Genomic DNA, 57,671 nt, shown 5'->3' on the forward strand with positions numbered 1-57,671 from the left:
AAGAGTTCTTTAAGGACCGTGCAGTATATTATACTTCGCGGTTGATCAATAAACAATTGGCCCGAGGTAAGAAAGGTAACGATTATCATCTTCCAGAGGTCTATTTTATTGGAATCTTGGAATTCAATATGGATGGAGATAATAAGGGGATACCATCGCGCAATACAGATCGTCCTTATTTCTATGATGTTGTACTGTGTGATAAGTATACCCATGAAATATTTTATGATAAGTTGGGTTATAAGTTTGTTTCCCTTCCGGTCTTCAATAAGAATCCGAAGGAATTGTTTACTGTGATGGACCAGTGGCTATATCTTCTTAAGCACCTGAGTACCATGGATAAGTTGCCGTCGTTTTTGGATAAGCGGATATTTGGTCTTATCTTTGAGGTAGGAGAGATAGGAAAACTAACAGAGGAGGATCTCATGTCATACGAAGCAAGTTTAAAACATAAGCGGGATGCCGAGAGCGTATTTAATTCCGCTTTACGGTCTGGCTATACTAAAGGCAAGACAGAAGGCAGGGCACAAGGTAAGGTGGAGGGTAGAGTGGAAGGCAGGGCCGAAGGAGAACGCAAAAAAGCTATCGAAACTGCTTTGAATCTAAAAAAGATGGATATTCCGGTTGAGAAAATTTCTAAGGCTACAGGGCTTACTATCGAAGAGGTGGAGAAGCTTTAAGTCTTAATATTGGATAATATAGTATAGCCGTTTGGATATCTTTCCAAGCGGTTTTTTTTGTGTATTGGGGCAGGATATAGGGTATACTGTCGTTTGATTTTAGGAGTAGGCCTGTAGGGGTTAGGCTCCACATAGCAGCACGTCACTCCGGGCTTGGTCCGGAGTCTGTTGGTTAATTGTATTCTAGTGAGGTCCTACTTCGCTGCCCACTAGTTACTCGTCATTTCAGGCGATAGAGACTATGGTTTAGGAGTTAGGGGGCTGCTCAATAGCAAGCCCCCGATAGTTCGTCACGCTATTGAAAAATGTAATACTGACTGACGCGGATATTGGCATTATTTTGCCATCCTAATACCGCTATACGTATGTATCTGGCTGATACAGGAGCATAGAAGCGAATGTATTGATTGTTTGCATTGACCATCGATGATGTCCCTTGTGATGTCCATGAGGTGCCATCATTACTCGTGAAGGTCTCGACGTTGGTCAGTCTGTAATTGTTGGAGCTGGAGAGCTGTATGCCCTTCATGTCCGTTTTTTGCGCCTGCATATCGACTTGTATATGGCATGGTGCTGCTGGTGAAAGTGTCCAATGCTGGGATGTACTAGTTGTAAACATATTGTTAGCAAGACCAGCTGTGGGCTCTGGATCGACAGTGGCTGTCCATCCGGCCCGATTGGTCACTATCGTACCACCTCCACTCGTAGGGCTGTTGTACACATTGGTGGATCGTGTCTTGATTCTGACCATAATAGTGCTCAGGTTGCTGCTGATCTCACTATTTGAAGAGCCTGAAATACTCTTTATGCGTATCGGGATCAGGTAGCTTGGCTCTGTTAGCATACTGACGTCAGGTATATTGACCACCAATGAATCTACGGAATGTGTCGTTCCGCTGGCTATTTTCAAAACCGTATGTTCAATGTCGATCCATTCTGTAGGCACCGCTCTATCATCGACCTTGAGAAGTGAATTGTCAATTGCCAGCGACACCGATACATCCGAGGTGACTGGCTCGGTAGCGCGCACAGGTATCTTTACCTGAACTTGGTCTCCCATATTACCAGTTGGGGTGTGTATTACATTAAATTCCAGATTGTTGATATAGCTGGTTTGGGTATTGACGAATATCTTAGTCACAGAATCACCAGTCACATCAAAATGCTCCTTGTTTGAACAAGAAGTCATCAAAAGCATGGAAACTCCGATAACACTATTTAGTATCTTTTTCATCCGTATATAATTATTGAGGAGTGTTTTCTCTCATTTGTATCCATGAGCTCGTTTCACTCGGTTTGTTTTTTAAAGGTGATGGACGCTATCAGGTTTATTCATCACGTGTATGTTTTAAGCGGCATTCATGAACTCGCTTTGCTCGGTTATTCATCCCACTGTGTGGTTTGAAAAATCATGATGGTTTCATCCTATTATATTTTAATAATGCGTATAAGCTTTAATTTTATGATTTGGGTTCGTCCACTCGATTGGTTATGTAGGTTATTGTGTACATTTATTCTTGTCGTCTTGCAGCCATTTGACTGAAGCGCTTTTGTCGAACTTGTTGAGCACATCATTTCCAGCGTTGTCCCTATAGGTATTAGACCAATCCATGTCGTATCCATTTTGGGATGCGTCATGGAAGATATGACCTTCCGTTTCGTTGAATTTCCAGTAGGCTACCAGATCATCTGATGTAGGGTCTACGCCGCAGATCCCGTTTTTAATCTCTCCGGAACTGAGGGCTTTTTTCCAGACCCTTACTTCTGCGATCCGGCCGTTGAAAAATTGCATCGATGGATATCCTGCCCAGGACATGCCAAGTTCGAAACGCTGGAAGGTAACATTTCCTGATCCTGCCATTTCCGAATCTTTCGTTCCATCTACATACATGGTAAATTTGCTGCCGTCATATGACAACGAGATGGTGTACCACTGTCCTGTATTGAACCGTGTCTTGGAAATCAAGCTACCTCCGGGATTGACCCATTGTAGAGAGTTGATGGCCTGGCCATTTTCACCAAAACGCAACATATTGGAGCGTTGTTCGTTCTTGGATGTGAACGAGCAAAGTCTACTGATAGGCTCCGGGCTGGTGTGCCAATCATTGACAAAACACTTTACCTCGTATGTATACTTATCCAAATCGATGGCTTTGCTGTCGTCGAATATGAAGTTACTGTACAGGGAAGTGTTGTTCATATCCAAGGAGCTGAAACTGGATACCCTAGAGATTCTTAAATATATCGTTCTTGAGCTCTCCAAGACAGCAAAAGAGCCCCCGGTCACGCGCTTGATACTGATAGGAATGACATAGGTGCGGCCATCCACAAACTGGTCGGTAGAGATTACTTTAACTTGTATCCCTGTGGAGGAAGCTGCACCAGCTTTGATTACAGCTGTATTGCCTCCCAATTCTATCGCTCCGGAGGGTACAGGATAAAAATTAGAACCATTACTTTGGTTATACTCATCCAGCTTAGCCCCATCGTAAGCAAAATCTAGCGTAATGTCTTCGTCAACTTTCTCTGTGGCAGATGCGGTGACGGTATAACTTGATGGTGTATCCTCGACGACGAATCTAACCATCGCGTTGACTTCGGTACCCGTCATGAGGATTGCTTCTTTATCGTAGTCAAACTTATCTCCTTTTGTACAGGCGAATACGGTAATTGCGAATAATGCAATAAGCATTAGTTTACCTTTTGTATGTAATTCATTCATTTTGTTTTCTTTTTTAGGTCATGGATTAGTGTACTGCTGGATTGGCAATCTGGATAGCCCGTCGCATATTGTAATACGGGATTCCAGTTTTGTTATAATAATCGCGATCGAAATAAAACGCCCCAAACCCAGCTTTGTTACCTTGAAGGGGGTTCCATCTTGCCATGCCTTCCAACGAGTACATTTGTGTGCCATCAGTCGTCAATCGATTGCCATTGGCCTCTACAAATGGAGAACCTCCATTTTCATAAAAGCTTCCCAGATTTTCGGTTACTATAAATTTGTGGGGAGGTAGCCATGATACATTGTCGTAGTAGGTCTGTAGCCTTACTGCCGTATGCTCTGCAAATCCCTGCGTATAGGCTTGTCTGATAAAATAATCGACATATGGCTCCGTTTCTTTAAGCGGATACTGGGAGTAAAAATCGACGATAAGAAGTTTGTCAGGGTAGATACCTTTGGGACCAAAAAATTGCCCGATATATTCGACCATTTTTGTGAAGTTGTCCCCCTGTAACCAGTCGCCTTCGGGCTCATAGTCCAAGTCGACCCCGTCGAGATTGTAGTCGAGTACATCATCAACTAGTTGCTGCGCATATACTTTTATGCCTTCATCATTTTTATTCTCCCGGAGATCATACTCTTGTCCATTCTTGAGTGTGATGATTTTGTTCATGCGTACGATAGTAGGAACGACGAATCGAGTACCTAATTTCTCCCGGACATATTGCAGGTCTGCGTATGCTACAGGAGCATAGAGATGGCTGTTGGGGTCATTGCTGGGTATGCCTCCCCATAATGAGCAGATGTCAAGACTGTCGGGTATGCCGATTATGCGTTCACCCCAGGAGGCAGGGTCTTTGTATCCTCCAACGCCTTCAATAGGGGCGTAGGCTGCGAACCAACCAAAGGAAATCTGGTGGTGGGTCTTTTTGAAATTTCTCACATTTTCAAAATAACGCTCATCGTACTTCTTTAATTTTTGAACTTCTATCTTTTCGATTTCCTTGTCGCAACTGGTCATCATTCCGATTATCACGCCCAACATTCCAAAGAATGCTGTTCTAAAAATATTTTTCATCCGTATAAATTATTGATTGATTTTTTGTTATTCAATGGTCATAATGAGCTCGTAGGCTCGGTTTGAATAAAGCGTGATGGTTTCATCTTTCCATAACTTTAATCCTTGATTACTTATTTTTTGTCCCACCATAGTCTGGTGCTACCGTTATCTTGTCCCATGAGTTTGGATACACCTGATAGTACGCCAGCTCTATTGTTGTTATACTCTGACTGGGGGAATGATATCCTGCGGATTTGCGTATCCCGATTTATCGTTGTGCTGTTATTGACTACGACGGGAATTAGTTTGGGATATCCTGTCCGTCTGAACTCGGCCCATCCCTCTGGCCCATCGGGGTATAACGCTAACCATTTTTGTGTCATGACACGTTCCAAGCGGCGTTCAAAAGTATCGTCTTCATTCCACGCGATTGTAATGGTACTTGGTGCGGCGGTATGAAAAGAAGAGCCTTCGGCATTGTCCGTAAATGGACCGGGAGTTAATACACTATTACTTAGATAGGCTTGTGCTCCTGTTGCACCGGTCTCTTCAAATGATGCGGTGATGCCGCTTTCGTAAAAGCTTTTTGCGGATCCACCCATATTCCAATTTCGGAGTGCACCCTCGGCACGTAAGAAGTGGGACTCTGCAGCGGTCATCCATACAATTTCTGTCGAACCATTATCAATGTTGAGGTTCGAGATCCGCTCGCTCACATAGGGAGCCCACACGGAGGTGGTTATACCTAGACGTACGCCATGATAGCCACCATCGGAAGCGGGCTTAAAATACCGCGCTCTTCTTGCATCTTGATAACCATTCATATAAGCGTCCATCGTCGCGCCCATTCTCGCTTCTCCAGCGTTGAAATTATAGGCAATTTCGAATAGTGGATGATAGTATACCAAGTTTGCACTATGTTTGATAGAGGTGCGCTCTTGCGGCAGGGTGATGAGACCAAGTGGATTTGCGATTGCGGCCTCAGCTTCTTGTTTTGCTTTTGCCGCATTGGCATATACGATGCGCATGGCTAGGCGCAAGCGTAGCGTATTGGCAAATTTGACCCACTTGGTGACATCACCAGCGTAGATCAAATCATACTTTTCTAACAGTTTTGCTGTGGGGTTGGCCTGCGCAAAATTGGTCAATATATCTATGGATGTACCTAGCTCTTCAAAAAAGGTGTTGTAAATGTCCTCTAGGCCGTCATAGTCATTGGCTAGCGATCCGCTGCCGTAGTTGATGTATGGTAGTGGTCCGTAGGCATCTGCAACTCTGTGCATCCCCTGCACCTTGACTATTGTCGCCAAGGCTGCGATTTCGGGTATTCCCTGCTCATCAGCAATTTTGACGATAGATTGCCAAGCGGGCATAATGGACGAGAATCCGGATCTAAATGTCGCTTCTAGCCAGTTGGTGATAAAGTAATAGGAGCCGTTGTGTACCCCTCCGTACCAACTTCCTGTAGGGGCTATATAGCCCGAATAGATATCACTGGTAAGTCCTTGAGAGACTTGATAATCTGCATCCAAGTTTGTCCCGTCTTTAAACAAGACAACATTACGTTGCATCTGCGTAAAGAATGCTCCTGTCTTGAGGTTGTCATACGTCATCATCTCTTCGGTGGCTTGATGCGCATTGGTATTATATTCTTCGAATTTATCGGTACAGGATATCATTGAAGTTGAAAACAAGATGCCCATGGGCAATGTCTTCACTATATAGTTTTTTAATCTTGCTGCTTTCATCTTTTTAAATGTATATTTTATTAAGTATGCCTATACCTTGTCTGTCCATGGTTCTTTTCTGTGGTAACACGGATTGGAAGGAGATAGGTATAGTGCCATAATAGTGTAGTTCTTAGAGTTGAAGTCTTAATGAAAAACCCAGACTACGTAAGCTTGGCGACATAAAATAATCAACGCCCTGAAAATACGTTCCTGTGCTGGCTGTCAACTCGGGATCATACGGGGCTTTATTATACAGGAACAATAGGTTTTTGCCAATTACGGAAATGTTGGCTTTTTTGATTCCCTTTACCCATTTGGAGACAGGGAGATCATACCCGATGCTTAGCTCTCCTAGCCGCACGTTGGTTGCGCTATAGGTATACATGGAGCCAATGCCACCTGATGAACCGCCACCCACGACATCATAATATGGCTTGGTGGGGATCAATTGTCCATTGACTTGTACGCCTCCAGCATCGCGAGCATCACTGGATGCTTGTGAGGCACCAAAGGCATCGAGTACCGCTTGGGTGTTGGATACGACGATTCCGCCTACACGGGCATTCAGTAAAAACCCGACGTTGACACCTTTATAGGAGAAATTGTTGCCCCAGCCCAGGTTGTACTTGGGGCTGCTATTTCCAGCATAGACATACTCATTGGTCTCTGCAACTACCACTTGATCGGTTGGGTGTACATAGATGGCGCCATGCTCATCGACACGAAGACTATTGACATAGATATCGCCCATACGGCCACCTTCTTTAAGTACCATTTTATAGCTGCCCGTCCCGGTCATATCCAACTCGGTCAACGAAATAATCTCACCCGTCAGTGGGTTAGTCCAGTCGGGTAATAGCTCTACAATTTTATTCCTGTTGAGCGAATAGGTCAAATAACTATTCCACTTGAACTGTCCTATCTGCTCGTTGTATCGGGCAGAGATTTCTATCCCCTTATTGTCGATGCGACCAGCATTGACGATGACGCTTGTAAAGCCGGACGAGGACGATAGCGTAGGTTCAAAGAACTGATTGTATGTGCTTGAACGGTATACTGTCGCGTCTATACTTAGCTTGTTCCGGAACAAGGCAAGATTAAGCCCTCCTTCCCAAGACCGGGTGCGTTCAGGCTTCAAGTCAGGATTGGGCAAGCGTGTCTGGGTCTGTGGAAATCCTTTGGAGAGTGAGTAGGTGGGTATGGTCAAAAAAGGATCAGGTTCGTTGCCGACTTCGGAGTATGAACCTCTTACTTTCAAGTAGGAAATGTAGGCCGGATCCATGTAGACCATATCTGAAATAATGGCCGAAACACCTACCGAAGGGTAAAAGAATGATTTGACATTGGATAGCGCCAGTGTGGATGCCCAATCATTCCTACCACTGAGATCCAAAAATAAGCGATCTTTGTAGCCCATTTGTGCAGTTGCAAAGACAGCTTGTTTGTTGCGTCTGTAGCCTGTTTGGTCGGATTCTGCCGTCGCATTGTTGACATTGCTATAGGAGAATAGATTAGGTACGCCGGCAAGCTTGCCTCCGTACATGTTTTGATCGTAGGTCAAGTCTTCTACATTGGCACCTACAATGGCCGTAACCTGGACTTGATCGTCCAAAATGCGTTTATTGATATTAGCCATCAACTCACCATACACCTGTTGGGTCTGGGTCTCATTCAACGAGTAGAAGCCATTTTCTGAGGCAAACAGGGTATTGGTGGAAGCGTTGAATCGTTTTTCAAACTTATCATTGCTACGATCCAACTTCACTCTACCCGAAAAATTAATCCAATCGTTGAGCGTATACTTCAATGAAGCATTGCTCATGTAGCGCTGTTTCTTATTCGGGAAAAGTGCGCGTTGTGTAATCCAATAAGGATTTTGCATGGATAGACCTTGATCTCCGTAAGGCCAAAACTGCGTTTGGAAATTGCGCGAGGGGTCATACCTTTCGAACAATTCAACCTTCCTAAAGTCGTCTCCGGCAGGAAACAGATAGATCGGAACCAACGGGTTAAAGTACAATCCCTGCGCGGTCATATTCTGTTCGTTGACATTTGCGTGCATGAAACCTAGGTCCAATATCAATTTGTCATCTAAGAATCCGGTCGTGTTACGAACCGAGAAGTTGTATCTTTTATAATCATTGTTGTGGATTACCCCATTGGCATTCACCATGCCGGCAGAGAGGTATGTTTGGCTTTTTGAATTGCCTGTGGAAAGACTAAAAGCGGTAGTAGTATTGGCTCCTGTGCTGAAAAAATCACCTACTTCGTAATCGGATGGTTTGGTCAATTTTTCGCCCCAGCTGTAGTAACTGCCGGATTCGGTAGGGCTATAGGTGTTTTGTAATTTGGGAAGTATGAGGGGCCTGGAAAATGTGGTTTGATTGGATAGGCTCAGGGAAGTCTGATCTTTCTTTCCTCCTTTTGTCGTCACCAACACGGCACCATTGGCAGCTGCGCTTCCGTAGAGCGCCGCAGCGGCAGATCCACTCAGGATCGAAATACTCTCGATATCTTCTGCATTGAAGTTGGATATCCCGTCTCCGGTCTGTCCAGCACCAGAGAAGATGTCTTCGGGCTGATCGGTGGAGAGGCTAGGCATAGGTATCCCATCGATTACGTAAAGGGCATTGTTATTCCCGGAGATAGATTTCACCCCGCGCATCACGACTCGTGATGACCCACCGACTCCAGAGGAGGAAGAATTGATCGTGACACCGGCCACACGGCCATTGAGATTGTTTACAAAATTGGGGTCTGGAATCTGAGTGACCTGCTGCGCATCGATCTGTTGTACATTGTACGTCAGGGATCTGCTCTGGCGCTTGATACCTAGTGCGGTCACGACCACATCCTCAAGTTGATTAACACTACTTTCTAGGAGTATTTCAATATAATCCTGATTGTCGGAAAGGTTGATAATCTTGGTCTGGAAACCTAAATATTTGACTTCGACCTCATTCCTGCCTTGTGGTAATGGAATCTTAAAAGTTCCGTCACTACGGGTCTGCACGGTAATAGTCGTCCCCTTGACACTTAAAGTTGCCCCAGATATGGGGGCTCCATCGGTGCCTCTCACTATACCAGAGAGTTCTCTTTCTTGTTGTAATCGTTGGGGGGTAGCTGCTTTTACGATAAGGATATGCTGTCCACTCATTCTAGACTCTAATCCATATTGCTTTAAAACCACTCGCAGTGCTTCTTTGACAGATATCGCCTTGGATGATAGGGATACACGCTGATTGACGTTGACCTCTTCTGAATCGAATAGAAAAGAATAACTAGTTTGTTTTTTGATAGTTTCTATTAATTCAGAAAGGGGCCTGTCCTTTATGTCTAATGCTACTTTAGCATCTTGTGAGTAGACAGATGCCGACACTCCAAAAATGCCGATAAACATAAATAATGAGGTGAGTTTCATAATTTTCTTTGTACTGCGGAGACGATTTACATGGCATAGGTATCTCTTGCAGTGTATTTTTTTATACATTTGCTATTAATTGAGGTTAATACTATTAAGGTTATACTCCAATTAGAATCGGAGGGTGGTGCAATATCTTCCGATTCCTTTGTTTTTTTCTTATTGCGTTTACGTTATCATATTTTTTCTATTTAGGGTTTATATTGTATTTGTGATGGCTAAAATATATGAACGGTGCGGCCATTGACTTCGTAGGAAAACTTGCCCAATGATGACATGACTTCCATTACTTCTGTAATTCCCTCGTTATTCACGAAGTCACCGGTAAACCTCCTGTTAAGGACTTCTTTACGATTCACTTCTATTTGGATGTCAAACATTCTCTCTAGCTCGATGACGATTTCTGAAAAACGTTTGTTCTTAAAAATCAATTTTGCATCTCGCCAAGCTAGCTCCTGTTCCTGAATACCATGGATTTGTTGGTATGAGTTGGAGCGGCTGTTGTATGCAAAGGTTTGATTGGGTTGCATCATCATCTTCTTACCGTCTTTGGTCACCAATTCTACTGAGCCTTCTACCAGAGAGACGGTTACATCAGGCTGTTCGGGGTAACAAGATACGTTAAAAGAAGTGCCATGGACTTTAATTGCCAGGGTATTGGCTTCCACAATAAAAGGACGGTTACTATCGTGGGCCACTTGTAGAAAAGCTTCCCCTACAAGTTTTATTTTACGTTCGCCTTGGCCAAATTTGTCGGCTACTTCTAGTTTGGAGTCGGAATTGAGCCATACGATAGTTCCATCCTGTAAAACGGTTCTTGATTTGGATCCTTTTGCGACTACCACAGTTGCGATTTGTTGATTGGATGTATGGGGCTCTTGTGCAGACCAATAGCTCCCCGTGGTAAATGCCAGCAATAGGCCTGCCGCTACGGCTACATATCTCCAAGCTTTCCGTTTGAAAACATTCCTGGAAGTATGCTTATTTTTACGATCTAAAAATCCACTATAGGCAAGGCTCGCATCAAATGAAGTATCGGGTTCAGCATATTCCATTGCTACATGGATTTCTCTGGCTTGGGCATATAAGGTGCGGTTCTCGTCTGATTCGGACAGCCACTTTTCCAGCGCTTCTTCTGAAGCTGGATCTGTATTGCCTGACAGCGAATCATAAATTAATGCTAATCCGTATGCTTTTGATTTATCTTCCATTGGTTTATCTAACAGGGTGTAGTATGTCTGTACGGAAGAGACAACAGAAGTGTGGGGGTAGGGTAAATTAAAATGTATTTTTTTTTGAAAAATAGTCTTGTAGATCGATTCGTAGCTTGCGAAGGGCTTGTTTGATATGATATTTTACCACATCTGAGGAAATGTTGAGTTGCTTGGCGATTTCATGGTATTTTTGGTTTTTAAACCGGCTAAGCATGAATATTTCCTTCGTCTGCACTGGCATACCATTTAAGCTTTTAAGAATTTTGATGTCCAACTCTTTCACGAGAAGTTTTTCGATCGGACCATCTGCACTTATCCATTCTGCTTGTCGAAAATCGTTGCTTTCTTCCTCGATTTCAATATGTATTCCTTCGTACTTCTTCTTATTCGATACAAAGGTTAGCGATCGGTTGCGCACGGCTCGTAACAAATAATGTCTTAAATGCTGTATTTCTAAATTATCTCTGTTTTTCCATATTGAGAATATCACTTCATTGACGACATGTGCTGCATCTGCAGGACTATGTGTTATTTTAGACGCGTATTTACACAATGTGACATAATGCATATCGTACAATATTTTGTACGCTAGATTATTTCCCGCCTTTAATCCCTCGACAATGTCAGTTTCAATCATTTTCCTTAAGATGAAGCGTACTTATTCAGCAGTAGCAGAGTTTATCATATTATATAGGTTGTTGCCGCTAACCCTTAGTCGGGTCTTTGGCAAAAATAGGAATATTTAAATCAATTATCCAAGACATCATTTGTGATTGGTAGTTAGAGACTAGGAGTTAGGTTGCTTATACGTCACTCTAACACATTTTACTTATTTTTGTGAAAGCTGCCTGGACAGCCACGTATAGTAATTATAGTAAGCTTTATTCACAATGTATACAGATTCACAGGTTCAGAAAATATTAATTACTGGTGCAAACGGTCAAGTAGGCTCTGAATTAAAAGCCATTTATGAGCATCGGACGGATGTCGAGACGTTTTTTCTGGATCGTAAACAATTGCCCTTGGATCAAACGTTGATTATCCAAGATATCTTGGCGATGTACCAACCCGATGTCATTATCCATGCTGCAGCCTATACAGCTGTGGATAAAGCGGAAGGGGAAGCCGAATTAGCCAATGTGGTCAATCATTTGGCCACCGAAGAGATTGCTCAATACTGCCGTATCCATGAGGCTAAGTTGATAGCGATATCTACGGATTATGTATTTGAAGGCAGCTCTGCTTGTCCTTTGCCAGAAGATGCTGCCGTGAATCCTATAAATGTATATGGTCAGACCAAGTTGAATGGTGAGCTCGCCATTCAGAAATGGGTGCCAGATGCCATTATTATCCGTACCTCGTGGGTATATTCGACCTATGGGCACAATTTTGTGAAGACCATGCTGCGGTTGATGGCTGAGCGCGAGGAGATTTCTGTCGTTGCCGATCAAATAGGTACGCCTACTTATGCCTATGATTTAGCAAAAGCCATTGTAGCCATTATCGACTCCGAGATATGGCAAGCGGGTGTCTACCACTATTCCAACGAAGGCGAGATTTCCTGGTATGACTTTGCTATTGCTATCCGAGAGATAAGCAAACTATCCTGTACTATCCATCCTATTCCGACATCGGCCTACCCCACACCAGCAAAACGCCCTCGATTCTCCCTGCTAGACAAATCAAAAATAAAAAGTACTTTTGGAGTAGAAGTACCTTTTTGGCGAGATAGTTTGGAGAAGATGCTTGCATCAAGTGACGGGTTAGAGATTGGGAGTTAGTGACTAGGGGATAGGTGACAGATACGTCACTCCGGGCTCGGTCCGGAGTCTGTAAGTAGCAGTACAGCGGTGGTAGCACGAGCGTTATTTAATCAACGGTTGCTAGTCACTAAGAACTTGTTCCTATTCACTCCACTAGCCATTAGCCAATAACCATCAGCAATAAGCAATAAAAAATGAAAGGAATTATACTAGCCGGAGGGTCCGGCACCCGTTTGCATCCGTTGACATTGGCTGTTTCCAAGCAGCTGATGCCTGTGTATGATAAGCCCATGATTTATTATCCGCTGTCGACGTTGATGTTGGCGGGTATTCGGGAAATCTTGATTATTTCCACCCCGCATGACTTACCGCATTTTCGCCGTTTGCTGGGTGATGGTTCGCACATCGGATGTCGCTTCGAGTATGTTGAACAGCCGAAGCCCGAAGGCTTGGCGCAAGCATTTGTACTTGGCGCAGATTTCATTGGCCAAGATAAGGTCGCATTGATTTTGGGTGATAACATCTTTTACGGTTCGGGCATGTCCAAGATGCTACAAGGTAGCACTCAAGTCGATGGCGGGTTGATTTTTGCCTATTCGGTTACCGATCCTGAGCGCTATGGGGTGGTCGAGTTTGATACGGCTCGACAAGTATTATCTATTGAGGAGAAGCCCACACAGCCCAAGTCTACCTATGCCGTGCCCGGCTTGTACTTTTACGACAATGAGGTCGTGCGTATTGCGCAGGGTATCAAACCCTCTGCTCGGGGGGAATTGGAAATTACCGACGTCAATCTGGAGTATCTCAAGCGAGGTAAGCTCAAAGTCAATGTATTTGATAGGGGCACAGCGTGGTTAGATACCGGTACTATACAATCCTTGATGCAGGCCGCCCAGTTTGTGCAAGTGATCGAGGAGCGTCAAGGCATGAAGATTGGCGCTATCGAAGAGGTAGCCTATCGTATGGGATACATTGATAGCCAGCAGCTGCTGAAGATTGCCGAGCCTTTGGTCAAATCCGGCTATGGTGATTATCTCCGTCGGGTCGTGGGAGGCTAGGTTCATAACAGCACGTCACTCCGGGCTTGGTCCGGAGTCTGTCGGTTAATTGCATTTTTGGAAGGTTCCTCGTTCGCTGTCCACTACCTTACTCACCATTACTCCTCATCATTCTGTGCTAGCCGCAATATTTTTCCCCTGCCTCGGGGGTAGCAGTACTATTTTTTACAAGCTTTTGTAATACGTTCTTTTGGGGTGGGATGGGGACAAAAAAAGAGAGCAATCTAATGTTTGCTCTCTTTTTTATCAAATCAATCCTTTTTACCAAGAAAAGGTATAATCCTTGATTATGGATATGTCCTTTACTACAAATACGGAGGATTTTAGTTCTCTTTTCGTTCTTGAAGTTTGGGTCTTTTCTATAATTTTTAATAATTCAATCATGCCCACTGGCATATTCTCAAAAGTGAATGACCTTTTGAAAGTATCCGAGTTGATTTGTTTATGCAATTCGTCAGCGAATGATCGCGACATAAATTCTATGCCTGTGAAGTCTAATATAATATCATAGCAGTCTTCCTTATCCAACTCTTTCTCGATATGATTCATCAGGAAATTCACAGATTCTCTTGTGTCTAAGGATTTATTAAATAAATCTTTTAACTTAATATCTGCCGCGGTTGTCATAGTATACTCCTTTCTTTTTAATGATTTGCAAAGGTGCGCATTATTCCTCTATATTAATAGTTCTTGTCATAATCTCTAGCTTTAGGAGAAGTTGCTATTAGCTCTCTGACGTGGTCACATATATGGACACAGCCAAATAGGGTGTCGTACATAGATGAAAGGCGGACAGCAGCCTACAAGTCAGCAAGGGAAAATGCGACCTGTATACAACAAAGCACTCTTACAAATCACATTAAGGGATGTTATGTGGCCGCTATCCGCCACCGACCAGCATCAAGCGCAATCGAAAGACTCGCTCTTTATAGGATACATAGACTGCATAATCGGCTATTAATTATTCTTAATCACCATAAAAATAGCCTCTTTTTCCGTGTATTGCAAATAATGGTTGTATTCTGGAGGTGTGAGGTCTGTTGTTGTTATTTCTCCTACATTGATTGTTTTTATTTTAGGTAGATTTTTATTAACAATCTAGGTGCGGATGGAGAGGGAATATTCAATTTACGCGTTTATTTTATGATTACCTCTCTGTGCTTTTGCGACGAACATATTATAAAACCAATAGAGTCGGGGGTCTAGTTAATCTTAAACAGAGAGAACGATTGATAAAAATCGTTATTAATAGAAAGACTGAATATTTGAAACAAAAGTTAATAGATTTATATACAAAAAGCACTACTTAAACATTTTTCCGAATTAGTTTGAAGATATTCAGTCTCTATAATTTATCATATTGCTGTTCTAGTCTTTGTCAAGTAACAAATTATAAGCCTGAAGTTGGTCAACTTCAGGCTTATAATTTGTTAAAAGAAGGTTTCGATTTTGGATAAAAGCATCTTCGATATAGGCAAACACAAAATTATTTGATTTGTATTGTATCTATAAAAAAATTTGTTGCAAGCTATTTCAACAAATTGTTAATCGCGCCACCATCAACTAATAATTCTATTCCAGTAATGAAACTAGCGGCGTCTGAAGATAAAAATAATACCGAATTCGCTATTTCATCGGGACTTCCTAATCTTTGTAAGGCAGTCGAAGCAGCTAAATAATCCTTTACTTCAGCAGATGCTACGCCATCTAATCCTGGTGTACTGGTCGGTCCAGGGCTGACAATATTAACCCTGATTTTTCTTTCTGCCAACTCATTCGCTGCAGTTTGTGCTATTTTGTTTATTGCACTTTTAGTGGCCGAATATACGCTAGTACCTATAGAACGAGCTGTGGCCACGGTTGATGAGGTGAATACCACCGAAGATCCATTATTCAGGTGGGGAATTAGTTTTTGCAAGGTGAAATAAGCACCCTTTACATTGGTGTTAAATTGAGCATCAAAATCTTCTTCAGTTGCATGTTCGATGGGTGCGAATGCTGCTATCCCTGCATTTAAATACAGAACATCCAATTTATTACCTGCTTCAGCAATAGCTTTCTCCAAAACCGAAATTCCTGCCAGATTTGACGTGTCAGAAACTATTGTTTTCAAGTTGGGGCTGTTAATTTCTGAAGCAGCTTTTTGAAGATTTAGATCATTTCTGCCTGTAATCCATACGTTTGCGCCTGCATTAATAAAGGCTTTGGCAGTTGCAAATCCGATACCGGTACTTCCACCAGTAATTACTACATTTTTATTCGTAAAATTCATTTTGTTATATTTATTTAAGTTGTAAAGATACGGGTGTTATGTTATTTTTAGTAACTTTGTACTTATAAATAACAGTATCATCGGAGTAACCAAGTAACAATGGAGTGCAAAGAAAACAATTTCGCAAACATCCATAAAAAGGAAATGAGAGCCGTACAAGACTCTATGGATGTATTAAATGGTAAATGGAAAATAGCAGTCATTTCTTCAATCTGCTATTATGAAAATAGAAGATTTTCAGATATCTTGAAAGATGTTGGAGGAATTTCCAACAGAATGTTAAGCAAAGAGTTAAAGGAGTTAGAAATTAACAAGTTGGTTAAACGAACAGTGATAGGTACACAACCTGTTATAGTGCAGTACACCCTTACCGACCATGGATTAACGCTAAGAACCATCATCAACAGTCTAACGGAATGGGGAGTAGCACACCGGAAAAAAATAATTGATAAGTAAATGTTGAATTAGTGTCTATCCATGTTTAAACTTCTGTCGTAAGTTAAAAGAATAAGATCTGTTATAGTAGCTATATGTTATAAGATTAAACTTGTCGCTATTTTAACATTTTATGTTTGTTTCCCCATTTTTCTAAGTTTCGGATGATAGAGTTTAATTCATACCCAATCTCGGTCAATTCATATTCTACTCGCTGGGGAACTTCAGCGTAAACAGTTCGAGTAAGAATTTTATTTTCTTCTAATTTGCGTAATTGCAAAGTCAGCATTCTTTCTGTGATGTTAGGAATTACTTTTTTTAATGCTCCAAAACGCATTTTCCCACTCAACAGCCATGAGCAAATTACTAAAGACCATTGTCCTCCGATAATATTGGCTGCATAAGCTTCTGAACATTCAGCTGCTAAGACTTTCTTGTTTTCGAAGTTTGTAGACGTTTCTTTTATTTTACTCATTACTTACCTTTATTATAGCATCTTACAATTGGTCGCTAAAATGCGAATTGTAAGTGAACTACTTATCTTTGACTAAGATGGAAAATAAGGAAATTCTAGAAATTGCTAACTTAGCTGTAGCAAAAGGAGATTATGAAGGGTTTTTAGATTTTTTTACAGAAGACACGATATGGAATTTTGTAGGAGATCGAGTTTTAGAAGGTAAAGAACAAGTACACCAATATATGAAAGAAGTATATTTGGTACCGCCAAAATTTACTGTTGAGCGTGTTATTGAACAAGGGGATTTCGTAACAGTCTTGGGACAAATTAGCCTTAAAAATACGCTTGGACTTTATGTTCACTTTGATTATTGCGATAATTGGAGGTTCGAAAATGGTAAGATTGCTGAACTAAAAGCTTTTGTTATTCAAAAAAAAGCCTGATACGACATCGAATCTTTTATTTCCAGATCAAATGACAGAAAACGATTTCGAAAAAGCTGTGTACAGCAATGATATCGTCACTTTAAAAAACTTTTACAAGCGGGCACAAATCCAGATTTGGTTAATTCCTATGACTTAATCCATTAATGATCGCAGCTGGATATGGTTATATTGATTTGGTGGAATTGTTGATTTCTCATCGAGCAAACGTCCTAGTTATGAGTCATCGAATGGGAATTACCGCTTTGCACAAAGCAGTGCAGTCATGGCTTATAAGTATTATTTAAATTCTTTTAGACAATGGAGCTTTCATTGATCTGCAAAGTCCTATTATTGGTAACTCACCTTTAATGGACGCGGTACCTTATAGACAAAAAAATGTGGTAAAAATACTTTTAAAAAACAATGCAAGAATTGAGTTAAGAAACAATTTTCAACAGAGCGCTTTGGATATTGCTAAAAATTTAGAGCTGCTATCTATTATTGATATCCTTGTACAGCGTGATGGCAATCTCGCTCATGTCATTCAATCTCAAAATTTAATTAAGGCTATTAAATTGGGAGACCTTCGAGAAGTAAAAAAGCCTATTTTCAAACAAGTTTCGTTTATTGAACGAATTCCAAATGTAGGAAGTTTTGATGATTATTACACTTCAATTGGAATTGCATCCAGATCATGCACAGATAGTTAAATTGTTATTAGATGTTGGTGCAGATGTGAAGATGCTCCACGGTGTTATGGGAGCTACTGTAACGCACGAAGCAGTTGCAGAAGTAATTAAAGTCTTGGTGACGCATAAAAATACAACGCCAAACCTTGATGCTCAAGAATCGTACAATGGTAGATTGTCTTTCATGACGCTGTTTGGCAAAATAATCTCGAAGCAGTAAAAGTTCTGGTTGATTTAGCAAATTTGAAATTGACTACTCATACGGGGCTCACGGCCTGAAAACTTGCTGAATTTTATCATTATGAGGATATTGTAAGTTTTTTATCAAGTATTGAGAATAGCTAAAACTGCCCACGGCCCATCTTTATTAGGATTAGGCCGCGGTTAATTAAACAATTCACTGTTATGCGAGTAGCTTTGTTATTAAATTATTTGACAACTGTTGCTTCTAATTCCACTTTTAGCGTTTCGTACAATTTGGTGACTTGCAACAATGTTAATGCTGTTTTAATATTATGTTTAGCTATCCAATCTTGAAGGATAGGCCAAAGTGGCCAAAGCTCTTCATTGGATGTGGTGTAAACAGTTAGCCTCACGATACCCTGTTTTTCATATCCAGCGTGTGTAATTACCTCATCTAGGTTAGCAATCGCTAATCTAAGTTGCGATTCCATGTCTTCGTTGCTAGAGATACCACTTGAATCAATTGCTGCTTGACCTGAGCAGTACAATGTGCTTGTGTGATTTTTGACTTCAACCGATTGAGCGTAACTACGTTCGTCCTGCCATTTCCAAGGACTAAATTCTCTTTTTTCCATTGTATTTTTTTAATATGTAATTATATCTATTACAAAGGTAGGCTTCATTTTTGGCTCTAGCTTTTGATATAGGTCACAATTATAAAGTGATGTATATCACGATTCACCATCAAAGGTGTGGAGATTCGGATAGGGTTAAACTTTATGAAAAATGGAATACTCATTACTTCGAAGAGAAATCCCCAGCTTAAGTGGGTAAGATATTTCTTAAGGTATATTTAGATTATAACGCTAATCTGCTTAAAGTTTCTCTTGAAACTCCCAAGTAAGCAGCGAGTTGTGACTTTGGTACGCGCTGCACCAAAGTGGGATATCTTTTAAGAAGTTGCTGATATCGCTCTTTTGTATTAGAAGTAAGGGTGAAAAGAATACGTTTTTGCGCTGCAATGAATCCATAGTATGCTTTTTCGAGAAAAAATCGTTCCATTTTTGGCAATTCATTGCATAGCTTGATATAGTTTTCATAAGTAATATATGAGACATCCGTATTTTCTAGACATATTAGAGACATGGTCGTTTTCTGTTGCGTATAAAACGCTTCAAAATCACTTTCCCACCAATCTTCCATTGCAAAGCCGACAATATGTTCATACATGTCATTATCCATAAACACTAGCTTCAACAATCCTTTACCTATAAAATAATGTTTCGCAAAGTTATCTCCTTCTTGAAAAATATATTGACCTTTTTTATAAGATTTTTGAGCGAATAGCGAATTTATAAAATCAAATTCTTGATCCGTAAGGTTGACTATTTTTTCAATGTGAGTTCTTAAAGTCTTAGACATATTTACTGGAACATATTATTTTAATAAATCATTGAAATAAACTATTAAAAGCCCTAAGCACTGGTGACGATAAACTTTCTTTTCTGTAGATTAATACCGTTTTCATAGCTCCAATCTCTTTAGGAAGAGAAAATGTTTTTAGCTTTCTATCTTTGTAGAAGGTTGATATAATTTCTTTTGGTAAAAAACTAAAGCCTATACCTGATTCAATAAAATTTACTACCCCCTCCACAGAATTCATTACGGTTTTATGGTAATTAGTTATAGTTTTACTTACCAGCCAATTTTCCATACGCGCTCTAAAAAAGCAACCTTGGTCAAATACAATTGCTTTGATTTGTGGTTGTTCTAATAATTTATTCAGGCTTTTGACGCTCATCGGAGTGACAACCACTATGCTTTCGTCAGCAATTTGTAGTTGTTCCAATTCCTCGTCATAAATGGGGGCTGGGATAAAGGCTGCGTCTAGTTTGTAACTGAGGACATCATCAATTAGTCTGTCTTTCATGGCAGATGTAAAGTCAATGTCTATCAGCGGAAATTTATCAGCCATCTGAGCAACAAGCATCGGACCTTTAATAGCCATCGTTGTTTCGATAAAACCAATTTTGATCTGACCTTTGACCTCTTTATTTTTTCCTATAGCGAGTTTGGTGTCTTCAAGTAAGTTGTTAATTTGCTTACAACATTGCAATACTATTTTTCCTGCTGAAGTAAGTTCTACTTTTCGAGAAGTTCGCGAAAATAAGGTCGCGCCGAATTCTTCTTCCAAGTTTTTTATCCTTGAAGTGACATTTGATTGTACGGTGTGCATAGTTTCTGCAGCTCTAGTGAAGTTCCCATGGTAAGCTGCTGCTTCAAATAATTTTAAATCATTGGTATTCATTCATCATTAATTATGATAGTATGTATATTTATAAATCGTTTATAGTAATCAAATATAGTGTTTAAATTTGCTTTATGAAAACAACAATAAATAAAATCTTAGGTGTCTTAACGTTTATTGTATTGACCTTAACTTCAAACTTATATAGCATGGCACAATCACAAAACATTTTAGGGAATCAACCGGAAAATGCCTCAAAGGCAATTTATTACCGCAATGTAAATGCGGGTGGGCACAAAATTTTTTATCGAGAATCAGGTCCTGTAGGGGCTCCTATTGTTTTACTTCTGCATGGGTATCCTACTTCTTCACATATGTTTCGTAATCTTATTCCAATATTAAACCAACAGTATCATATAATAGCACCTGATCTTCTAGGATTTGGTTATTCAGACTCTCCCGATAGAGGCCAATTTGATTACACTTTTGATAACCTTACACATGTGATGCAGGCTTTTATCGATGAGCTTGGGCTTAAACGGTTTGCTGTATATGTGTTTGATTATGGTGCGCCTACTGGATACCGTCTAATGTTGGCAAATCCTGAAAAAGTAACTGGATTCATATCACAGAATGGTAATGCATATACAGAAGGACTAGGTGCGGCTTGGGATGCTGTTAAAAAGTATTGGGATAGCGATTCGAAGGACGATAGAGATGCATTGAGGGGATTTGTTAAAGAGCAAGAGCTCAAATTTCAATACTATACAGGTGTTACTGATCCTGAATTAATAGCGCCAGAAACGCTTACGCTTGACCAATATTTTCTTGATCGGCCAGATTCAGACGAAAAGCAACTTGACTTGCTTAGGGACTACAAGAATAATGTATCACTTTACCCTGCTTTCCAAGCGTATTTTAGGGATTATCAGCCACAGGCTCTTATTGTATGGGGGAATAAGGATCCTTATTTTTTACCTGCAGGAGCTGAAGCTTATAGAAAAGATATTCCTAATGCGACGGTAAAGTTTTACGACACAGGACATTTTGCGCTTGAAACTCATGTACGTGATATTGGAAATGATATATTAAACTTTATGTCAACTTTGCCCAAGTAGTCGCATTGACAAAGTTTCTCGCATTATAGGGTTCTGAAAGAATTATTGTTCTTGTGGATTTTATATGGCAACTTCGGCATTTGAAATAATTTTTATAAAACACTTTAATATTCCTTATTAATAACAATTATTGAGCGATTGACTGATTATTAAAAGATAAAATCCCATAGTTTTTTTATTTGAACGTTCTGTTATGCATCCACTATATGTCTACATTAACAAACATGTTTCTTCATCACTTTCTGAAGAAGAATTCGAGTGGATTTTGGATCATTTTCATTTTAAAAGACTAAAGAAAAGACAATTTATACTGGAGGATCAACAAGTTTGTAAATACATGGCGTTTATCCTTAAAGGCTCTATGTGCAAATATTATATAAATGACAAGGGTACGGAGCATATTGTAAACTTATACATTGAAAATTGGTGGGCAAGCGATCGTGAAAGTTTTGTAATGTCTACACCAAGTCCTTATTATGTAGAAGCTTATGAGGATTGCGAAGTCCTGCTTATATCAAGAGCAAATTTATTGAAACTCTGCAACGAGTCTTCAATTTTTCAGGAATTGATATTCATATTGGATGAAAGAAATGCGATCGCCATGCAGAAGCGAATAATTTCATCTATCAATTTTTCAGCTGCTGATCGATATGAAGACTTTATCAATCGACATCCCTATTTCGTACAAAGATTTCCTCAACATATTATAGCTTCTTATCTTGGGGTCACAAAAGATACAATTAGCCGCGTAAGAAAAATGAGTGTAAAACGATAATATATTTTACACTCATTTTAAGGTTGTTAGCTTTGTTTCTTAATATAATCTATCCAGAGTTGAATGTCCTCTTCATTAAAAAACATTTGTTGGGTGCCTGTGAATCTAATTAGATATTTCATCTTTACATCATAGTAGATACACACTCCGTACATACCTTTCATTGGGCCTGTTGTGACTGTTACACCATCACCAATTTTAAACTTTAAATCCTTGTACATTTTTTTTCTTTTTTCTTTTTTAATACGCCTGAGTTCTTTCTTAGACAATATGGTGTCCTGATTACTCAATTCAAACATTAATAAATGATTCGTTGGGTCTTTGTGAGGCAGATCAGTCCCATGCGTAATATTAGTTGCATTTGTAGCTGCTATGGTATTCAATCCCATAAAGAGACAGGCAGCAGTGAGTGTGGTAATTTTGCGGTTCATTTTAGCGGAAAATATTAATATATTTTTAATAGGATCATGAAGTTTCATGTTGTTATATTCTGTTTTAACTAATTATTGTTAGCTATTTGTTAAATAGCACTTGAATATTTAGTGATTTCCAAAATTAGGCATTGATTATTCTTTGTTGCTATCACTTGTTAAAGAAACGAAAATAATCGACCTTTAGTTGACGCACGACTTGATGCACCTCCGGTTTACCTGTGATATTATTTACGTGCTATTTGTAGTATGTGCAATTTTTTTTACTACCTATGTAGAAAAATAGCTCTCTTTTTTATCGTTAATTGTCTACTTTATCCTTTTCAATTTTCTCTAATTTTAACTTGCTTAATTGTTAAGTTGTTTGTTTTAGTGCACTTGAATTTTTTAGAATAATATGGACATATTTACGTATGAGAGGATTTTAAAGAGCATTACAAGTATCTATACATTGAATGAAGATGAAAAATTAGGTTTTATTAACTCATTAGATTTTATACTTGTACCCAAAAGGACGATGCTGCTTCGAGCAGGTGAAATATGTAGGTTTGAAGCTTTTATCCATAAAGGTTGTGCCCGTATATATTACATAAATGAAGAGGGAGTTGACGTCACACTATTCTTCGTCGAAGAAGGTGGTTGGTTAAGTGATATGGTCTCTTTTTATGACAAAAAGCCATCAACATTTTTTATTGAGACATTGGAAGATACTGAAATGTATGGCTTTTGTTTTGAGTCAAAGGAGAAGCTATTAGCTGAAATGCCAAAATTTGAACGCATATTTCTTCATTTAATTCTCCAGAATTTAGCCGGTATTCAGTTACGCTTGGTCAAAATGATAACAGATAGTGCGGCTGACCAATATTTGGAGTTTTTAAAATTATACCCTTCGATTACATTGCGAATACCTCAATATTTAATTGCTTCCTATCTTGGCGTAACTCCTGCATTCCTAAGTGTCATAAAGAGAAAATTATCAAAAAGAAAAGTTGGAGCGCATTATTTATAGAATTTATTGCCTCATTATTCAGTCGATTAAAGCTCATCATATCAAATTATTCTTTTGCAATTCAAGTATTTTGTACACGGTCGATTCATATTAGATTTTTAATGTTAATTAGGTATGCTCTCGCTTTTTCGCCATTTGTCTACACTTTTTTTTCACATTTAATCTAGTTTTGTTTTAACAGACTTATTGATAAAAAATATACGTTAAATTGTTAATATGCACCCACTCTTTCATTATATAAATAAACATAGCTCAACTCAGATTTCTAAAGAAGATTTTGATATCGTGTTTAATCATTTTGTTCCTAACAAAATACGTAAAAGGCAGTATTTATTACAGAAAGGTGAAATTTGCGAACATTTTATTTTTATTACCAAAGGCGCCTTTAGGCAATATTATTTAGACGAAAAAGATGTGGAGCGGATAGTTAATTTATATGTAGAAGACTGCTGGACTGTTGATTATGATAGTTTTATGAATTTTACGCCGAGTTTATTTTATATAGACGCTTGGGAAGATGGTGAGGTGTTATACATTTCAAAAAAGAATATATTAAAATTGTGTGAAGAAACTCCAGCATTCAAAGAGTTGCTTTTAAATCTTATTATCAAAAGTAATATTGCTACACAGAGAAGAATTACTTCTATTAATTTATCGGCTAAAAAGAGATACAATTGGTTTGTAGAGACCTATCCATTTTTTGTTAATCGATTTCCGCAGCACGTAATTGCTTCTTATCTGGGAATCACTAAAGATACGCTTAGCAGACTCTTGAAAAAATAAATAAACAAACGCTCCCCCTTATTTAAAGTAGACATTAGTCGATGTGTTTTTTCGTCATTTGTCTACTTTTCTTTTTCTTCTATACTGCAATTTTGAATTATAAATTTTTACTCCAAGAAGTGCTAGAATCTTTTTTAAGATCACTCGCTTCTAATAGGGAAATGGTGTCAAAATAAATTGAAAGAAGCAAAATACTTTAAAAAATGAATCTAATAGTATCGCATTAAATCATATTAAATGTCAACAAAAAAAGAAAATAAAACTTTCGATACACCAAATCATAGTATTGCATACACGCATATCATCGTTGGCGGAGAATCAGCGGATGCTGTAATTGCTAGTCGTCTAAGTGAAAATGCAGCTTTTAACATTTTGCTAATTGAAGCAGGGAGAGCATTTGTCGAGGATTTAATATCCAGAATTATTCGCCAATAGCCAGTTTTGGTAACCAATGGCGAGCGTAGTTATCATTGGGGATATCAATCACTTCCTAATTAGATAAGACATATGATCCTTAACAAGAGGCTAGGTGTTAGGAGGTAGTTCAGCGGTGAATGTTGCAGTTGGATTAAGAGCTCTTCGGAAAAATTTTAAGTGATTTGTGGATACAGGGTTGAGGGATTGGTTTTGGGGCTATGAATGATGTTGCATATCTACAAGAATTGGGATATCCACTTTCGGGAAATGAAGAACATATTAAAGTAAAAGCTCCTAAGATGAAGCTTAAAACTAACCACGGAACAAAATCTATAACAAACTAATAATATTCCTATGAATCCACAAGAGCAACTGTCAACTGACAACAACAAACAACCTATTGATGTCACTCCATTGTTTAGAAAAGAATATATTTCTGTAGACCAAAATGTAAACTTGCATGTCACAGACTTAGGGATTGGAAGGTCCGTGGTGCTAATCCATGGATGGCCATTGAGCGATGCGATGTACGAGTATCAGTATCATTTTTTAGCAGAAAAGGGCTACAGGGTGATAGGTATTACCCTAAGAGGCTTTGGGAAATCTGACAAACCGTATGGCAATTATAACTACGATGTATATGCTAAAGATATCAAAATAGTATTGGACACATTGGACATTAATGATGCACTATTGGGAGGATTCTCCATGGGGGGCGCTATAGCTATTCATTATGTTGCCAAATATAATAATAATCAAAGGATCACGAGGCTTGCCCTATTTGGTGCAGCAGCTCCAATCTGGACCAAAAGAAGCGATTACAACTATGGGTTTGCAGTAGAAGATGTCAATGCGTTAATTTCATTAAGCAAAGTGAATAGACCTCAGCTTTTAGAAAATTTTGGAAAAATTTTTGGCGCCAGCGAAACTTCCTTACCAAAAGGAATAGCCGAATGGTTGGACAAAGTGAATATGGAAGCATCGCCTTATGCGACTACCCAAAGTTTGATTGCGCTCAAAGATACTGATTTAAGACAGCAATTGGGACAAATTAATATTCCAACGGCCATATTTCACGGTGCCAAAGATATCATCTGCGAATTTGCGCTGGCGGAGCAAATGCATTTAGGAATTAAAAATTCTTACCTCGTAAAATTTGAAAATAGTGGTCATGGTCTCTTTTATGAAGAGGTAGAGAAATTTAACGAAGAGTTATTAGTCTTTTTGAATAAATATACTGATAAGCAGGCAGAAATAGATGCAGAGCAAATCAAAACAGTGTCGATATAACAAAATTTAAAACGGATTTCATTAAAGCACTAAACTGACGGTACGCAACTAAATAATAAAATAAAATACAAAACATAAACTGAATAGTTTGTGCAAAAACACAAAAAACATGAAACGATTAGAAAATAAAGTGGCAATCATCACAGGGGCTGCCGGCGGCTTGGGCGCATCGCAAGCATTGCTTTTTGCGCAACAGGGTGCCAAAGTATTTCTTACTGATATTCAAGAGCAGGAGCTTAGACACATGGTTAGTCAGATTACTTCTAAAGGAGGTATCGCAGACTACATGGTTCATGATGTCACTACCGAAGATGATTGGGAGGCGGTGGTAAAGAGAACTGTCGAGTTGTATGGAGGTATACATATCCTGGTGAACAATGCTGGAATTACAGGAAATATTATGAACAGCTTACTAGATACATCTGTTGCGGAGTTTAAGAAAGTTATGGAAATAAATATGTTGAGCCAGTTTATCGGCATAAAAGCTGTTGTCCCTTATATGAAAAAAAACAATGGTGGGTCCATCATCAATATATCTTCCATTGCTGGGATAGTAGGATCGGCCAGAGCGACAGCTTATACCGCTTCTAAAGGTGCCGTCAGGAGTTTTTCTAAGGGCGCTGCTTTCGAGTTTGCGCATGATAATATACGCGTTAACTCTGTACATCCAGGGTATGTTGCTACACCAATGACCAAAAATCTGCAAAATGCTGATGAATTCAAAGCGATGGCAATCGGTATCACCCCGCTAGGCCGTGAAGCTGTCCCAGATGAAATCGCTTATGGCGTACTATATCTGGCTTCAGATGAATCTGCGTACACTACAGGTACTGAAATGGTAATAGATGGTGGTAATACATCAGTCTAATATAACCTCATAAATTACAAAGATATGACACAAAGAGAAATCCAAAGAAAATGGTTCGTGATACCTCAAAAAGATACGCCGTTGCACAAACAAAATCTTGTATTGCCATACGATAATTGGGAGGAGTTCGATCCATTTTTAATTATGGTTGAAGACAACATGAAGAAGGGAGCGTTTGATCATCATCCGCATCGCGGTATAGAAACGGTAACTTATATGATAGATGGTATGCTTAATCATAGAGATAACCAGGGAAATAGAGGAGAATTGAGAAAAGGAGATGCTCAATGGATGACTGCAGGCAAAGGTATTTTACACATAGAAGAAGCGCAGGAAGATGGATTTGCACATTTACTTCAATTGTGGGTTAATCTACCTAAAGCAGATAAAATGGTAGAACCTAGGTATCAGGAGGTCTTGCACGTATTAGCACCGCTACGTAAAGACGATGGCGTAAAAGTTAAAGTAATTTCGGGATCTTCAGGGTCAGTTTTTTCAGACACTAAAAACTACGTGCCTGTAACAATGGTCGAAATTTCTTTAGAGAATGGTCGATCTACTTATCAAGATTTTCCAGCAGATTTCAATGGTTTTATATTCATCATAGACGGAGCTGGTATTTTTGGGTCCAATAAAGTAGTTGGAAATAAGAATGAAGTTCTTTGGTTATCTACTTCCATTGACAGCCCTAGTGAAGTGGAATTGTATGCGACGGAAAGATTATTATGTTTAGTAATAACGGGTAAACCCTTGCGGGAGCCAATTGCATTAAAAGGTCCTTTTGTTATGAATACCGAAGAAGAAATCAAAGAAGCATTTAAAGATTTTAGGCAAGGGAAATTTGGCATATGGACTGATTAATAGATTATTATGATTTGCTTTTTCTTAATTAATACGTTGCTATAATTCAAGCAATTTGATAAAGATTCGGAGTTTGATGAGAGATAGGGCAAGGTAAGATAAATTGCATCACAACCAAAAGTTGTATTGCTTATGTTGAGTGATTAAAAAAATCCAGTCATGTTGGAATGAAGGAAACCGAAATGACTTAAATAAAAAACGCAGATAGATTTACAAACTAAAATTTGAATAATGGCTAAAACAAATTGGGCGATAGACCCTTCACATTCTCATATAGGATTTAAGGTCAAATACATGATATTTACAAATGTCTCCGGCATGTTCAAAGATTTTCAAGCAGTTATAGAAAGCGTTGATGACCAAATTGAAACCTTGAAAGTCTCTTTTACAGCTAATGTTAGCTCTATTGATACAAATAGTATCGACCGTGATGACCATCTAAGAAGTTCTGACTTTTTTGATGTAGTGAGATATCCTATTATTTCTTTTGAATCTACTAATATCATACAAAATAGTCATAATCGCTTTGACATGTTGGGAAAATTTACAATAAGAGATATAACCAGAAGCATAGCTCTTGAGGTAGAGTATAATGAGTTGATGAAAGACCCTTGGGGAAAAACGATAGTGGGACTATCTTTATCTGGAAAAGTAAATAGAAGTGATTATGGTTTAGATTGGAACACCTCTCTTGAAACGGGTGGCTTGTTAGTAGGAGAAGAAATCAAACTTTTTTCTGATATACAGTTAATAAGGCAATAATTACACACATTTTTTATCACATGAGAACAATAATTTTATGGCTACTCTCGGGTATAGCTGCATTATTGGCATTTGCATAAGAATCAATTTTGGATTGAATAAAATTGAAAATACGCTAAGCAATGAAAAAGATTATTCAAGCTATTGTAGATCCAAATTCGGAGGATACACTTTATCATACTGTTTTATTAGGATTTAGAATGTTATTATCTGCCGAAATGATTTATATATATGGGCTTGAAAACATAATCATGGATGTAGGGCTAGCTCAACAATTGCCTAACCCATTCTTGCTAAATCCAACTTTGAATATGTTTTTTTTACTTATTGCAAATATTTTATGTCCATTTCTGGTTATACTTGGATGCTTCACTAGACTTTCAGTGTTGCCTATACTAGCAATGACGCTCGTTGAATATTTAGTCCTGCAAAGTTATGATTCGCCTCTAGTAAAAGGTCTATCCTTCACGTACAGTTTGTCTTATTTTTTGATTCTATTTTTAGGATCTGGGAAATACTCCTTGGATTATCTTATATACCATAAAACTAGAAGAATTTACTAACATGTTTTTATTAAATCACCAATCAGTTAAAAAATAGATTTTATAATATTTTAAATATAAAAAATGAAAACACCAATAGAAATCATCGAGTTGTTTTTAGAAAACACGACTAATGCCGATATAATACATATGCTTGTTAATCCAGAAGCTGTCTATATTTCATTAAATTTTAGTAATCCTGAATTACAGAGAATTTTGCCTTGGACAGGAACTCATTATGAAGGCGCAAAAGGTTTTATTGATACATTTTCCGGTGTCAATGAATATTGGACAATCCAGACTTTTGAAGTACAGGATATCTTTTCAGAAGGTGACAAAGTAGCCGTCTTTGGCAGTTTTACTTACACTTCTAAGACGCTTAGCAAAAAGGTTACTAGTCCTTTTTCAATCTTGGCGAAAGTGAAAAATGAAAAAATATATCACTTTATGTTCATGGAAGATACTTTTGCTACAGCCGCTAGTTTTAGAATGACACCAGCGGGTAAGTTTCATAGCGATCCAAAAGCAACAGAATTTATTTTATAATAAAATACCTACGAACAAGACTACAACTGATTAGTAGCGTCCTTATTTTCAAAAAGATCTTCTTATCCTGAAAATAATAAATAGCCGTAAGATGAGCACAAATTAAATAAGTAATACCAAATTATATAAAATTATAAAAATTATGGAAATAATAATCCAAGAAGATTCGAATAAAGGATATGCAATGGCTCGGGTCAATGGGGTACGAGCAGGAGTGATGACTTATTCAAAGGCAGGGGACAACTTAATCATCATAGATTCGACAGATGTCTATGACGCTTACAAAGGTCAGGGTATCGGCAAAAATATGCTCTATAAAATAGTAGAAATGGCTAGAAAAAAGAATATTAAGATCATACCGCTTTGCCCTTTTTCTGTAAGTGTTTTTAAAAAGAATGCAGAGATCAGTGATGTGCTCAAATAACAATTTGAGCAATTAAAATTTAATTAATAAAGTTTAAAATGATATATGAAACCTCTATTTGAAAGTATACCCTTGGTGATTAATGAAGGTAAGAAACGATTTGAAATCCAAATTCAAGGAAATTATGCGTTTATTAATTTTAGTATATTTGGAACCCAAATCGCATTAAGACATACCGAAACAGATCCAGAATTAGCTGGGACAGGAGCAGCAAGCGCAATTGTTGAAAAGACATTACACTATATAGAAGACCAACAACTTAAGTTATTGCCATTTTGTCCATTTGTATTTGCCTATATAAAAAGACATGCCGAATGGAAACGAATTGTAAGTGCTAAATTTAAAGATTATGACAAACTTTAATAATATAATGGTACGCCCTATTTGCTGGATAGCTTTTATACTAAACTAAGATACAATTTGTTATCTTGCCTTAGCTAGCTACATCCAAAACAAAAAAAATTCCTATCGGATTTATTGTTGTTACCCTGTTGTAATGTGGGAAACTGGCGTTGACCATTGTGGACTGGGAGTTTCCCATATTTCAATAGGAAGTCCACTGACGTTAGATTGCCTAAGGCTGAATTGTCCATTTTTTTAGTGGAGGTCATGAGTACCGTTATTTATAGACATATGTCTATAAAATTTGATGTCGTAAGTTGCATTTTGGTGTACTAAATTAAATCAATGTAATTGTGGAAAATATACCAAAAGAAGTTGGGCAAGGATTACTACACTTAGAATACGAAATATTCTCTTTGCAAGAGAACAAGTCTAACCAATTTTTAGATTCGTTATTTCGTTAAGTTAATAGTTCTATCTTAAATTCATATTTATTTATAGGGCCTGATATATGAAAAAATAAATTATCCATTTTGATTGACCAAAATTTGAAAAATGTATGGGGTGAAAGAATTCTCACTGAAAGATGGAATGTGTTGACAAATCCTTCGATTCAATTTACGTTCTTTAAGGTCAAGCCAATAATTATTAATAATGATATGGGAAGGTTAATATGTATGATGGACCCCGAATGCTAATCCCATATTTGCCACAGGCATAATTATAGTAGTTTTTGCAGATAATAGAATTATGGTACTTTGCGTCTTTGGATTAATGAATTTGGGATATACACATATTATGAATATTTAATAAGGTTTTTTCAATGAATTTTGTAAATATTATTTATTTAAGTTATGGTATGATTATTAGTGTCCACATTTATTGCTTCATGTATTAATACTAATATTAATTTTTTTATCACTAATCTTTATTGTGTACGTGAATTTTAAAATTCTTATATTTTTAGTACTTGTTTATGTTAATATTAGCGCAATTGGGGTGTTTTTTTGCACAAGTATCATTTAAAATCTATCAATTTATTTTAACCAGAATACAAAAAATAATATACATCGATAAACACAAAAAATATGGACACAGTAGAATATCCAAATGGTGAAATTACAGTACTTTGGAAACCGAAATTATGCAAACATGAAGGAATTTGCGTCAAAACCCTTTCTAAAGTTTATAATCCCAAATCCCGTCCTTGGATCAAAGTTGAAAATGCAACCACTCAAGAGCTTTTAGATCAAGTTGCTAAATGTCCATCAGGAGCATTGAGTATTAAAAAACACCTTATTTATGGAACATAATTCGAATATTAAAATTCGAAAGTATATTAAGATGATTAAATTTTGTACGTATAAATAATAATAATGAAATATATACTTGAAGAACCGCTTCGTGGAACAATAGGTCTACAGAAATACAAAACTACTATGTATTGGAGGAATGGACAATTCGTCACCGATGAACCGCAAAAATTGGGAGGTGAAGACCTAGGACCTGATCCATATACTTTGTTGCTTGCCTCACTCGTAGGGTGTACACTTGCGACTTTGAAAATGTATATAGATCATAAAGATTTGAATATATTAGCGATAAGCGTTGAGGCTAACTTATACCATAAGATTGTCAATCAAGACGTAGTTACATACATCGAACGTACAATTAATTTTAAAGATTTTCCGGATGTCGCGCTACACCAACGATTGTTGAGAGTGGCAGAAAACTGTCCAGTTTCCAAATTATTAAAAGGAAGCATTCTTATTTCGACAAAAATAAGCTAACAAGGTCAAAATGAGAAAGCGTTATCACTGATGACTAGGTAATCATATTTTATAATTCACCGATTATACTCTAAATTATTAGCATTTGAAACAACAATTTCTATTGAATTTCATTGAACGAGGGCATTTAGGCTCTGTTAATCGTTAAAGGCAACCAATAGAAGAAATAACAATATGAAAAGTGTAGAAAACATAACGTCTAGACTAATGGTTGTTACCAGAAGGAAGGAGCTTAAGTGTGATTCTATTTGCTTGAGAATGCGATAATAGAACTGCTATCGTGAAAGGCAAAGTACTTTTGTCGTCAGTCATTTTTTGTTGTAACAAATAGATTTTTCAATTTTCCACATTATGCATTTTAAATACACAAATATTAAATTACAATACAATGCTTGATATAGTAATAGAAGCCAGAAAAGCGGCGATTTCTCCTTATTTTAAAGTAAAAAGAATATTGCCTTATCAGCTAAGGCGCATGGTTGGCCCTTTTATTTTCATGGATCACGGCGGCCCGTTCAATTTACCGAATGACCCAACGATTAATTTTGATGTCTTGCCTCATCCCCATATTGGTCTATCGACGGTGAGTTATCTTCTAAGTGGGAATGTGACCCACAGGGATAGTCTTGGCGTCGAGCAAATCATCAAGCCTGGCGAGATCAATTGGATGACTGCGGGGAAGGGGATTGTACATAGTGAAAGATTCGAAGATCCCGTTATGCTCGCAGGAGGCAAGATGGAGATGCTACAGACATGGGTAGCACTGCCTGAAAAGGATGAAGAAATTAACCCAACATTCAAAAATTACCAGCCCGAAGATCTTCCAATTTTTACAGATACAGGTGTTTGGATGCGACTTATAGCGGGCGAGGTATATGGATTGAAAAGCGCTGTGCAGACCCATTCGCCTTTGTTTTATGTTCACGTAGAACTGCAAGTTGGTGGTCGATTCGGGTTGCCAACAGGCTATAGTGAACGTGGTGTCTACATTGTAAACGGTATGGTAGAGGTTAATGGGATAAACTATACAGAGGGCCAATTATTAGTATTCACCAAAGGCGTGGACCCCCTGATCATAGCAAAAGAAAAGACAACCTTGATGCTATTGGGTGGGGAGCATTTAGGGCACCGTTATATCTGGTGGAATTTTGTATCAAGTAATAAAGAGCGCATAGAGCAAGCCAAAGAAGATTGGCGACAGGGGCGTATTATAATGCCACCAACGGACAATGAAGAATTCGTACCATTGCCTGATGATAAGAGCAAACCTGCAGGAGGACCACCACCCAATGCCTTGTCTTAAACAGCATTTTGAACTTCTTAAACAAAAAAAATGGAGATAGGAATAGATAGTTTTGCATCTGCCAAATACGGAAATGCCACCTTGTCTGATGCCGATGCGATGGAACAATTGCTGGAGCGTATCGTGCACGCCGATCAAGCAGGATTAGCCATTTACGGCATAGGTGAACATCACAAAAAGGATTATTTGGATTCTTCACCAGCAGTAATATTAGCTGCAGCTGCAGCATTGACTAACAAAATTCGACTTGCGAGCGCTGTAGCTGTCTTAAGTACTTCCGACCCAGTAAGGTTGTATCAGAGTTTTGCAACCCTTGATTTGATTAGCAGAGGTCGCGCCGAGATGGTCGTTGGAAGGGGATCCGCTATTGAAGCCTATCCACTTTTTGGTTATAATTTGCATGACTATGACACGCTATTCAAAGAAAAATTGCACCTACTTCTAAAAATTAGGAAAGAAATATTCATCACTTGGACAGGAAAGTTTCGTCCTGCTTTAGAAAATCAGCCTGTATATCCGAGGTCTGTGCAAGAGAAGTTGCCTATTTGGTTGGGCGTAGGTGGTACGCCCGAATCTTTCTCGCGCGCTGGAAGCTTGGGCCTGCCACTCATGGTGGCAATCATCGGTGGCGAAACGGCACGTTTTCGTCCGTTAATCGATTTGTATCGCAAGGCAGGTGCGGAAGCTGGCTTCACGCCAGACCAACTGCAAGTCGGTATTCATTCACCAGGTTATGTTGCCGATACCGATCAGCAAGCGATTAACGAATATTATCCCGGTTATGCCCAATTGTGGACCAAAGCAGGTAAAGAGCGTGGCTGGCCACCTATTACGAGAGAACATTTTGATGCTGCAATCTCGCCCAAGGGAGTATTAATAGTTGGAGGTCCAGAGCAGGTTGCTGCCAAATTGATGAGACATAGTGAAGCCTTAGGAGGAATTGATCGTTTTACCTTTCAAATGGATAATGCTGGATTGACTCATGATCAACTTTTACGATCTATTGAACTAATCGGAAGTGAAGTCATTCCACGTATTAACAATTATTTAAAATAGTATAAATCCCATTGATTAATTTGTTAGGCTACAATTACCTCAACCTCCCGCAGACGGTTGGCAAATCCGGGATCTGAGCGACTTATCTATATGATGCCACTGGCCGGAAACTCCGTAAGTCAGCCTCCGCGGGCACTGTTACCACGATGCGTGATTATTCGTTCTATAATTTGTATTTTAGCGTTACGCATGAACTCATCTCGATACTCTGGATTCGGTTATGTCGGCTGCATCGAATACACTAATGGAGCCGTCGATATCATCCACAATCCGGAGGGCTATGCGCTCAAGAACGGGACTACCTATGTATACCACTACAACCTGACCGACCACCTTGGCAATGTCAGGGCCACACTCAAGCGTGGAAGCACTGCCACAGCGGTAGATGTCGTGCAGCGTGATAATTATTCATTAATGTTTATGTCTTTAGTGGTATTCATGAGCTCGATACACTTGGGTGTATCTCGGTTATTATCCATTTGGTATGCGTAAGGTTGTAGCGGGTGGAAATAACCGAGGAATGAAATGACGAGCTCATTTGTTCCATTAAAAATCATATCAAAACACAAATAATAAGTATCTTTATAATGGTAAAGAAACCGCTATGCGGTTCATGAGGTCAATTATAAAACAGACTAATCCCGAATAAATCCAAGGCGAGCTTGGAGACCAGTATGATTATGGCGCGAGATTCTACGATCCGGTAATAGGTAGATGGAATGTGCTAGATCCGCTGGCGGAGAAGATGCGCAGATATAGTCCATATACCTACGCTTTTGATAATCCGATTAGGTTCATAGATCCAGATGGTCGAGAGGGGAAAGATTGGATTAAGTGGAAATCAGAAAGAGGCACCACATACTATACTTATGATAGGAACATCACAACCGTAGCGCAGGCAAAGGAGAAAGGGTATACAGATGTAGATTGGGTAGCAGAGTCTGGTAGTATAGCCACTGCATCTGGCGGTTCTTATACAATGTCCCCAGGGGGCAAGTTTACTAAGGAAGGTAGTGAAGGAAATATTGATATCTCAGGTGTTGGTGCTGTCGCTAACGGAGGAAAAGTAAGGGTTAATGTTGCGAAGTCTGGGCTTAAACAAACCGGCGAATTGTTAAGTGGGGTGGGTGATGGTTTATCATACATATGGCGGTATGGCAACATTTCAGCCCCAATTGATTAAAGCTGGTGAAATTATGGGCTTGCCCGGAAATTTAATAGAAAAAGCTGATGATATCATTATGAATAATGCTTCAAAGGAGAGTATAGTTAGAGGAGGTGTAAGTCTCGGAATTCAAGAATTGTTTAGAGGTTTAGGTCTTTTAGGCGTTAGTGGGACAAGAAAAGTCTCTGATGGTATTGGTAATGAAGTTTCAGAGTTCATAATAGAAAATATGTCCAGCGAAATAGGGAAAGTTTATGATAAAGCCATTCAAGAGAAATTAAAAAACAAGAAAGATGATAGATGATACGACTTTTCGTTTTTTTTTCGGAATTACTATGGTAATTATTTCAGGCCTGGGTCTTTTTTTCTTTTTAAGAAGCATAAAGAAAAGTAAGGATGATAGTCCAATTTTATCTTTAAGTAGGCTTAGATTTATTTTGGGTTTGATTGCAATCGGAGCATTCGGACTTTTTTTGATTTTTTATAAATTTTAAAAGCAAATATCTGACCCGTTTTTAAGGCCCAATCTTTCACAGGATTGGGCTTCTTAATATCTGCAAGGCGATAATACTCTTAAGCTTTGCTGCCTTTATTAAAAGCATCGATAGTAGTAAAAATGTGCCCTGTTCTCATTATCGAGACTGGAATGTTTCCTGTTGTAATGAGTCTATCATCTGGATAATCCTATATTATTTCAATACCATTTTTTAAGCACTTTTCGGGTAGTGTTGCAATTTCAGATTATAAAGGTAAAGTTCCCTGTTTTGGGAAGGCTTCATAAACACTTCAAAAATTGATGAAAGAATACAAGCTGATGATTATACATAAGGCTTAGTTTTAAGATTACAATTTTCTAGGTGTCCTCATAATTTTTAGAAATCTCATCAAGAGTGTTATCCAGTGCGTTACAAACCTCTAATAGAGTTGAAAACATATAGTCTTGGTATGCGTTTTCGATTTTGCTAACCTTTTCTCTAGTAACCCCTTCACATCTCATTGGTTGCTCATCAACTACTCCACTACTCTTCATTATTCAGAAGTTGGAGATTAGGGACTAGGCTCCACATAACAGCACGTCACTCCGGGCTTGGTCCGGAGTCTGTTGGTTAATTGCACTTTAGGGAGGTTCTTCCTTCGCCGTCCAATTGTTGCTTCATTAATCTTCCTCAGTCAGTTGCTACTTACCATCTACCAATTCTAGCTTTAATACAAGCTTCTTCCCTTCGCCGTAAAGATACTCGAATAGTAAGCGGGGGGAAGTGCCTAGAGATTTGGCAAGACCAAAGATTTCATCCGCATAAAGTTCCTTTAGTTCTCCGTTTTGAAGCCTACTAAGTCTCGATTTTTCCACCCCTGAAGATTTGCTAATGTTATTGCTGGAATTTGAAAAAATCATGAGAAATGCCTGCAGTTTCGTCTTTGCGTTATCTAAATTTAAGATTATCTCCCATTTATATTTTGAAAAGAACAAATCACAGAGGAAGTCAATATCAGTTTTGGTTATATTGGCAATATTATAGAACACCTTACCTGTAATGAAATTGCGCTCTCCTATTATATGGTCGATAGTTTCTAACATAATTTTAAGGTCAGTATTATTCCTTTCTTTAAGAATTTTTGCAATTTTCGTTTTAAAGGTTACTGATGAGAGATGTTGTTCCATATTATTTTTAATAAAAAACTGCAACGTATGTTGCAGTTTTAGTTTATTGTTTTTATATTTGTATCACAATCAGTTCGCTGATTCGAGTCTCGTCAAATAGAACCAGCAATTTTAATGACGCGAGACCTTTAGGAGCATATTGTCCCAATTTTGTATATTCGTACAATCTTTGGGAGAAGCTCCTACTGGAAACCGTGTCTGGTCCTTGCTGGTACCTTTTTGGCGGTGGAAGGTAGGGGCTTCTCCTTTTTATTCGCCCTTCTTTTTCCATCTGACTCCTTTAATTTGAAACCAATTAAACAGTGAGTTATGAGTTTTACACCAATTTCTAATTTTTTACACTCGCAGTGTTACTTCGAAGTAGGCCATTGGTACGCCCAATCACTTTTGTTAAAGAACATCTGCTCGCCGCCCGAATAAAGCGGCCCACCTTATTACAGACTATACAAACGAGGGTCATGACCGCACTTCTTAATCAAGACGTAGGCTCCTAGACCATCTGCTGCATATACCCATGACATGCCGATCCGCTAGCCGGCGGTCAGCATGACGGCTAAAACCATATGCAAGTCGATGTCTACGATAGCCATTGCCCATCCCTCGACGTCATGTCTGTATACCGACCGCTCTTTTCTCAGCACCGTACTTCGTATCTGGTCCACGATCGTGTATTGTCTTTTTCTAGCAAGTCTAAAGATAGCACCTTTCTTCGATCCTATCAAGATACAGTTACTCCAAGTATAATGCGGTGCCCAGAATAGGGGAGAGTTGGTCGGTTTATTTACTAATCGATTTTTTTAATAGTGATGGAGTGATGAGTAACTAGTGACTAGTAATTAGTGACAGGTGACGAGTTCACGGATACCGTTCATAGCTCCATCACCAATTAAACCAACTATTATGAAGCATTTTTATGCTAAGGGGAGAGCTATGACTTATTTGCAACGAGACAACAGGACTAAATTATTCCAATATCCGGAACAGAGGCCAAGCGATGAGGCTTTAGGTTCCATTACAGATTACCTCCAACTGTATTTCCGTATTAAGCTTAGGGTGTATATCGTATTGCTGATGGCTCTTGCCATGGTCTCGAATGGTTTCAATTTTTTCGCTAAGTTACCGAAGGGTATACAGGCCGTTCTGACATTGGTCTGTATAGTTTCTATGTTTACTGTTTCGGCCCAAGAGCTGCCCGGCAACCAACGGGCGGCAAATGGGCTATCCGACAGCATTGCCGGTAAAGTAATATCTACCGAGAACAAGATATATCTCCAAAATGTAGAGATCCGTAACCGGCTCGACGAAACCATCGCCCTGACCGACGCCAGGGGTGGTTTCAGGATATCAGGGACTGCTGCCCATGACACCCTGTCGTTCTATTATCGGGGGTACAAACCTGTCTCCCTTATGTTGCGGCCTTCCACCCAGCGGCCGCAAATAGTGCCGCTCGACCTGGATACACCGCAGATCGAACGCCTGGTGGTCGGGGATACCCTCCCGACATCCCTCTCGGAGCAGGCCTTCCGATTGGTAGCCCCCAAGGACGGGAAGCCCTTTTTGCGGCTTGCAGACCACATGGACAAGAAACTGTTGGTGCTCGATTTTTGGACGGTCTGGTGCACGCCCTGTATCAAGTCCGTCAACGAATGGCATAAGATGAAGCAGATATACGGTGACGACCTGGAAATCGTCACCGTACATGTGGACTACGAATACAAGGCCCGCCCATTCGTAGAGCAGCAGGGGTGGACCCTGCCCACGGTCTATGGGCCCGGGTTCGACCTGTTGAACCGCTCATTCTTTGACAAGTACCAGACAGGGGGAGTGGTCTGGATACAAGGGGGGAAGGTCACGGCCATTTATTATGGCTGTCCCGAGAATTACGACCTGGTAGGGCCGATAATGAGGGGGGAGCCGGTGACCCCTCGGTCTACCCTGCCCAATACCTATATGACAGGAAAGGAGCAGGGCCATGAGAGGTAACTCGATATTATTGTCGTGCATATGCTGGTGCAGTATCGCCGCAGGCCAACAGCTTACCGTCCAGGTCAAGGACAGCATCTCCGGAGAGCCGATACCTGGTGCGACCGTAAGCTTCGAAAAGAGCAGCAGGGTAGTCAAACTGGCCGATGACCACCGCTTGTCGGTGGAAGCTAAAGATGGGGGGTACATCGACATCGGGCATCTGGGATATCTCACCAAAAGGATAAGGCTCGAGGAGCACCGATCGCGGTATGTCGTATTATTGGGGCCATCCGTCACCACCATAGAGGAGGTCGTCATCAACACGGGGTACTACAAAGTCCCCAAAGAAAGAGCCGCAGGCTCGTTCGTCTTCCTGGACAAAGATGACCTGCAACGGGCCAAAGGGGGCAATGTACTGCAGCGAATGGACGGTATCGCTTCCGGCGTGCAGTTTATCGGCCCCGATTCCTATGGACGCCAAGACATCCGGGTACGTGGCCTGAGCACGATCGAGTCGGATGCTACCCCGCTGATCGTCCTGGACAACTTTCCGTACGAGGGGGACATCGACAATATCGACCCCAACGATATCGAGAGCATTACCGTCCTAAAGGACGCCTCGGCTTCCTCCATATGGGGAGCAAGGGCAGGCAACGGTGTCATCGTGCTGACCACCAAACAAGGACGTGGCGGCAAAGGCGTCGGCATCGACCTCAGCTACGACCATCGCTTCGAGGACAGGCCCGATCTGCTGTATTCCAGGGATTGGCTGCCCGCTACGGAAGTGATGCAGATCGAAAAGCAACGTTTCGGGGCCGGACTGTACACCTTCGGGGATCGCATCCCCAATCCACTCTACCCCGAGCTCCTGCAGCAGCATGCACTTGGAGAACTGACGGATGCCCGCCTACGATCCCATGAGCAAGACCTTGGTGCAGCCGATACGCGCAGACAGGCGATGCAGCATCTGTACAGGCCCGCTCGCTCGGCACAATATTTCTTGGGTATCGAGTCGGGTACCGACCGGTCATCGTCCTATATCGGGCTCGGATCGTCCCGCAACCAGGGGGCCAATATCGGTGTGTCCGATAGCCGGCTCAACCTGAGCGCACGCAATCGATATGTGCCGCTCAGCTGGATGTCCCTACAGAGCGAGATCTCCTTTGTGGGGAGCCGTGCCCGGGACAACGGTATCACGCTCCAAGACCTGGCCACCGGCAATATGGCCATATCCCCCTACATCGAATTGCGGGATGCCCAAGGTAATGCAGGTGCCATCATCAAGGATATCGGGTATGCATATGCCAAAGGCAGCTTGGCCAATGGCCTGTTGGACTGGATGTACAGGCCCCTCGACGAGCTGCGCCATATGGACCATGTCAAGCACGGCGAAGAACTGCGGTTGAAGTCCTCGCTGGACCTGAAACCCTTTCGGGGAGGTAACTTGCAGCTCAGCTACATGTTCACGCAGGGCAATGGTCGATCGACGAGTACTTATGAAAAAGAGAGCTATTATGCACGCAACCTGATCAATAGGTTTACCCAACCCGATGGCACGCAGGTAATCCCCGATAACGGGATATCCTACGCCGCCAATCCCGGCCGGACCACCGCGCATTACGGTAGGGCGCAGGTAAACCTAGATCGTAGCTTTACCGGGCACCATCGTCTGGACGGGTTGCTCGGAATGGAGCTCAGGCATGCCGTCAACGAGCTCTTCCCCGGGAATATATTGTACAACTATGATACACGGTACCAGACAGGCACCGCCATGTTCAATTTCAACCAGTTCTATCCCACCTTGCCCAACGGTTCGCTGAAGATCCCCGGTGCGTCCCACCTACATACCGTAGGGACCAATAGGGATTTTTCCTATTATGCCAATGTGGGCTATGGTTATCGGTCCCGATACATATTGAATTCCAGCCTACGCTGGGACGGCTCCAATCTTTTTGGCGTCAAGGCCAACCAGAAAGGCGTGCCGCTCTGGTCCGTTGGCGGCAGTTGGCTGCTAAGCGAAGAGCGGTCCTATCCGTTCGGGAAAAGCCTGCCCCATTTGAAGTTGCGGGCCACCTATGGGCTGTCCGGTAACGTGAACCGTTCCATTACCCATTTTCCGGTCGTACGTTTCACCACGGACCAAGAATCCGGTAATACGGCCGCTTCGCTGACGAGCGTGGGCAACCCTTCCCTAAAATGGGAAGAGGTGCGAACACTGAACCTCGCCGTCGATATCGGTACGAGAGGGAACAGGATAAAAGGCAGTGTCGAATTCTATAAAAAATGGGGCAACGACCTCATCGGTGACAACGACATGGATCCTACCACCGGAATAACGGGTAGCTACAAGATCAACTACGCCAATATCGAATCTACCGGGGTGGACTTCTCCCTCTCCGCCCGTAATCTGGACGGGCCGTTCGGTTGGTATACCGATTTTCTTTTCCAACACGTAAAAGGCAAGGTCACCCGTTTTTCGACGGATAGACGAATCCTCCCGTTCCAGTATGTAAGCGCCGCAGCACCTGCATTCCAAGGTGTCTCAAAGGATATGCAGTATGCGTATCCCTGGCATGGGCTATCCTCCGAGAACGGTCTGCCCGAGATGTACATCGATGGGGAGCTGTCATCGAAGTACTGGAGCTACATCAATTCGTACGTAAAGCCCGACATGTTGGTGCCCGTGGGGGTAAGGATACCCACGTGGTTCGGGACCCTGAAAAACAGGTTTACCTACCGGGGGATCGCGCTGGATATCATGTTGGAGGGGAAATTCGGGCATAAATACCGCAGGTCGTCGATGTCCCCCACCGGAGAGATATACCAACGTTACCACATGGATTATTATGCGCGTTGGCAAAGGGCCGGGGATGAGCTCCGAACCGATGTGCCTGCCCAGGTACCGATCGCCGCTACCGACAATGAGCTGCTCGGGGCCGGGACATACTACCAGTATGCAGAGGTGCTGTACGAACGGGGGGACCATATCCGGATAAAAGATATCCGGCTCTCCTATGGACTGCCACGGCACCTGGCCGGGAGATTGAAGCTGCGCCACATCGGGGTATCCGTCTATGCCCGCAACCTCGGGCTGGTCTGGAAGGCCAGTAGATATGGGCTGGACCCAGATTATCCCACTTCGGAGTACCGCCCCCCGATGAGCTGTACACTATCCCTTCACGCTAATTTTTAACAGACTATGACAACGATACGATCCCTATTGCCAAGACCATCTATCTTGGTCTGCCTGACGGTCCTCCTGAACGGTTGTGCGGACGACTTCCTGGACGTAAGGTCCGACCTGGGTATTGCCACCCCGAGCAGTGTGGCAGATTATCGGGCCATGTTGGACCTCTCGTCCCTTTATGGGAACAATGGCTATATCCTGTCCATCCCGGCGACCGATGAATTCTATGTGGAGACCCCGGTCTATCAGGCGTTGCCCTTGGGCAATTACCAGCGGCAACAGAAAAATGCTTACTTGTGGCTTCCCGAGATATACGAAAATGAGGAGGGCCTGGATTGGAACTCGGCCTATTCGAAGATATTGACGGTCAATCTGGTACTGGACGGACTGAAAAAGATAGATGCCAAAGAGGAGGGCCACGCTCCGGTGAAGGGCACGGCCCTGTTCCTAAGGGCATTCCATTATTACCAATTGGCACAACTATTTGCTCCGCCTTATGACCCCGTCACGGCCGGACAAGACCTGGGCATCCCATTGAGATTGGAAGCAGATGTCACCATCCCTTCAAAACGGGCGAGTGTCCAGGATACCTATGCACGGATACTGGCCGACCTTGGGGAAAGCCTGCAACTCCTGCCCGATAAGCCCGTGGGCAATAAACGGAAGCCATCGAAAGCCGCCGTCCATGCTTTGATGGCCCGGGTCCTCCTGTTGATGGACGACCATGGGGCTGCATTGGCCCATGCGCTGCTGTCACGGGGATATGAAGGAAGCTTGTTGGACTATGCAGGGCTACATACCGATCAAAACTTTCCGTTCAAGCGGGATCATGGAAGCTCCAATCCAGAAGTGTTGTTCTTTGCTTATACAAGGGCGTTCAACCTGCTCCATGATTCGAGGATGCATATCGATCCGCGGTTGGAAAGCCTATATGATGCGGGGGATATCCGACGGTCGGTATACTTTAAGAAAGGTGCCAAGGGCAACGTTTATTTTAGGGGCTCATTGGAGGGGTCGAACCTCATTTTTTGTGGGCTCACCACTGCAGAGACCCTATTGATCGCGGCCGAATGTCATATCCGGACAGGCCGGCCCGACCAAGCTGCTGGCTTGTTGGACGAATTGCGCAGATATAGGTCCGGACAGCAGCAATGGGAGCCACTGGTCTGGGACGACAAGGACGACCTATTGCAGTACTGCCTCGAGGAGAGACAAAGAGAACTATGCTTTAGGGGATTGCGCTGGGAAGACCTTCGGAGATTGAACAAGGACGCCCGATTTGCCAAAACACTCGTCCGACAGGTAGCGGGGGAGACATATGTGCTGGAACCCAACGACCTGAGGTATGTGTGGCCGATTCCCAACAGCGTTGTACAATTGACGGGTATGGAACAGAACGATAGGTAATAGCGTGCCCCCGTATTTGGTACGGGGGCACTTTTTTTAAAAAAAAGGTTTAAGACTTGGTCAATTGTGTTTGGCAAACCCATCGTTGTTACCGCCCGAATTTTCGTCCAGCAGGGCCTTGTTGGTGGCGTTGGTCGCTTCTTCCAGGGTCATGCCTTCCGGTGTAGGAGCCGTGAAATTCGTCAGGTCCAGATATACCGCACAGATTTCGTTGTTGTTGGCCGGGTCGCAAGAGCCCGATGGCGGCGCGATCGGGTCCTTGACCCTGATGTTGGACGGTACATCGCCACCCGTCGGGTTGATAAGTTCTGCATTGTACCATTGTGAGGCCAACACTTTTTTGACATTAGGTTGTTTGCTGATGCCAGCGGCCACAAAGGTGGCCGTTGCAATGGTCAAGGCTACCAAGAGCATTGCATTTTTTTTGATGATTGCTAAAGTTCCCATGATAGTGAGATTTTAATGTTTGTATTTAAATGATTTGTTTTACCCTTTTCCAGCCATCAAATTTTTCTGTACGTAGCCATTGATGCTATATAGGGAGGTCTAAAAGAGTCTTTTGGCCGACGCGCCCTTCCTCCAAGCTGCCTAGGGCCCAGGATCCGATGTGGTGGGTTTTGATAATACGAAGGTCGACAGCACCTTCCATACTAGATGGTCCATATCAGGGAGGTTAGCTTGTTAACCCACATTTTACTATCGCCATCGTCGATGTATATCGGATCTACCCGACAAGGATTGTTGATATGTACAGATCATAGCTTATTTGCATTTGCAATATATGCACTTGGGGTCATGCCCGTTCTTTTCTTGAAGAACTTATTCAAGGCCGATCCACTGGTGTATCCACAGGCGTAAGCCACGTGTCGTATAGGCATATCCTCTAATAGGAGTTGTTTAATTTTCTCCTCGAGCAGCTGCTGTTTGAACGCACTGGGACTTTGCTGGTAGTGGTCATGGAATATTTCATTCAGATAGTCTTGGCTGATACCGATCGATTCGCATATACTGGTCAGACTAAAATCTTGACCAAGGTCTTCCATGTATTGGATGATCAGATCGCGGGCTTCTCTTGCTTTGACGAAGGGTTCGGATAGCTTGTCGTGCTCTTCGAATATCTTTTCGGTAGAGAGCTTGAAGAGTTCTTTGAGCTGATGAAAGATATAGCCTTCATTGTCCAATTGACCTTTTCTTAGATTGTTTACGAAATTGCGAATCCGCCGATGTGTTCGTGGGCCCACCCGGAAGTCTATACTGCAGCAGGATCGGCTATCGGCTTGGCGATAGGATTGGATCAGCGGGTGCAGTAGCTTGAAGGGGCGCTCATTGCCCTGCCTGAACAACTCTCCTCGGAAATAGTAACCGAATAAGGCCGTGTGGTACGAGGGTGCGGTGAGCTCATATCGACCGGGGGGTAGGTACAGGTAGCACGCCCGTTGTGAAGCAAGGATGAATGATTGCCCACTTTGCAGATCCTGGATGTGTATCGGTCCGGCAGCCAGTATCAGGTATAAGGCATGCAAATCCCCCCTGTCTACGCTTATGGGTATGGTGAGGGCCCGGGTAGTACACAGGTCGAGTTGATAAAGGTAGCCTAGCAACCCGTCAAACTCTTGTAGCATAGCCTCTCCGATAGCGCATCGATGATAGCTGACATCTGCATTTTTCATCTGGATGAAAGGCAGCTGGCAGTTGGATGGTGGTGAGCTTGCTATTCCAAATACATGCATCAGGTCTATGTGTAGCGATGCTTTCATATGGGGCGTGTGGGTTTTTATATTTATATAGCGATTTGCTGGCCACAAGGATTTCGATATTGCGGCCAGGTATTCAATGGACTACTTCAGTAATCAACTCTAGTGGCGGTATCTAATCCAGATCAGCACTGGAGTGGCCACATCCACATAGTTGATAACATCCGTACCGATTGGCGTATCATCCGGTATCCCGATGAGTATGACATCCTTGATGTCGGGTAGATTGTCCTGTTCGGTAGTATCTTTAGTAAAGGTTACTGCCGTGCCGTTGTCATAGCTAGCAGCTATGGCGTAGGCCAGTCGGTCACGAAGTGTGGCGGGCATGGCTTGGAGTTGCTGCTGCTGGTGGATGTGCAGGTCAAATTTGGAAGTCATCCAAGCCGTAAAGTCTGTACGGATCAGATAGGTCTCCTGTGCGCGGTCGGTTGTCGAAAGAGATAGGATAGTGGCTTGGACGTAAGCCACCCCCGCATTGTCAAATTTTTGTTTCATCGGCATTGATTAGTTGTTTAAAAAAAACGTGACCCCAAATTTTAGAAAGATGAGTTACATAGGCAATGCTGCAAGGTTTGTGAAGGTCTAATGTGCTACTATTTACAGATTAGACCGTTATTTTTGGCTTAATGTGTATGGATTTGCAGATTAGGCACTGTTACATTATCGACTGGATACTGCCCAGAAAAGAGCTGATTTTTTCCTCAACAATATGACCAAGGTCATTTAAAAAAATGATTTTGGTCACTTTCATTATTTCCTATCAATCAATAAGTGTATTTTAAATATTTTATTATTATCTTGTAGATTAAACTAATTATAGCCGCTTTTGGAAAGAATATACTAGCCAATTGTTTATGAAATATGTAGTCTATATCTTGGTCGCCTCTTGTTGTTCGTTTTTTTATAATCTGCTGGGGTATGCACAGTTGATGTTCGGTCGGGTGGTGTCTCCTTCATTTTGGATCCTGTGGTTGGCCATGATCCTTGTTTTTTTGATAAGTACGATATACATTTCGTATGTGTACAATCGTCTGGCAGGTAGGTTGGACGCTCGGCCGTCAAATCGAGTAGTGGGAGACGGGCGCGCTGTCGCTTCGATAGGGCAAGTCGCTGTACTTCGTATTAGCTATTTGTGTCTAGCCGTGATGCCGATCTTATTGGTCTTCAATATGTTTATCTACCTATGGGTGTATGGACGGCCCGATGCCTTGCAGATGTTTGTCCTTAATCTGCTGTATCGCATCCCGATATTTGCAGGCATTTTGGTGACGTACGCCCTCTTATTGCCCGTTTTTAAACAGTGGTCACTACCCATCTATTTTGGGAATGAAAAGCAAGCGCAGGTCGTATATAAAGCCACTCCGGTTCTACAGGGGCCCGACTTCGCAATGGACCTCCATGTACTGTACTATAGTCTTTTAAAGGTGGCCGGGATAGGTCCTATTTGGGCGGGGACGCATAGTGTGCGGTTCTTTGATATCGTACTGATCGAAACCTATAGCAAGCTTCAATATGTCATCCTTACAGATGGGAGCAGAGTACAGGTAAATGGCATCACCAAGGTGCTGGCCAAATACGGGTTGGATCGCTGGATGGTCAAGATTTCGGGCAACTACATCATCAATATGATGCTGGTCCAATACCCAATAACGAAGGCCAATGGGGAGCTATTGCTGCAGGCTGAGGTACGTGAGGGGATGGGTAGGAATCTTAAAGCGGGGCAGCTCATGTCCATGTTGCACCATGGCCGAGGAATCAATGGTAAAAATATAGCGATATTCTTGGACAATAAACATCATGTGGAGTATGAAGGCTGGGATACCTTCATTACTCTAAAAAAAATGTAAGCATCCCCGATTTAAACATCGACCCACTGAGTGCTACCGATGGGAATTGCCATCTTCGGTGCTGGATTTCGACGGTCGGTCATCATACTGACCTATCTATGAAAAATATCGATTCTGACCCTACATCCGATCAGAAACAGGAATCCTATTGTCCTGTACACCCTCATGATTTCTCGCTTTTACTACAGCGTGTGATGCAGCCCTACCTGGAGCATATACTACAGCTGAAAACCACAATGGAGCACGTGCTCGAGCTCTTGGAAAGCAAGGTGCCTCCAGCAGATGCACTGATGGCTAGCCGAGCTGTCTTGGACTATCTCGGGATATCCGAGCGCACATTCCAACGTTGCAAAGTCAAAGGATATATCCAAGCGGTGGATGAGCAGGTCAAGGACAAGTATTATCGACATCGGGATGTCGTAGAGCTGTACCGCATATACCACAAGCGGCTACCGAGCCGGCTTCCTTGACTACTATTTTTGAGCATGGCTCTTCGCAGTCTTTTTCGTCTTTTTTTCGGATGATGTTCGCTTTGTCTTCGGAGCATGGCTACCTAATCATTACCTCTTTACTACCTTATCCTCACCTATTTCGTGATAAATAGGTAGTGCCGAGGTGAAGATAAGGTTAAGCAGAGGTAGTGGAGCTCCGAAGAAACTCCGAAAAAGGAGCGAAGTTGGTATAGCGTCAAGGTAGCCTTGGCAGCGCATTGACCGACCGCTACCCGACAGTTTGCTGGACTATCCCCGACAGCTGCCCGCCAAGTGCTCTCAAGCTATTGACAGGCTGCTGCTGGAGGTGCTATGTTTGCTTCTGTAAAGCACGATATACCGGTATGCAACAGTCCTTTACGATGGTTTAACTTTTTAAAAATTAATACAATGGGAATTATCAGACAAGGAGCCCTTGGAGGCTTCAAAGGAAAAGCAGGGGCCGTAATCGGGAGCAGTTGGAAGAGCATCGATTACATCAAGGGACTCTACAAAAAGCGATCCAAGCCGGCATCCGAAGAGCAGATGATACAGCAGGCGCGCTTCTTGACGATCGCCAAATTTTTGATGCCGATCACGCCGCTACTGAAGCTAGGATTCGGTCATATCAATAGCGACAAGATGACGCCGAGCAATGCGGCACTACAACTCAATATCAAGCAGGCCGTCTCGGGGAGCTACCCCAACTTTGAGTTGGATTACAGCAAGGTGCTGATCGCATCGGGCTCCTATATCGGGGGTGGTACCACCGCTGCTTCGGTAGCTGCGGGGCTGCTCTCGGTGGATTGGAGCAGTGAACTGAATGCGCTCTATGACTCCAAGGCCGACGATCAGGTGTACATCCTGCTCTACCAGCCGACAGCGGATGAGTTCATGACGCCCGCTGTAGCACCTACGCGTGCCGAGGGTACGGTAGATATCCAGATTCCTACCCACTTGTTGGGAGCAAAGGGGCATGTCTGGATATTCTTTGCCGACCGTAAGATGACCAAGGTATCCCGTAGCTCCTATTTAGGAGAGTTGGATCTGGTCTAGTATTCACCCGAAGTCGTGCAGGAGCGCTTTGCTCTTGTACGACTTCCCAATAATGACAAACAATGATATTACTGTCTAATCTCGAAGAAAAGAAAGAACAAAATGCCACTAAACGCTTAGCCATACAGCTGCGTTTCAAATTGGCTCGATACTTCCTGAATCCACTCAATAGCTTGATACAGCTAGGCTACTCGCAAGGCCGGAAAAACAAAACGGCCATCGGCAAAGCGATGTCACATACGCTACGCAATGCTATGGAAGGTGAATATCCCGATATTCGGGTCAACCCTACGAAGGTCCTCTTCAGTGTAGGAACTTTATGCCACTCTTCCGATATCAAGGTCGAACGCCTAGGGAATGCTATTCGTATAACATGGCGGGATAGGACTAGGACGTGTCGGGTCTTAAATGGCCAATGGGACGATACGGTTATCCTCTGCGCTTATGATGTCGAGGCCGGTGTGGCCGGAATCAATGAAGAGCCGATTATCCGTCGGGACGAGCAGCACCTGCTTCAGTTGCCCTCTGGTATGGTGGGTAGGGCGGTGCACCTTTATATGATGCTGCACGACCGTGACAAGAAGGCTTTTTCTAATAGCTTGTACTTGGGGCTTTATTAAAGGGGATTAGGAGTTAGATTATAGGAGCTAGACTTTTAGGAGTTGGGTTATAGGGGTTAGAGGCTAGGTTACAGGAGCTAGACTTTTAGGAGTTAGAAGTCAGGGGTTGGGAACTAGTCATTATGTCTAAGCCAACAGCTATCTGCTGTGAGATCCAACCGATTCATTGCTCTTCACATAAAAGCACGTCACTCCGGGCTTGGTCCGGAGTCTGTCGGTTAATTGCATTTTAGGAGGGTTCATCCTTCACTTGTTCACTAATACCTAAATATTAAACAAAATGAAAACTATACAAATACATCCTTCTTGGCTGGCCCAGGGTTGGCGGGAGGAGCTTACACACAAAGAGCGACTTTTTATAGCTACGCTATTCTTTCCTGTGATATGGATCCTGGTATCCCTAGTGTTGCAGCTATTTGATCCAGCTATCGGGGTCTTGGACTTTGGCATGCTTACCGTGCTCATCTTTGGACTTCTCACCGGCTGGCTCGCGATATATATCAGTTTTTGGTTGCAGGAGCTCCTGTGGCATCCTTTTAAAATCTTTCGCAAACAATTTGGCCAACATTTTAACTTACTCACATCATGGCAACAATGTATTCTTTATTTCTCGGTGTTCTTTTTATTGCTCTATGCAGTGTTGAAGGGAGTAGAGATCGTCCTGTAATATATCCTTATGCCCGGCTATCACCAGAGCTAGTGGACAAGGCTTGGACTCTTGGCCGATACCAAGTGTCAGGCCTGTCCAACATAGCGGACAAGAGGGTCCGCATCATCGCTATCGCTAAAGCCGAGCTTGGTGTCCAAGAAGCTACTGGTCGCAACGATGGCAATCGTGTGGAGCAATATCTCGCCTATACCCACCTAGGCAAGGGTTATGCCTGGTGTGCTGCTTTTGTCAGCTGGTGCTACGGGCAGGCAGGACTTCCTGCACCGCGTAACCCGTGGAGTCCGGCCCTCTTTCCAAAGACGAAGGTGTACTGGCAATCGGGCAAATGGATGCGTGGTCGTAAGGATAGGGTAGAAGCAGCAGACTTATTTGGTATCTATGGCCAAGGCACAGGTCGAATAGACCATACTGGGCTCATCCAATGGTGGGAAGGCAACTATCTTATTACTGTAGAGGGTAATAGCAATGACCGGGTCGAGTCTAGGCGTAGACATCTGAGGACGGTATATGCACTGGCGGATTGGATTGGTGATTAGAGCCGGGAGTTAGGTGATAGAGATTAGGAGTTAGATTACAGGGGCTAGGTGTTGGAGATTTGTCATTCGTCACTCTGGGCTTGGTCCTGAGTCTGTTGCTTAATTACACTTTAGGAAAGTTCCCCCTTAGCTGCCCACTCGTCACGAATCACTATGTCACTGGTCACTGTGTCAAAATAGCACGTCACTCCGGACTTGATCCGGAGTCTCTGGGTTAATTGCACTTTAGGAAAGTTTCCCTTTCACTGTCCACCCTTCACTGATCACTATGTCACTAGTCCCACATTACTATTATTAAATCATAACTTATGAAAGCAATCCCTACGTCTGCCTACTGGCGGATTATTACACACAGTCTCCTTATCTTCGTCTTTTCCTTTTGCCGATCGGCGAAGGAGCGGCAGCAACACGAGCGCTACAATACCCAAGCACTTGCGGTATCAGGACAGCAAAGCTGGTTACAGTACGTGGATAGAGACAGTTCGGCTAGGTACTGGTCAGTCATGACCGATTCTCCGTTCTTTTTTCATCCCGATATGGGGCTTTGGGCCCAAGGAGGTCGGGTACAAGCAAATGAGCACACCATTCATCAACATCAACGGCAATGGAATACCAGTGCTCGAGATAGTACACAACATGTTGAGGAATATGACCATTGGGAAAGTAAACGCAGCACGAGGCAGCTCCCCTGGTATGTATCTGTTACAGCAGTAGCACTTTTAATCTTGATGGTTGTCTGGCGGATGGTTTTTAAGGGATAGAGACTAAGGGTTAGATTGTAGGAGTTAGACTTTCAGGAGCTAGAGATTAGGTGTTAGGGGATAGACTCCATATAACAGCGCGTCACTCCGGGTTTGATCCGGAGTCTGCTGGTTAATTGTGCTCTAGGGAGGTTCCTCCTTTGCTGTCCACTTGTTACTCGTCATTATTCAAGTGTTAGAGGCTAGGCTCCACATAACAACACGTCACTCCGGGCTCGGCCCGGAGTCTGTTGGTTGATAGCATTTTAGGACGGTTCCTCCTTTGCTGTCCACTTGTTACTCGTTATTATTCAGGAATTAGCGATTAGGGGATAGGTGTTAGGTACAGATACGTCACTCCGGGTTTGGTCCGGAGTCTGTTGGTTAATTGCATTCTAGGGAGGTTCCTCCTTTGCTGTCCACTTGTTACTCGTTATTATTCAGGAATTAGCGATTAGGGGATAGGTGTTAGGTACAGATACGTCACTCCGGGCTCGGTCCGGAGTCTGTAAGTGTATAGTAATACCGCAGTTGTAGTACGTTATTTAATTGACGGTTTCTAGTCACCAATTACTCCACCAGCCATGTGCCAATTACCCTCTGCCAAAATAAATTTGCACTTCTGTCCAATAACGAGTACTTTTATTGCTCACTATATTGGACAATGCTAGGATCCTTAATTACATCGAAGACACGTTTAAAGTTACTGATCAAATTTTTTGTCAGTGCGACGAGCAAAGGACATTTGCGCGGATTGGCCGATGAATTTGACGAATCCACTAATGCTATCCGTAAAGAACTGAACCAATTATCAGAGGCTGGGTACCTGAACAAGGAGCAAGCACAGAATCGGGTGGTGTACCGCGCCAATACCCGTCATCCCTTGTTTGGGCCCCTCCAACAGTTGATTCGCACCTATTTAGGGATGGATGATTTAGTAGATCAGGTATTGGAGCGCGCTGGAGATGTGCATCAGGTGATTTTGGTCGGAGCTTATGCCCAAGGTATTGAAGCCAATCATATCGACGTCGTTGTTGTAGGCGATGCATTAAATTCGGCATATTTATTGCAGTTAGCGGACAAAACTTCTACTTTGATAAACAAGACCGTGACCATTACCTTTGAAAAACCGGTGAGCAAGGCGCAGATTATTATATATCAAAAGGAGGATTAGGGTTTGGATAAGAAGAGGATACAAATTATTAAGTTTAACTTGATTAGGGGAAATTCTTAAATTAAAGCGAATTTTGAATAGAATCGAAGAAAATGCATCAGATGTTGTTAGTAATGCTAGTATCGCCGTCATAGGACTGGGATATGTAGGATTGCCTTTAGCCATTGAATTTGCTAAAAAATACGATGTTTTGGGCTTTGATATTAATACTAGTCGTGTTAAAGAACTTAGTGAGGGAAAGGATCGCACACAAGAGGCTAATTTGACTGATTTAACTCATGTGATAGACTTAAAAGCCCTAGCTCAACCTTTGGTTGGGTTATCTTTTTCAAGTCAAATAGATGATCTACGAAAATGTAACACATTTATTGTCACAGTACCAACCCCCATAGACCAATTCAAAGCGCCAGATTTGACCCCCTTGATTAGAGCATCAGAGATGCTTGGGGCAGTTTTAAAATCTGGAGATATTGTCATTTATGAATCTACCGTATATCCCGGATGTACAGAAGAGGATTGTGTCCCTATACTGGAAGGTGTCTCTGGTTTGATATTCAATAAGGATTTTTTTGTAGGCTATTCACCCGAACGGATTAGTCCTGGAGATAGAGTCCATACTTTAACTAGTATAACCAAAGTGACTTCAGGATCAACGCCTGATATTGCAGACAGAGTAGATAATTTGTATCGTTCTATTATCACAGCAGGTACGCACAAAGCTCCTAGTATTAAAGTTGCCGAAGCATCCAAGGCTATAGAGAATGCACAGCGAGATGTTAATATTTCATTTGTGAATGAGTTGGCTTTGATATTTGATCGTATTGGTATCGATACCAATGATGTACTAGATGCCGCAGCAACGAAATGGAATTTTTTAAAGTATAGGCCTGGATTGGTAGGTGGACATTGTATAGGCGTCGACCCATACTATTTGGCGCACAAAGCACAATCCTTGGGTTATCACCCTCAAGTTCTCTTATCGGGGCGCCGGGTCAATGATACGATGGGCGCTTTTGTAGCGGATAAGGTCGTGAAGTTGATGATTCAAAAGGACCATAAGATTAAGGGCGCTCGTGCGTTAATAATGGGGATTACCTTCAAAGAGAATTGTCCAGATGTACGCAATACGCGTGTTGTTGATATCTATCACGAATTGATGTCTTTCGGATTGGAAGTAGATATCTATGACCCATGGGCGGATGTAGCAGAAGTCCAAGTTGAGTACGGACTAGCTATTGCAAATCAAATAGATGAGTCGATTTTATATGATGCCGTAGTTGTCGCAGTAGCCCATAATGAATTTTTAGAATTTGATTATAAAAAAATAAAACGCAATAATGGAGTGGTCTTCGATACTAAAGCTTGTTTGAATCGGCATTTGGTTGATGGAAGGTTGTAAAAAGTAAAGATAAAATTGAAAATGATAAAAAAGCGAATCTTAATAACAGGTGGAGCCGGTTTTATTGGCTCTCATGTCGTCAGGGAATTTGTGAATAAATATCCCGAATACCAGATTGTCAATTTGGATGCTTTAACTTATGCAGGGAATTTGGAAAACTTGAAGGATATAGAAGATAAATCTAACTATACCTTTGTTAAAGCTGATATTACTAATGCGAAACATATTGTAGAGGTTTTTAGAGAGTATCAGCCAGATGGGGTCATTCACTTGGCTGCCGAATCGCATGTAGACCGCTCTATTTCGGATCCTTTGGCCTTTGTCATGACCAATGTTATTGGTACCGTCAACCTGCTCAGCGCAGCTCATGATATTTGGAAAGATAATTACGAAGGTAAACGTTTTCATCATGTCTCCACTGATGAAGTGTATGGTACATTGGGTGAGACTGGGCTCTTTACAGAAAATACTGCTTACGATCCACATTCTCCCTATTCTGCCTCTAAGGCATCTTCAGACCACTTTGTAAGAGCTTATCAGGATACCTATGGATTGCCAATTGTGGTGACTAATTGTTCGAATAATTACGGACCCAATCATTTTCCTGAGAAGCTGATACCTTTGTGTATCCATAATATTTTAAACGGCAAGCCACTTCCTATTTATGGTGACGGCAAATTTACTCGGGATTGGTTATATGTGGTTGATCATGCCAAGGCGATAGACTTGGTCTTTCATCAAGGTCAGATTGGAGATTCCTACAATGTGGGTGGTTTTAATGAATGGCAAAATATTGACTTGGTCAAAGAATTGTGCAAGCAAATGGATGAAAAGCTCGGTAAGCCAACAGGCACTTCAGTCCAGTTAATCACTTTTGTCAAAGATCGTCCGGGCCATGATTTACGTTATGCAATAGATGCCACGAAAATCAATAAGGAGCTAGGGTACGAACCGTCGGTTACCTTTGAACAGGGATTGAGTAAAACCATTGATTGGTTCTTGAATAATCAAGATTGGCTGGATAATGTGACGTCCGGAGGATATCAGAAGTATTACGAAATACAATATCAGGGTTAGCATGAAAGTAACAGAAACAAAGTTAAAGGGCTGTTTTATATTGGAGCCTACAAAGTTTGGGGATAGCAGAGGGTATTTTTTTGAAAGTTTTAACGAAAACACTTTTAATGAATTGACAGGTACAAAAATCCGATTTGTTCAAGATAACCAATCCTATTCTACAAAGGGGGTTCTTCGGGGTTTGCATGCACAACAGGGTGAATATGCGCAGGCAAAGCTAGTGCGAGTTCTGGAAGGGACAGTTATAGACGTTGCGGTAGATGTCCGTGTTGATTCGCCAACATTTGGTGAACATGTTGCAGTGGAGCTCTCTGAAGAAAATAATTTGCAGCTTTTTGTGCCAAGAGGTTTTTTACATGGATTTGTTGTTGTGAGCGATGTAGCAACATTTTTCTACAAATGTGACAACTTTTATAATAAGGAGTCAGAGTACGGAGTGAAATTTGATGACCCTAGTTTGGGAATCAACTGGAATATACCGAAAGAGGAATTAATTGTTTCGGATAAAGATTTAGTGTTGTCTTCTTTTGCAGAGATATTTAAGTAATAAGAAAGTATGAGGAAAATACTTGTCACTGGTTCGAAAGGACAGCTTGGGTCGGAATTAAGAACTTTATACCAAGACCGAAAGGATGTAGATACATTTTTTTTGGATAGAGGCGAATTACCCTTGGAGCAAACGTCTATTATTCAGGATATTTTGGGTATATACCAGCCAGACCTTATTATTCATGCAGCAGCGTATACAGCTGTTGACAAAGCTGAAGGAGAAGCTGAATTGGCGAATGTGGTCAACCACTTGGCTAGCGAAGAGATTGCGCAGTATTGCCATGTCCATGGGACAAAGCTGATTGCAATTTCAACTGATTATGTGTTTGATGGGACGTCCTCTATGCCTTTAGATGAAGATGCAGTTGTTGAACCAATCAATATCTACGGTTCAACTAAATTGAAAGGGGAGGTAGCCGTGCAAAAGTGGTTGCCGGATGCAATTATCATCCGTACATCATGGGTGTATTCAATATATGGTAGTAACTTTGTCAAAACAATGATTCGCTTAATGACTGAAAGAGATGAAATTTCCGTAATTGAGGATCAAGTCGGTTCGCCAACCTATGCTAAAGACTTAGCACAAGCTATCGTTGATATCATCGACAGAAATCATTGGGTAGGTGGAATGTATCATTATTCAAACGAAGGAGAGATTTCTTGGTATAATTTCGCTACTGCGATTAAAGAAATACAAGGATTGAATTGTACTATCAATCCAATTCCTACTAGTCAATATCCAACGCCGGCAAAGCGTCCAAAGTACTCCTTGCTAGATAAATCGAAGATAAAACGTACTTTTAATATAAAAGTTCCAGATTGGAGAGATAGTTTGGCGGTGATGTTAAGCAAATTATTGTAATAAGACGGTAACATATTAGCCAAAGGCCTTAGCGTTATAAGTTTAAATACTAATATCTAAATACTAATATCTAAAAACATGAAAGGAATAATATTAGCTGGAGGATCGGGTACACGACTACACCCTCTAACATTGGCCGTGTCCAAGCAGTTGATGCCAGTATACGATAAGCCTATGATATATTACCCCCTGTCTACTTTAATGTTGGCAGGGATTAATGAGATATTGATTATTTCTACACCACAGGACTTGCCCAATTTTGAAAAGTTGTTGGGAGATGGCTCGCATTTAGGTTGCAAGTTTTCTTACAAAGAGCAACCGAGCCCGGATGGATTAGCACAGGCCTTTATCTTGGGTGAGGAGTTTATCGGTGATGATAAGGTAGCTCTAATCTTGGGTGATAATATATTCTACGGATCAGGTATGTCCAAGCTATTGCAGTCATCGGCAAACCCCGAGGGAGGAATGGTATTCGCTTACCCAGTAAACGATCCGGAACGCTATGGTGTGGTAGAATTTGATATGGTTAATAACGTAGTTTCCATAGAAGAGAAACCCGCTCAACCAAAGTCAAATTATGCTGTACCGGGTTTGTATTTCTACGATAATGATGTTGTGAAAATAGCGAAAAGCATCAAGCCTTCACGTAGGGGTGAGTTGGAGATTACCGACATCAATAAGGAATACCTTAAAAGAGGCAAACTTAAAGTGGGTGTATTCGATCGGGGAACCGCTTGGTTGGATACCGGGACTATTCAGTCACTGATGCAGGCTGGCCATTTCGTACAGGTCATCGAAGAGCGACAAGGGATGAAAATCGGTGCAATAGAGGAAGTTGCCTTTCGAATGGGGT

At 41.6% G+C, this 57,671-nt stretch carries 62 protein-coding genes and 1 pseudogene (2 of these 63 cut by a window edge); 44 read left to right on the plus strand and 19 right to left on the minus strand.

Translation table 11 applies throughout. From position 1 onward, the window contains the following. Positions 1-680, plus strand: the 3' portion of a protein-coding gene (locus tag OQ289_RS01460; RefSeq protein ID WP_270089098.1) for an Rpn family recombination-promoting nuclease/putative transposase. It extends 268 nt beyond the left edge of the window; 680 of the gene's 948 nt are visible here — the last part of the coding sequence; the start codon falls outside the window, past its left edge; its stop codon occupies positions 678-680. 295 nt (positions 681-975) lie between these two features. On the opposite strand, the gene OQ289_RS01465 is transcribed toward OQ289_RS01460, so the two are convergent. The 7 genes from OQ289_RS01465 to OQ289_RS01495 all read right to left on the minus strand — a co-directional run bounded on the left by OQ289_RS01465 (position 976) and on the right by OQ289_RS01495 (position 11,467). Further along, the gene (locus OQ289_RS01465; RefSeq protein ID WP_270089099.1) at positions 976-1,914 is read right to left on the minus strand and encodes a discoidin domain-containing protein; all 939 of its coding nucleotides are present in this window, start codon (positions 1,912-1,914) and stop codon (positions 976-978) included. Positions 1,915-2,178: 264 nt separating this feature from the next. Beyond that, complete coding sequence (locus tag OQ289_RS01470; RefSeq protein WP_270089100.1) at positions 2,179-3,402, minus strand: DUF1735 and LamG domain-containing protein; 1,224 nt, start codon at positions 3,400-3,402, stop codon at positions 2,179-2,181. A 25-nt stretch (positions 3,403-3,427) separates the two neighbouring features. Further along, positions 3,428-4,483 (minus strand): glycoside hydrolase family 18, encoded by a 1,056-nt coding sequence (locus OQ289_RS01475; RefSeq protein ID WP_270089101.1) that lies wholly within the window; start codon positions 4,481-4,483, stop codon positions 3,428-3,430. 113 nt (positions 4,484-4,596) lie between these two features. Further along, entirely contained in the window at positions 4,597-6,213 is a 1,617-nt protein-coding gene (locus OQ289_RS01480) for a SusD/RagB family nutrient-binding outer membrane lipoprotein (RefSeq protein ID WP_270089102.1), read from the minus strand. A 112-nt stretch (positions 6,214-6,325) separates the two neighbouring features. Beyond that, positions 6,326-9,616 (minus strand): SusC/RagA family TonB-linked outer membrane protein, encoded by a 3,291-nt coding sequence (locus OQ289_RS01485; protein ID WP_270089103.1) that lies wholly within the window; start codon positions 9,614-9,616, stop codon positions 6,326-6,328. Positions 9,617-9,834: 218 nt separating this feature from the next. Further along, positions 9,835-10,827: a FecR family protein gene (locus OQ289_RS01490; RefSeq protein WP_270089104.1), complete on the minus strand. Its 993-nt coding sequence runs from the start codon at positions 10,825-10,827 to the stop codon at positions 9,835-9,837. Positions 10,828-10,894: 67 nt separating this feature from the next. After that, entirely contained in the window at positions 10,895-11,467 is a 573-nt protein-coding gene (locus tag OQ289_RS01495) for an RNA polymerase sigma-70 factor (protein WP_270089105.1), read from the minus strand. 253 nt (positions 11,468-11,720) lie between these two features. Between OQ289_RS01495 and rfbD (OQ289_RS01500) the strand changes: the two genes are divergently transcribed. Continuing rightward, positions 11,721-12,611, plus strand: coding sequence for a dTDP-4-dehydrorhamnose reductase (gene rfbD / locus OQ289_RS01500; protein WP_270089106.1), 891 nt, complete (start codon positions 11,721-11,723; stop codon positions 12,609-12,611). Between the two features lie 176 nt (positions 12,612-12,787). Continuing rightward, entirely contained in the window at positions 12,788-13,651 is an 864-nt protein-coding gene (gene rfbA, locus OQ289_RS01505; protein WP_270089107.1) for a glucose-1-phosphate thymidylyltransferase RfbA, read from the plus strand. A gap of 261 nt (positions 13,652-13,912) precedes the next feature. On the opposite strand, the gene OQ289_RS01510 is transcribed toward rfbA (OQ289_RS01505), so the two are convergent. Both OQ289_RS01510 and OQ289_RS01515 read right to left on the minus strand, forming a co-directional pair. Further along, positions 13,913-14,278: an STAS-like domain-containing protein gene (locus OQ289_RS01510; RefSeq protein WP_270089108.1), complete on the minus strand. Its 366-nt coding sequence runs from the start codon at positions 14,276-14,278 to the stop codon at positions 13,913-13,915. Between the two features lie 901 nt (positions 14,279-15,179). Beyond that, positions 15,180-15,923 (minus strand): SDR family oxidoreductase, encoded by a 744-nt coding sequence (locus OQ289_RS01515; RefSeq protein WP_270089109.1) that lies wholly within the window; start codon positions 15,921-15,923, stop codon positions 15,180-15,182. Positions 15,924-16,022: 99 nt separating this feature from the next. Here OQ289_RS01515 and OQ289_RS01520 point away from each other — a divergent pair, with 99 nt between their 5' ends. After that, positions 16,023-16,379 (plus strand): winged helix-turn-helix transcriptional regulator, encoded by a 357-nt coding sequence (locus OQ289_RS01520; protein ID WP_270089110.1) that lies wholly within the window; start codon positions 16,023-16,025, stop codon positions 16,377-16,379. A 97-nt stretch (positions 16,380-16,476) separates the two neighbouring features. Here the strand turns inward: OQ289_RS01520 and OQ289_RS01525 are convergent, their stop codons facing one another. After that, positions 16,477-16,833, minus strand: a complete 357-nt coding sequence (locus OQ289_RS01525; RefSeq protein ID WP_270089111.1) for a winged helix-turn-helix transcriptional regulator — start codon at positions 16,831-16,833, stop codon at positions 16,477-16,479. 77 nt (positions 16,834-16,910) lie between these two features. Here OQ289_RS01525 and OQ289_RS01530 point away from each other — a divergent pair, with 77 nt between their 5' ends. The 4 genes from OQ289_RS01530 to OQ289_RS01535 all read left to right on the plus strand — a co-directional run bounded on the left by OQ289_RS01530 (position 16,911) and on the right by OQ289_RS01535 (position 18,149). Continuing rightward, positions 16,911-17,258, plus strand: coding sequence for a nuclear transport factor 2 family protein (locus OQ289_RS01530; RefSeq protein WP_270089112.1), 348 nt, complete (start codon positions 16,911-16,913; stop codon positions 17,256-17,258). 146 nt (positions 17,259-17,404) lie between these two features. Continuing rightward, entirely contained in the window at positions 17,405-17,545 is a 141-nt protein-coding gene (locus OQ289_RS22105; protein ID WP_443020417.1) for a hypothetical protein, read from the plus strand. Positions 17,546-17,590: 45 nt separating this feature from the next. After that, positions 17,591-17,950 (plus strand): hypothetical protein, encoded by a 360-nt coding sequence (locus OQ289_RS22110; protein ID WP_443020446.1) that lies wholly within the window; start codon positions 17,591-17,593, stop codon positions 17,948-17,950. Then, positions 17,898-18,149 (plus strand): hypothetical protein, encoded by a 252-nt coding sequence (locus tag OQ289_RS01535; protein ID WP_270089113.1) that lies wholly within the window; start codon positions 17,898-17,900, stop codon positions 18,147-18,149. Before OQ289_RS22110 ends, OQ289_RS01535 begins: the two co-directional genes overlap by 53 nt. Positions 18,150-18,357: 208 nt before the next feature. On the opposite strand, the gene OQ289_RS01540 is transcribed toward OQ289_RS01535, so the two are convergent. From OQ289_RS01540 to OQ289_RS01550, 3 genes are all read right to left on the minus strand, one after another. Next, entirely contained in the window at positions 18,358-18,747 is a 390-nt protein-coding gene (locus tag OQ289_RS01540) for a RidA family protein (protein ID WP_270089114.1), read from the minus strand. Between the two features lie 223 nt (positions 18,748-18,970). Continuing rightward, complete coding sequence (locus OQ289_RS01545; RefSeq protein ID WP_270089115.1) at positions 18,971-19,534, minus strand: Crp/Fnr family transcriptional regulator; 564 nt, start codon at positions 19,532-19,534, stop codon at positions 18,971-18,973. 28 nt (positions 19,535-19,562) lie between these two features. Next, complete coding sequence (locus OQ289_RS01550) at positions 19,563-20,420, minus strand: LysR family transcriptional regulator (protein WP_270089116.1); 858 nt, start codon at positions 20,418-20,420, stop codon at positions 19,563-19,565. Between the two features lie 74 nt (positions 20,421-20,494). On the opposite strand from OQ289_RS01550, the gene OQ289_RS01555 reads away from it, so the two are divergent. Both OQ289_RS01555 and OQ289_RS01560 read left to right on the plus strand, forming a co-directional pair. Beyond that, entirely contained in the window at positions 20,495-21,478 is a 984-nt protein-coding gene (locus tag OQ289_RS01555; protein ID WP_270089117.1) for an alpha/beta fold hydrolase, read from the plus strand. Positions 21,479-21,671: 193 nt separating this feature from the next. Further along, positions 21,672-22,253 (plus strand): Crp/Fnr family transcriptional regulator, encoded by a 582-nt coding sequence (locus tag OQ289_RS01560; RefSeq protein ID WP_270089118.1) that lies wholly within the window; start codon positions 21,672-21,674, stop codon positions 22,251-22,253. Between the two features lie 26 nt (positions 22,254-22,279). Here OQ289_RS01560 and OQ289_RS01565 read toward each other — a convergent pair whose 3' ends face one another. Further along, on the minus strand, positions 22,280-22,732 hold the full coding sequence (locus OQ289_RS01565) for a hypothetical protein (RefSeq protein ID WP_270089119.1): 453 nt from the start codon (positions 22,730-22,732) through the stop codon (positions 22,280-22,282). A gap of 403 nt (positions 22,733-23,135) precedes the next feature. On the opposite strand from OQ289_RS01565, the gene OQ289_RS01570 reads away from it, so the two are divergent. The 18 genes and pseudogenes from OQ289_RS01570 to OQ289_RS01650 all read left to right on the plus strand — a co-directional run bounded on the left by OQ289_RS01570 (position 23,136) and on the right by OQ289_RS01650 (position 36,146). Further along, complete coding sequence (locus OQ289_RS01570; protein ID WP_270089120.1) at positions 23,136-23,693, plus strand: Crp/Fnr family transcriptional regulator; 558 nt, start codon at positions 23,136-23,138, stop codon at positions 23,691-23,693. Positions 23,694-23,909: 216 nt separating this feature from the next. After that, positions 23,910-24,476, plus strand: a complete 567-nt coding sequence (locus OQ289_RS01575; protein ID WP_270089121.1) for a Crp/Fnr family transcriptional regulator — start codon at positions 23,910-23,912, stop codon at positions 24,474-24,476. Positions 24,477-24,713: 237 nt separating this feature from the next. After that, on the plus strand, positions 24,714-24,911 hold the full coding sequence (locus OQ289_RS01580; protein ID WP_270089122.1) for a GMC family oxidoreductase N-terminal domain-containing protein: 198 nt from the start codon (positions 24,714-24,716) through the stop codon (positions 24,909-24,911). A 336-nt stretch (positions 24,912-25,247) separates the two neighbouring features. Further along, positions 25,248-26,183 carry an alpha/beta fold hydrolase gene (locus OQ289_RS01585; RefSeq protein WP_270089123.1) on the plus strand — a complete coding sequence of 312 codons (936 nt, stop codon included), beginning with the start codon at positions 25,248-25,250 and terminating at the stop codon, positions 26,181-26,183. A gap of 109 nt (positions 26,184-26,292) precedes the next feature. After that, the gene (locus tag OQ289_RS01590; RefSeq protein WP_270089124.1) at positions 26,293-27,051 is read left to right on the plus strand and encodes an SDR family NAD(P)-dependent oxidoreductase; all 759 of its coding nucleotides are present in this window, start codon (positions 26,293-26,295) and stop codon (positions 27,049-27,051) included. Between the two features lie 24 nt (positions 27,052-27,075). After that, positions 27,076-27,912 (plus strand): pirin family protein, encoded by an 837-nt coding sequence (locus OQ289_RS01595; RefSeq protein ID WP_270089125.1) that lies wholly within the window; start codon positions 27,076-27,078, stop codon positions 27,910-27,912. Between the two features lie 231 nt (positions 27,913-28,143). Then, positions 28,144-28,674 carry a YceI family protein gene (locus OQ289_RS01600; RefSeq protein ID WP_270089126.1) on the plus strand — a complete coding sequence of 177 codons (531 nt, stop codon included), beginning with the start codon at positions 28,144-28,146 and terminating at the stop codon, positions 28,672-28,674. 122 nt (positions 28,675-28,796) lie between these two features. Then, the gene (locus tag OQ289_RS22115; RefSeq protein ID WP_443020418.1) at positions 28,797-29,237 is read left to right on the plus strand and encodes a DoxX family protein; all 441 of its coding nucleotides are present in this window, start codon (positions 28,797-28,799) and stop codon (positions 29,235-29,237) included. Between the two features lie 63 nt (positions 29,238-29,300). After that, positions 29,301-29,762: a nuclear transport factor 2 family protein gene (locus OQ289_RS01605; protein WP_270089127.1), complete on the plus strand. Its 462-nt coding sequence runs from the start codon at positions 29,301-29,303 to the stop codon at positions 29,760-29,762. 142 nt (positions 29,763-29,904) lie between these two features. Further along, positions 29,905-30,186 carry a GNAT family N-acetyltransferase gene (locus tag OQ289_RS01610; RefSeq protein WP_270089128.1) on the plus strand — a complete coding sequence of 94 codons (282 nt, stop codon included), beginning with the start codon at positions 29,905-29,907 and terminating at the stop codon, positions 30,184-30,186. Positions 30,187-30,231: 45 nt separating this feature from the next. Beyond that, entirely contained in the window at positions 30,232-30,549 is a 318-nt protein-coding gene (locus OQ289_RS01615; protein ID WP_270089129.1) for a GNAT family N-acetyltransferase, read from the plus strand. A gap of 1,067 nt (positions 30,550-31,616) precedes the next feature. Beyond that, positions 31,617-31,841 (plus strand): (4Fe-4S)-binding protein, encoded by a 225-nt coding sequence (locus OQ289_RS01620; protein WP_270089130.1) that lies wholly within the window; start codon positions 31,617-31,619, stop codon positions 31,839-31,841. A gap of 63 nt (positions 31,842-31,904) precedes the next feature. After that, entirely contained in the window at positions 31,905-32,318 is a 414-nt protein-coding gene (locus tag OQ289_RS01625) for an OsmC family protein (protein ID WP_270089131.1), read from the plus strand. Positions 32,319-32,706: 388 nt separating this feature from the next. Next, positions 32,707-33,621 carry a pirin family protein gene (locus tag OQ289_RS01630; protein ID WP_270089132.1) on the plus strand — a complete coding sequence of 305 codons (915 nt, stop codon included), beginning with the start codon at positions 32,707-32,709 and terminating at the stop codon, positions 33,619-33,621. Between the two features lie 30 nt (positions 33,622-33,651). Then, a complete protein-coding gene (locus OQ289_RS01635) occupies positions 33,652-34,677 on the plus strand; it encodes an LLM class flavin-dependent oxidoreductase (protein WP_270089133.1) in 1,026 nt (341 codons plus the stop codon). 189 nt (positions 34,678-34,866) lie between these two features. Further along, entirely contained in the window at positions 34,867-35,169 is a 303-nt protein-coding gene (locus tag OQ289_RS01640) for a hypothetical protein (RefSeq protein WP_270089134.1), read from the plus strand. A 76-nt stretch (positions 35,170-35,245) separates the two neighbouring features. Next, a pseudogene (locus tag OQ289_RS22120) lies at positions 35,246-35,860 on the plus strand (RHS repeat-associated core domain-containing protein); the annotation flags it as partial. Further along, positions 35,832-36,146 carry a hypothetical protein gene (locus tag OQ289_RS01650; protein ID WP_270089135.1) on the plus strand — a complete coding sequence of 105 codons (315 nt, stop codon included), beginning with the start codon at positions 35,832-35,834 and terminating at the stop codon, positions 36,144-36,146. The pseudogene OQ289_RS22120 and the gene OQ289_RS01650, both read left to right, overlap by 29 nt. Before the next feature lie 873 nt (positions 36,147-37,019). Here the strand turns inward: OQ289_RS01650 and OQ289_RS01655 are convergent. Together OQ289_RS01655 and OQ289_RS01660 are read right to left on the minus strand one after the other, a co-directional pair. Beyond that, positions 37,020-37,421, minus strand: coding sequence for a hypothetical protein (locus tag OQ289_RS01655; RefSeq protein ID WP_270089136.1), 402 nt, complete (start codon positions 37,419-37,421; stop codon positions 37,020-37,022). A gap of 614 nt (positions 37,422-38,035) precedes the next feature. Continuing rightward, positions 38,036-38,227, minus strand: a complete 192-nt coding sequence (locus OQ289_RS01660; protein ID WP_270089137.1) for a hypothetical protein — start codon at positions 38,225-38,227, stop codon at positions 38,036-38,038. A 178-nt stretch (positions 38,228-38,405) separates the two neighbouring features. Here OQ289_RS01660 and OQ289_RS01665 point away from each other — a divergent pair, with 178 nt between their 5' ends. The 3 genes from OQ289_RS01665 to OQ289_RS01675 are packed head-to-tail and all read left to right on the plus strand — an operon-like array spanning position 38,406 to position 44,064. Next, the gene (locus tag OQ289_RS01665; protein ID WP_270089138.1) at positions 38,406-39,488 is read left to right on the plus strand and encodes a TlpA family protein disulfide reductase; all 1,083 of its coding nucleotides are present in this window, start codon (positions 38,406-38,408) and stop codon (positions 39,486-39,488) included. Continuing rightward, complete coding sequence (locus OQ289_RS01670; protein WP_270089139.1) at positions 39,478-42,663, plus strand: SusC/RagA family TonB-linked outer membrane protein; 3,186 nt, start codon at positions 39,478-39,480, stop codon at positions 42,661-42,663. The genes OQ289_RS01665 and OQ289_RS01670 overlap by 11 nt, the downstream gene beginning before the upstream one ends. 6 nt (positions 42,664-42,669) lie before the next feature. Further along, positions 42,670-44,064 (plus strand): RagB/SusD family nutrient uptake outer membrane protein, encoded by a 1,395-nt coding sequence (locus tag OQ289_RS01675; protein WP_270089140.1) that lies wholly within the window; start codon positions 42,670-42,672, stop codon positions 44,062-44,064. 60 nt (positions 44,065-44,124) lie between these two features. On the opposite strand, the gene OQ289_RS01680 is transcribed toward OQ289_RS01675, so the two are convergent. The 3 genes from OQ289_RS01680 to OQ289_RS01690 form a co-directional block, all read right to left on the minus strand. Continuing rightward, positions 44,125-44,511: a hypothetical protein gene (locus OQ289_RS01680; RefSeq protein ID WP_270089141.1), complete on the minus strand. Its 387-nt coding sequence runs from the start codon at positions 44,509-44,511 to the stop codon at positions 44,125-44,127. Positions 44,512-44,819: 308 nt separating this feature from the next. Continuing rightward, positions 44,820-45,821, minus strand: a complete 1,002-nt coding sequence (locus OQ289_RS01685) for a helix-turn-helix domain-containing protein (RefSeq protein ID WP_270089142.1) — start codon at positions 45,819-45,821, stop codon at positions 44,820-44,822. Positions 45,822-45,920: 99 nt separating this feature from the next. Continuing rightward, the gene (locus OQ289_RS01690) at positions 45,921-46,313 is read right to left on the minus strand and encodes a hypothetical protein (RefSeq protein WP_270089143.1); all 393 of its coding nucleotides are present in this window, start codon (positions 46,311-46,313) and stop codon (positions 45,921-45,923) included. 359 nt (positions 46,314-46,672) lie between these two features. On the opposite strand from OQ289_RS01690, the gene OQ289_RS01695 reads away from it, so the two are divergent. The 13 genes from OQ289_RS01695 to rfbA (OQ289_RS01755) form a co-directional block, all read left to right on the plus strand. After that, complete coding sequence (locus OQ289_RS01695) at positions 46,673-47,665, plus strand: hypothetical protein (protein WP_270089144.1); 993 nt, start codon at positions 46,673-46,675, stop codon at positions 47,663-47,665. Positions 47,666-47,763: 98 nt separating this feature from the next. Then, positions 47,764-48,135, plus strand: coding sequence for a hypothetical protein (locus tag OQ289_RS01700; RefSeq protein WP_270089145.1), 372 nt, complete (start codon positions 47,764-47,766; stop codon positions 48,133-48,135). A gap of 333 nt (positions 48,136-48,468) precedes the next feature. Further along, positions 48,469-49,191 (plus strand): DUF6266 family protein, encoded by a 723-nt coding sequence (locus OQ289_RS01705; protein ID WP_270089146.1) that lies wholly within the window; start codon positions 48,469-48,471, stop codon positions 49,189-49,191. A gap of 62 nt (positions 49,192-49,253) precedes the next feature. Next, a complete protein-coding gene (locus tag OQ289_RS01710) occupies positions 49,254-49,811 on the plus strand; it encodes a DUF6266 family protein (protein ID WP_270089147.1) in 558 nt (185 codons plus the stop codon). Between the two features lie 280 nt (positions 49,812-50,091). Further along, positions 50,092-50,478: a hypothetical protein gene (locus OQ289_RS01715; protein ID WP_270089148.1), complete on the plus strand. Its 387-nt coding sequence runs from the start codon at positions 50,092-50,094 to the stop codon at positions 50,476-50,478. Continuing rightward, positions 50,397-51,017, plus strand: a complete 621-nt coding sequence (locus OQ289_RS01720) for a CHAP domain-containing protein (RefSeq protein WP_270089149.1) — start codon at positions 50,397-50,399, stop codon at positions 51,015-51,017. The genes OQ289_RS01715 and OQ289_RS01720 overlap by 82 nt, the downstream gene beginning before the upstream one ends. 308 nt (positions 51,018-51,325) lie before the next feature. Beyond that, positions 51,326-51,778, plus strand: a complete 453-nt coding sequence (locus OQ289_RS01725; RefSeq protein ID WP_270089150.1) for a hypothetical protein — start codon at positions 51,326-51,328, stop codon at positions 51,776-51,778. Between the two features lie 643 nt (positions 51,779-52,421). Beyond that, positions 52,422-52,931, plus strand: a complete 510-nt coding sequence (locus tag OQ289_RS01730; protein ID WP_270089151.1) for an ArsR family transcriptional regulator — start codon at positions 52,422-52,424, stop codon at positions 52,929-52,931. A gap of 73 nt (positions 52,932-53,004) precedes the next feature. Continuing rightward, positions 53,005-54,330, plus strand: coding sequence for a nucleotide sugar dehydrogenase (locus OQ289_RS01735; protein ID WP_270089152.1), 1,326 nt, complete (start codon positions 53,005-53,007; stop codon positions 54,328-54,330). A gap of 21 nt (positions 54,331-54,351) precedes the next feature. Continuing rightward, positions 54,352-55,407, plus strand: coding sequence for a dTDP-glucose 4,6-dehydratase (gene rfbB / locus OQ289_RS01740; RefSeq protein WP_270089153.1), 1,056 nt, complete (start codon positions 54,352-54,354; stop codon positions 55,405-55,407). A 1-nt stretch (position 55,408) separates the two neighbouring features. Next, positions 55,409-55,954, plus strand: a complete 546-nt coding sequence (gene rfbC / locus OQ289_RS01745; protein WP_270089154.1) for a dTDP-4-dehydrorhamnose 3,5-epimerase — start codon at positions 55,409-55,411, stop codon at positions 55,952-55,954. A gap of 9 nt (positions 55,955-55,963) precedes the next feature. Beyond that, complete coding sequence (gene rfbD / locus OQ289_RS01750) at positions 55,964-56,818, plus strand: dTDP-4-dehydrorhamnose reductase (protein WP_270089155.1); 855 nt, start codon at positions 55,964-55,966, stop codon at positions 56,816-56,818. A gap of 78 nt (positions 56,819-56,896) precedes the next feature. Beyond that, positions 56,897-57,671 carry the 5' portion of a glucose-1-phosphate thymidylyltransferase RfbA gene (rfbA, locus tag OQ289_RS01755; protein ID WP_270089156.1) on the plus strand. 89 nt of this gene lie beyond the right edge of the window, so only the first 775 of its 864 coding nucleotides appear in the window; its start codon is at positions 56,897-56,899; its stop codon lies beyond the right edge, outside the window.

The organism is Sphingobacterium sp. SYP-B4668, from assembly GCF_027627455.1.
Classification (GTDB): Bacteria; Bacteroidota; Bacteroidia; order Sphingobacteriales; family Sphingobacteriaceae; genus Sphingobacterium.

Coding starts and splice junctions, on each gene's coding strand:
- OQ289_RS01540 (WP_270089114.1), bottom strand. CDS start 18,747: ATGGAAAAAAGAGAATTTAGTCCTTGGAAATGGCAGGACGAACGTAGT.
- OQ289_RS01495 (WP_270089105.1), bottom strand. CDS start 11,467: ATGATTGAAACTGACATTGTCGAGGGATTAAAGGCGGGAAATAATCTA.
- OQ289_RS01685 (WP_270089142.1), bottom strand. CDS start 45,821: ATGAAAGCATCGCTACACATAGACCTGATGCATGTATTTGGAATAGCA.
- OQ289_RS22115 (WP_443020418.1), top strand. CDS start 28,797: ATGAAAAAGATTATTCAAGCTATTGTAGATCCAAATTCGGAGGATACA.
- OQ289_RS01635 (WP_270089133.1), top strand. CDS start 33,652: ATGGAGATAGGAATAGATAGTTTTGCATCTGCCAAATACGGAAATGCC.
- OQ289_RS01555 (WP_270089117.1), top strand. CDS start 20,495: ATGAAAACAACAATAAATAAAATCTTAGGTGTCTTAACGTTTATTGTA.
- OQ289_RS22105 (WP_443020417.1), top strand. CDS start 17,405: ATGATCGCAGCTGGATATGGTTATATTGATTTGGTGGAATTGTTGATT.
- OQ289_RS01530 (WP_270089112.1), top strand. CDS start 16,911: ATGGAAAATAAGGAAATTCTAGAAATTGCTAACTTAGCTGTAGCAAAA.
- OQ289_RS01515 (WP_270089109.1), bottom strand. CDS start 15,923: ATGAATTTTACGAATAAAAATGTAGTAATTACTGGTGGAAGTACCGGT.
- rfbD (WP_270089155.1), top strand. CDS start 55,964: ATGAGGAAAATACTTGTCACTGGTTCGAAAGGACAGCTTGGGTCGGAA.
- OQ289_RS01525 (WP_270089111.1), bottom strand. CDS start 16,833: ATGAGTAAAATAAAAGAAACGTCTACAAACTTCGAAAACAAGAAAGTC.
- OQ289_RS01610 (WP_270089128.1), top strand. CDS start 29,905: ATGGAAATAATAATCCAAGAAGATTCGAATAAAGGATATGCAATGGCT.
- OQ289_RS01465 (WP_270089099.1), bottom strand. CDS start 1,914: ATGAAAAAGATACTAAATAGTGTTATCGGAGTTTCCATGCTTTTGATG.
- OQ289_RS01485 (WP_270089103.1), bottom strand. CDS start 9,616: ATGAAACTCACCTCATTATTTATGTTTATCGGCATTTTTGGAGTGTCG.
- OQ289_RS01665 (WP_270089138.1), top strand. CDS start 38,406: ATGAAGCATTTTTATGCTAAGGGGAGAGCTATGACTTATTTGCAACGA.
- OQ289_RS01630 (WP_270089132.1), top strand. CDS start 32,707: ATGCTTGATATAGTAATAGAAGCCAGAAAAGCGGCGATTTCTCCTTAT.
- OQ289_RS01615 (WP_270089129.1), top strand. CDS start 30,232: ATGAAACCTCTATTTGAAAGTATACCCTTGGTGATTAATGAAGGTAAG.
- OQ289_RS01520 (WP_270089110.1), top strand. CDS start 16,023: ATGGAGTGCAAAGAAAACAATTTCGCAAACATCCATAAAAAGGAAATG.
- OQ289_RS01510 (WP_270089108.1), bottom strand. CDS start 14,278: ATGACAACCGCGGCAGATATTAAGTTAAAAGATTTATTTAATAAATCC.
- OQ289_RS01595 (WP_270089125.1), top strand. CDS start 27,076: ATGACACAAAGAGAAATCCAAAGAAAATGGTTCGTGATACCTCAAAAA.
- OQ289_RS01715 (WP_270089148.1), top strand. CDS start 50,092: ATGAAAACTATACAAATACATCCTTCTTGGCTGGCCCAGGGTTGGCGG.
- OQ289_RS01590 (WP_270089124.1), top strand. CDS start 26,293: ATGAAACGATTAGAAAATAAAGTGGCAATCATCACAGGGGCTGCCGGC.
- OQ289_RS01640 (WP_270089134.1), top strand. CDS start 34,867: ATGAACTCATCTCGATACTCTGGATTCGGTTATGTCGGCTGCATCGAA.
- rfbD (WP_270089106.1), top strand. CDS start 11,721: ATGTATACAGATTCACAGGTTCAGAAAATATTAATTACTGGTGCAAAC.
- OQ289_RS01560 (WP_270089118.1), top strand. CDS start 21,672: ATGCATCCACTATATGTCTACATTAACAAACATGTTTCTTCATCACTT.
- OQ289_RS01600 (WP_270089126.1), top strand. CDS start 28,144: ATGGCTAAAACAAATTGGGCGATAGACCCTTCACATTCTCATATAGGA.
- OQ289_RS01620 (WP_270089130.1), top strand. CDS start 31,617: ATGGACACAGTAGAATATCCAAATGGTGAAATTACAGTACTTTGGAAA.
- OQ289_RS01605 (WP_270089127.1), top strand. CDS start 29,301: ATGAAAACACCAATAGAAATCATCGAGTTGTTTTTAGAAAACACGACT.
- OQ289_RS01680 (WP_270089141.1), bottom strand. CDS start 44,511: ATGGGAACTTTAGCAATCATCAAAAAAAATGCAATGCTCTTGGTAGCC.
- OQ289_RS01700 (WP_270089145.1), top strand. CDS start 47,764: ATGAAAAATATCGATTCTGACCCTACATCCGATCAGAAACAGGAATCC.
- OQ289_RS01535 (WP_270089113.1), top strand. CDS start 17,898: ATGATTATTACACTTCAATTGGAATTGCATCCAGATCATGCACAGATA.
- OQ289_RS01480 (WP_270089102.1), bottom strand. CDS start 6,213: ATGAAAGCAGCAAGATTAAAAAACTATATAGTGAAGACATTGCCCATG.
- OQ289_RS01565 (WP_270089119.1), bottom strand. CDS start 22,732: ATGAAACTTCATGATCCTATTAAAAATATATTAATATTTTCCGCTAAA.
- OQ289_RS01585 (WP_270089123.1), top strand. CDS start 25,248: ATGAATCCACAAGAGCAACTGTCAACTGACAACAACAAACAACCTATT.
- OQ289_RS01650 (WP_270089135.1), top strand. CDS start 35,832: ATGGCAACATTTCAGCCCCAATTGATTAAAGCTGGTGAAATTATGGGC.
- OQ289_RS01550 (WP_270089116.1), bottom strand. CDS start 20,420: ATGAATACCAATGATTTAAAATTATTTGAAGCAGCAGCTTACCATGGG.
- rfbA (WP_270089107.1), top strand. CDS start 12,788: ATGAAAGGAATTATACTAGCCGGAGGGTCCGGCACCCGTTTGCATCCG.
- OQ289_RS01705 (WP_270089146.1), top strand. CDS start 48,469: ATGTTTGCTTCTGTAAAGCACGATATACCGGTATGCAACAGTCCTTTA.
- OQ289_RS01690 (WP_270089143.1), bottom strand. CDS start 46,313: ATGAAACAAAAATTTGACAATGCGGGGGTGGCTTACGTCCAAGCCACT.
- OQ289_RS01655 (WP_270089136.1), bottom strand. CDS start 37,421: ATGTTAGAAACTATCGACCATATAATAGGAGAGCGCAATTTCATTACA.
- OQ289_RS01470 (WP_270089100.1), bottom strand. CDS start 3,402: ATGAATGAATTACATACAAAAGGTAAACTAATGCTTATTGCATTATTC.
- OQ289_RS01730 (WP_270089151.1), top strand. CDS start 52,422: ATGCTAGGATCCTTAATTACATCGAAGACACGTTTAAAGTTACTGATC.
- OQ289_RS01670 (WP_270089139.1), top strand. CDS start 39,478: ATGAGAGGTAACTCGATATTATTGTCGTGCATATGCTGGTGCAGTATC.
- OQ289_RS01720 (WP_270089149.1), top strand. CDS start 50,397: ATGGCAACAATGTATTCTTTATTTCTCGGTGTTCTTTTTATTGCTCTA.
- OQ289_RS01695 (WP_270089144.1), top strand. CDS start 46,673: ATGAAATATGTAGTCTATATCTTGGTCGCCTCTTGTTGTTCGTTTTTT.
- OQ289_RS01625 (WP_270089131.1), top strand. CDS start 31,905: ATGAAATATATACTTGAAGAACCGCTTCGTGGAACAATAGGTCTACAG.
- OQ289_RS01710 (WP_270089147.1), top strand. CDS start 49,254: ATGATATTACTGTCTAATCTCGAAGAAAAGAAAGAACAAAATGCCACT.
- OQ289_RS01725 (WP_270089150.1), top strand. CDS start 51,326: ATGAAAGCAATCCCTACGTCTGCCTACTGGCGGATTATTACACACAGT.
- rfbB (WP_270089153.1), top strand. CDS start 54,352: ATGATAAAAAAGCGAATCTTAATAACAGGTGGAGCCGGTTTTATTGGC.
- OQ289_RS01545 (WP_270089115.1), bottom strand. CDS start 19,534: ATGTCTAAGACTTTAAGAACTCACATTGAAAAAATAGTCAACCTTACG.
- rfbC (WP_270089154.1), top strand. CDS start 55,409: ATGAAAGTAACAGAAACAAAGTTAAAGGGCTGTTTTATATTGGAGCCT.
- OQ289_RS01490 (WP_270089104.1), bottom strand. CDS start 10,827: ATGGAAGATAAATCAAAAGCATACGGATTAGCATTAATTTATGATTCG.
- OQ289_RS01575 (WP_270089121.1), top strand. CDS start 23,910: ATGCACCCACTCTTTCATTATATAAATAAACATAGCTCAACTCAGATT.
- OQ289_RS01675 (WP_270089140.1), top strand. CDS start 42,670: ATGACAACGATACGATCCCTATTGCCAAGACCATCTATCTTGGTCTGC.
- OQ289_RS01475 (WP_270089101.1), bottom strand. CDS start 4,483: ATGAAAAATATTTTTAGAACAGCATTCTTTGGAATGTTGGGCGTGATA.
- OQ289_RS01580 (WP_270089122.1), top strand. CDS start 24,714: ATGTCAACAAAAAAAGAAAATAAAACTTTCGATACACCAAATCATAGT.